The sequence below is a fragment of the Klebsiella sp. JB_Kp031 genome, assembly GCF_040064295.1.
In the GTDB taxonomy this organism is placed as follows: domain Bacteria; phylum Pseudomonadota; class Gammaproteobacteria; order Enterobacterales; family Enterobacteriaceae; genus Klebsiella; species Klebsiella quasipneumoniae.
In genome coordinates this window covers 115,343-170,647 of record NZ_JBEAJW010000024.1, presented here as the reverse complement: position 1 = coordinate 170,647, position 55,305 = coordinate 115,343, and the positions used below count along the sequence as shown (strand labels likewise).

General features: G+C 57.8%; 57 protein-coding genes (2 of these 57 only partly in view). 34 read left to right on the top strand and 23 right to left on the bottom strand.

Annotated features, from left to right (window positions below; all coding sequences use genetic code 11):
* From rnr to ABLV64_RS10100, 3 genes are all read left to right on the top strand, one after another.
* A protein-coding gene (rnr, locus tag ABLV64_RS10110) for a ribonuclease R (protein ID WP_004206447.1) crosses the window boundary here: on the top strand, positions 1–969 show its end. It extends 1,470 nt beyond the left edge of the window; the window shows 969 of its 2,439 coding nt (coding positions 1,471–2,439); the start codon falls outside the window, past its left edge; the stop codon is at positions 967–969.
* Between the two features lie 79 nt (positions 970–1,048).
* The gene (gene rlmB, locus ABLV64_RS10105; protein ID WP_002885669.1) at positions 1,049–1,780 is read left to right on the top strand and encodes a 23S rRNA (guanosine(2251)-2'-O)-methyltransferase RlmB; all 732 of its coding nucleotides are present in this window, start codon (positions 1,049–1,051) and stop codon (positions 1,778–1,780) included.
* Positions 1,781–1,904: 124 nt separating this feature from the next.
* A complete protein-coding gene (locus ABLV64_RS10100) occupies positions 1,905–3,542 on the top strand; it encodes an isovaleryl-CoA dehydrogenase (protein ID WP_004206449.1) in 1,638 nt (545 codons plus the stop codon).
* Here ABLV64_RS10100 and yjfN read toward each other — a convergent pair.
* A complete protein-coding gene (gene yjfN, locus ABLV64_RS10095) occupies positions 3,533–3,808 on the bottom strand; it encodes a DUF1471 family protease activator YjfN (protein ID WP_004206450.1) in 276 nt (91 codons plus the stop codon). The genes ABLV64_RS10100 and yjfN overlap by 10 nt on opposite strands.
* Before the next feature lie 137 nt (positions 3,809–3,945).
* Entirely contained in the window at positions 3,946–4,254 is a 309-nt protein-coding gene (gene bsmA, locus ABLV64_RS10090; RefSeq protein ID WP_004206451.1) for a biofilm peroxide resistance protein BsmA, read from the bottom strand.
* A gap of 209 nt (positions 4,255–4,463) precedes the next feature.
* Here bsmA and yjfP point away from each other — a divergent pair, with 209 nt between their 5' ends.
* The gene (gene yjfP / locus ABLV64_RS10085; RefSeq protein WP_004206452.1) at positions 4,464–5,180 is read left to right on the top strand and encodes an esterase; all 717 of its coding nucleotides are present in this window, start codon (positions 4,464–4,466) and stop codon (positions 5,178–5,180) included.
* Here the strand turns inward: yjfP and ulaR are convergent.
* Both ulaR and ulaG read right to left on the bottom strand, forming a co-directional pair.
* Positions 5,177–5,932 (bottom strand): HTH-type transcriptional regulator UlaR, encoded by a 756-nt coding sequence (gene ulaR, locus ABLV64_RS10080; protein WP_004206453.1) that lies wholly within the window; start codon positions 5,930–5,932, stop codon positions 5,177–5,179. The two genes, yjfP and ulaR, sit on opposite strands and share 4 nt — an antisense overlap.
* A gap of 107 nt (positions 5,933–6,039) precedes the next feature.
* Entirely contained in the window at positions 6,040–7,104 is a 1,065-nt protein-coding gene (gene ulaG / locus ABLV64_RS10075) for an L-ascorbate 6-phosphate lactonase (protein WP_049003758.1), read from the bottom strand.
* A 363-nt stretch (positions 7,105–7,467) separates the two neighbouring features.
* On the opposite strand from ulaG, the gene ulaA reads away from it, so the two are divergent.
* The 6 genes from ulaA to ABLV64_RS10045 are packed head-to-tail and all read left to right on the top strand — an operon-like array spanning position 7,468 to position 11,877.
* Complete coding sequence (ulaA, locus tag ABLV64_RS10070) at positions 7,468–8,868, top strand: PTS ascorbate transporter subunit IIC (RefSeq protein ID WP_017900593.1); 1,401 nt, start codon at positions 7,468–7,470, stop codon at positions 8,866–8,868.
* 12 nt (positions 8,869–8,880) lie between these two features.
* A complete protein-coding gene (gene ulaB / locus ABLV64_RS10065; protein ID WP_002885682.1) occupies positions 8,881–9,186 on the top strand; it encodes a PTS ascorbate transporter subunit IIB in 306 nt (101 codons plus the stop codon).
* Between the two features lie 9 nt (positions 9,187–9,195).
* Positions 9,196–9,663, top strand: coding sequence for a PTS ascorbate transporter subunit IIA (gene ulaC / locus ABLV64_RS10060; RefSeq protein ID WP_023319570.1), 468 nt, complete (start codon positions 9,196–9,198; stop codon positions 9,661–9,663).
* Positions 9,664–9,676: 13 nt separating this feature from the next.
* Positions 9,677–10,327: a 3-keto-L-gulonate-6-phosphate decarboxylase UlaD gene (gene ulaD / locus ABLV64_RS10055; RefSeq protein ID WP_017900592.1), complete on the top strand. Its 651-nt coding sequence runs from the start codon at positions 9,677–9,679 to the stop codon at positions 10,325–10,327.
* A 9-nt stretch (positions 10,328–10,336) separates the two neighbouring features.
* A complete protein-coding gene (locus ABLV64_RS10050) occupies positions 10,337–11,191 on the top strand; it encodes an L-ribulose-5-phosphate 3-epimerase (RefSeq protein ID WP_017900591.1) in 855 nt (284 codons plus the stop codon).
* Complete coding sequence (locus ABLV64_RS10045) at positions 11,191–11,877, top strand: L-ribulose-5-phosphate 4-epimerase (RefSeq protein WP_048322745.1); 687 nt, start codon at positions 11,191–11,193, stop codon at positions 11,875–11,877. The genes ABLV64_RS10050 and ABLV64_RS10045 overlap by 1 nt, the downstream gene beginning before the upstream one ends.
* A gap of 63 nt (positions 11,878–11,940) precedes the next feature.
* Here the strand turns inward: ABLV64_RS10045 and ABLV64_RS10040 are convergent, their stop codons facing one another.
* Positions 11,941–13,134, bottom strand: a complete 1,194-nt coding sequence (locus ABLV64_RS10040) for an MFS transporter (RefSeq protein WP_085846678.1) — start codon at positions 13,132–13,134, stop codon at positions 11,941–11,943.
* Positions 13,135–13,283: 149 nt separating this feature from the next.
* Positions 13,284–13,559, bottom strand: a complete 276-nt coding sequence (locus tag ABLV64_RS10035) for a DUF1471 domain-containing protein (RefSeq protein ID WP_004206463.1) — start codon at positions 13,557–13,559, stop codon at positions 13,284–13,286.
* 341 nt (positions 13,560–13,900) lie between these two features.
* Between ABLV64_RS10035 and rpsF the strand changes: the two genes are divergently transcribed.
* The 4 genes from rpsF to rplI are packed head-to-tail and all read left to right on the top strand — an operon-like array spanning position 13,901 to position 15,339.
* On the top strand, positions 13,901–14,296 hold the full coding sequence (gene rpsF / locus ABLV64_RS10030; RefSeq protein ID WP_002885691.1) for a 30S ribosomal protein S6: 396 nt from the start codon (positions 13,901–13,903) through the stop codon (positions 14,294–14,296).
* 5 nt (positions 14,297–14,301) lie between these two features.
* Positions 14,302–14,616 (top strand): primosomal replication protein N, encoded by a 315-nt coding sequence (gene priB, locus ABLV64_RS10025; RefSeq protein ID WP_002885722.1) that lies wholly within the window; start codon positions 14,302–14,304, stop codon positions 14,614–14,616.
* A gap of 4 nt (positions 14,617–14,620) precedes the next feature.
* Positions 14,621–14,848, top strand: coding sequence for a 30S ribosomal protein S18 (gene rpsR / locus ABLV64_RS10020; protein WP_000135199.1), 228 nt, complete (start codon positions 14,621–14,623; stop codon positions 14,846–14,848).
* A gap of 41 nt (positions 14,849–14,889) precedes the next feature.
* Positions 14,890–15,339: a 50S ribosomal protein L9 gene (gene rplI / locus ABLV64_RS10015; RefSeq protein ID WP_004206464.1), complete on the top strand. Its 450-nt coding sequence runs from the start codon at positions 14,890–14,892 to the stop codon at positions 15,337–15,339.
* Positions 15,340–15,447: 108 nt separating this feature from the next.
* On the opposite strand, the gene ABLV64_RS10010 is transcribed toward rplI, so the two are convergent.
* Entirely contained in the window at positions 15,448–16,122 is a 675-nt protein-coding gene (locus ABLV64_RS10010; RefSeq protein WP_004206465.1) for a LysM-like peptidoglycan-binding domain-containing protein, read from the bottom strand.
* Between the two features lie 219 nt (positions 16,123–16,341).
* Between ABLV64_RS10010 and fklB the strand changes: the two genes are divergently transcribed.
* Both fklB and cycA read left to right on the top strand, forming a co-directional pair.
* Entirely contained in the window at positions 16,342–16,962 is a 621-nt protein-coding gene (fklB, locus tag ABLV64_RS10005) for an FKBP-type peptidyl-prolyl cis-trans isomerase (RefSeq protein ID WP_002886687.1), read from the top strand.
* Between the two features lie 305 nt (positions 16,963–17,267).
* A complete protein-coding gene (gene cycA, locus ABLV64_RS10000) occupies positions 17,268–18,671 on the top strand; it encodes a D-serine/D-alanine/glycine transporter (RefSeq protein ID WP_004206470.1) in 1,404 nt (467 codons plus the stop codon).
* 104 nt (positions 18,672–18,775) lie between these two features.
* On the opposite strand, the gene ytfE is transcribed toward cycA, so the two are convergent.
* The 4 genes from ytfE to ABLV64_RS09980 form a co-directional block, all read right to left on the bottom strand.
* Positions 18,776–19,438 (bottom strand): iron-sulfur cluster repair protein YtfE, encoded by a 663-nt coding sequence (gene ytfE / locus ABLV64_RS09995; protein WP_004206471.1) that lies wholly within the window; start codon positions 19,436–19,438, stop codon positions 18,776–18,778.
* An 82-nt stretch (positions 19,439–19,520) separates the two neighbouring features.
* Positions 19,521–20,492, bottom strand: coding sequence for a DMT family transporter (locus tag ABLV64_RS09990; RefSeq protein ID WP_004206472.1), 972 nt, complete (start codon positions 20,490–20,492; stop codon positions 19,521–19,523).
* A gap of 75 nt (positions 20,493–20,567) precedes the next feature.
* The gene (locus ABLV64_RS09985; RefSeq protein ID WP_048294052.1) at positions 20,568–21,392 is read right to left on the bottom strand and encodes an AraC family transcriptional regulator; all 825 of its coding nucleotides are present in this window, start codon (positions 21,390–21,392) and stop codon (positions 20,568–20,570) included.
* Between the two features lie 78 nt (positions 21,393–21,470).
* Complete coding sequence (locus ABLV64_RS09980) at positions 21,471–22,319, bottom strand: SDR family oxidoreductase (RefSeq protein ID WP_048294053.1); 849 nt, start codon at positions 22,317–22,319, stop codon at positions 21,471–21,473.
* Between the two features lie 90 nt (positions 22,320–22,409).
* Between ABLV64_RS09980 and ABLV64_RS09975 the strand changes: the two genes are divergently transcribed.
* Positions 22,410–22,781, top strand: coding sequence for a helix-turn-helix domain-containing protein (locus tag ABLV64_RS09975; protein WP_004206475.1), 372 nt, complete (start codon positions 22,410–22,412; stop codon positions 22,779–22,781).
* 226 nt (positions 22,782–23,007) lie between these two features.
* On the opposite strand, the gene cpdB is transcribed toward ABLV64_RS09975, so the two are convergent.
* On the bottom strand, positions 23,008–24,951 hold the full coding sequence (gene cpdB, locus ABLV64_RS09970; protein WP_032456889.1) for a 2',3'-cyclic-nucleotide 2'-phosphodiesterase: 1,944 nt from the start codon (positions 24,949–24,951) through the stop codon (positions 23,008–23,010).
* A gap of 191 nt (positions 24,952–25,142) precedes the next feature.
* Between cpdB and cysQ the strand changes: the two genes are divergently transcribed.
* The gene (cysQ, locus tag ABLV64_RS09965; RefSeq protein ID WP_017900585.1) at positions 25,143–25,886 is read left to right on the top strand and encodes a 3'(2'),5'-bisphosphate nucleotidase CysQ; all 744 of its coding nucleotides are present in this window, start codon (positions 25,143–25,145) and stop codon (positions 25,884–25,886) included.
* Here the strand turns inward: cysQ and ABLV64_RS09960 are convergent.
* Positions 25,876–26,433: a YtfJ family protein gene (locus ABLV64_RS09960; protein ID WP_004206478.1), complete on the bottom strand. Its 558-nt coding sequence runs from the start codon at positions 26,431–26,433 to the stop codon at positions 25,876–25,878. The two genes, cysQ and ABLV64_RS09960, sit on opposite strands and share 11 nt — an antisense overlap.
* Before the next feature lie 324 nt (positions 26,434–26,757).
* On the opposite strand from ABLV64_RS09960, the gene ABLV64_RS09955 reads away from it, so the two are divergent.
* Positions 26,758–26,964: a DUF1107 domain-containing protein gene (locus ABLV64_RS09955; protein WP_002886707.1), complete on the top strand. Its 207-nt coding sequence runs from the start codon at positions 26,758–26,760 to the stop codon at positions 26,962–26,964.
* A gap of 61 nt (positions 26,965–27,025) precedes the next feature.
* Here ABLV64_RS09955 and araC read toward each other — a convergent pair whose 3' ends face one another.
* From araC to msrA, 5 genes are all read right to left on the bottom strand, one after another.
* Complete coding sequence (araC, locus tag ABLV64_RS09950) at positions 27,026–27,898, bottom strand: arabinose operon transcriptional regulator AraC (protein WP_004206480.1); 873 nt, start codon at positions 27,896–27,898, stop codon at positions 27,026–27,028.
* Between the two features lie 30 nt (positions 27,899–27,928).
* Positions 27,929–29,938, bottom strand: a complete 2,010-nt coding sequence (locus ABLV64_RS09945; RefSeq protein WP_108433170.1) for a beta-galactosidase — start codon at positions 29,936–29,938, stop codon at positions 27,929–27,931.
* 18 nt (positions 29,939–29,956) lie between these two features.
* Positions 29,957–31,189 carry an oligosaccharide MFS transporter gene (locus ABLV64_RS09940; RefSeq protein ID WP_032456891.1) on the bottom strand — a complete coding sequence of 411 codons (1,233 nt, stop codon included), beginning with the start codon at positions 31,187–31,189 and terminating at the stop codon, positions 29,957–29,959.
* A gap of 200 nt (positions 31,190–31,389) precedes the next feature.
* Positions 31,390–32,727: a hemolysin family protein gene (locus ABLV64_RS09935; RefSeq protein WP_004206485.1), complete on the bottom strand. Its 1,338-nt coding sequence runs from the start codon at positions 32,725–32,727 to the stop codon at positions 31,390–31,392.
* 180 nt (positions 32,728–32,907) lie between these two features.
* Positions 32,908–33,546, bottom strand: coding sequence for a peptide-methionine (S)-S-oxide reductase MsrA (gene msrA, locus ABLV64_RS09930; protein ID WP_032456893.1), 639 nt, complete (start codon positions 33,544–33,546; stop codon positions 32,908–32,910).
* A gap of 209 nt (positions 33,547–33,755) precedes the next feature.
* Here msrA and tamA point away from each other — a divergent pair, with 209 nt between their 5' ends.
* The 3 genes from tamA to ABLV64_RS09915 are packed head-to-tail and all read left to right on the top strand — an operon-like array spanning position 33,756 to position 39,609.
* Entirely contained in the window at positions 33,756–35,489 is a 1,734-nt protein-coding gene (gene tamA, locus ABLV64_RS09925) for an autotransporter assembly complex protein TamA (RefSeq protein ID WP_023319583.1), read from the top strand.
* Entirely contained in the window at positions 35,486–39,262 is a 3,777-nt protein-coding gene (gene tamB / locus ABLV64_RS09920; protein ID WP_049092076.1) for an autotransporter assembly complex protein TamB, read from the top strand. Before tamA ends, tamB begins: the two co-directional genes overlap by 4 nt.
* Positions 39,263–39,264: 2 nt before the next feature.
* The gene (locus ABLV64_RS09915) at positions 39,265–39,609 is read left to right on the top strand and encodes a gamma-glutamylcyclotransferase (RefSeq protein WP_002886724.1); all 345 of its coding nucleotides are present in this window, start codon (positions 39,265–39,267) and stop codon (positions 39,607–39,609) included.
* Between the two features lie 145 nt (positions 39,610–39,754).
* On the opposite strand, the gene ABLV64_RS09910 is transcribed toward ABLV64_RS09915, so the two are convergent.
* Positions 39,755–40,942, bottom strand: coding sequence for a hypothetical protein (locus tag ABLV64_RS09910; protein WP_032456896.1), 1,188 nt, complete (start codon positions 40,940–40,942; stop codon positions 39,755–39,757).
* 73 nt (positions 40,943–41,015) lie between these two features.
* The gene (ppa, locus tag ABLV64_RS09905) at positions 41,016–41,546 is read right to left on the bottom strand and encodes an inorganic diphosphatase (protein ID WP_002886766.1); all 531 of its coding nucleotides are present in this window, start codon (positions 41,544–41,546) and stop codon (positions 41,016–41,018) included.
* 403 nt (positions 41,547–41,949) lie between these two features.
* Here ppa and ytfQ point away from each other — a divergent pair, with 403 nt between their 5' ends.
* From ytfQ to yjfF, 4 genes are all read left to right on the top strand, one after another.
* The gene (gene ytfQ, locus ABLV64_RS09900) at positions 41,950–42,906 is read left to right on the top strand and encodes a galactofuranose ABC transporter, galactofuranose-binding protein YtfQ (protein ID WP_002886769.1); all 957 of its coding nucleotides are present in this window, start codon (positions 41,950–41,952) and stop codon (positions 42,904–42,906) included.
* A 123-nt stretch (positions 42,907–43,029) separates the two neighbouring features.
* A complete protein-coding gene (ytfR, locus tag ABLV64_RS09895) occupies positions 43,030–44,532 on the top strand; it encodes a galactofuranose ABC transporter, ATP-binding protein YtfR (RefSeq protein ID WP_008807146.1) in 1,503 nt (500 codons plus the stop codon).
* Between the two features lie 10 nt (positions 44,533–44,542).
* Positions 44,543–45,568: a galactofuranose ABC transporter, ATP-binding protein YtfT gene (ytfT, locus tag ABLV64_RS09890; protein WP_130943134.1), complete on the top strand. Its 1,026-nt coding sequence runs from the start codon at positions 44,543–44,545 to the stop codon at positions 45,566–45,568.
* The gene (gene yjfF, locus ABLV64_RS09885) at positions 45,555–46,553 is read left to right on the top strand and encodes a galactofuranose ABC transporter, permease protein YjfF (RefSeq protein ID WP_002886825.1); all 999 of its coding nucleotides are present in this window, start codon (positions 45,555–45,557) and stop codon (positions 46,551–46,553) included. Before ytfT ends, yjfF begins: the two co-directional genes overlap by 14 nt.
* Positions 46,554–46,597: 44 nt before the next feature.
* Here the strand turns inward: yjfF and fbp are convergent, their stop codons facing one another.
* Complete coding sequence (gene fbp / locus ABLV64_RS09880; protein WP_004206493.1) at positions 46,598–47,596, bottom strand: class 1 fructose-bisphosphatase; 999 nt, start codon at positions 47,594–47,596, stop codon at positions 46,598–46,600.
* A gap of 175 nt (positions 47,597–47,771) precedes the next feature.
* Here fbp and mpl point away from each other — a divergent pair, with 175 nt between their 5' ends.
* Together mpl and ABLV64_RS09870 are read left to right on the top strand one after the other, a co-directional pair.
* Positions 47,772–49,145 (top strand): UDP-N-acetylmuramate:L-alanyl-gamma-D-glutamyl-meso-diaminopimelate ligase, encoded by a 1,374-nt coding sequence (mpl, locus tag ABLV64_RS09875; RefSeq protein WP_004206494.1) that lies wholly within the window; start codon positions 47,772–47,774, stop codon positions 49,143–49,145.
* A gap of 68 nt (positions 49,146–49,213) precedes the next feature.
* Complete coding sequence (locus tag ABLV64_RS09870; RefSeq protein ID WP_062913746.1) at positions 49,214–49,741, top strand: GNAT family N-acetyltransferase; 528 nt, start codon at positions 49,214–49,216, stop codon at positions 49,739–49,741.
* A gap of 43 nt (positions 49,742–49,784) precedes the next feature.
* Here the strand turns inward: ABLV64_RS09870 and ABLV64_RS09865 are convergent, their stop codons facing one another.
* Positions 49,785–50,993 carry an aldose 1-epimerase family protein gene (locus tag ABLV64_RS09865; RefSeq protein ID WP_017900577.1) on the bottom strand — a complete coding sequence of 403 codons (1,209 nt, stop codon included), beginning with the start codon at positions 50,991–50,993 and terminating at the stop codon, positions 49,785–49,787.
* A 429-nt stretch (positions 50,994–51,422) separates the two neighbouring features.
* Positions 51,423–51,974, bottom strand: a complete 552-nt coding sequence (yjgA, locus tag ABLV64_RS09860) for a ribosome biogenesis factor YjgA (RefSeq protein WP_004206498.1) — start codon at positions 51,972–51,974, stop codon at positions 51,423–51,425.
* Between the two features lie 95 nt (positions 51,975–52,069).
* Here yjgA and pmbA point away from each other — a divergent pair, with 95 nt between their 5' ends.
* The 6 genes from pmbA to ABLV64_RS09830 form a co-directional block, all read left to right on the top strand.
* A complete protein-coding gene (gene pmbA, locus ABLV64_RS09855) occupies positions 52,070–53,422 on the top strand; it encodes a metalloprotease PmbA (protein WP_017900576.1) in 1,353 nt (450 codons plus the stop codon).
* 36 nt (positions 53,423–53,458) lie between these two features.
* Positions 53,459–53,845: a cytochrome b562 gene (cybC, locus tag ABLV64_RS09850; protein ID WP_002886893.1), complete on the top strand. Its 387-nt coding sequence runs from the start codon at positions 53,459–53,461 to the stop codon at positions 53,843–53,845.
* A 289-nt stretch (positions 53,846–54,134) separates the two neighbouring features.
* Positions 54,135–54,473 (top strand): PRD domain-containing protein, encoded by a 339-nt coding sequence (locus tag ABLV64_RS09845; RefSeq protein WP_004206500.1) that lies wholly within the window; start codon positions 54,135–54,137, stop codon positions 54,471–54,473.
* Between the two features lie 10 nt (positions 54,474–54,483).
* Positions 54,484–54,846 carry an SFCGS family glycine-rich protein gene (locus ABLV64_RS09840; protein WP_004206501.1) on the top strand — a complete coding sequence of 121 codons (363 nt, stop codon included), beginning with the start codon at positions 54,484–54,486 and terminating at the stop codon, positions 54,844–54,846.
* Positions 54,847–54,848: 2 nt separating this feature from the next.
* Positions 54,849–55,148 (top strand): DUF4312 family protein, encoded by a 300-nt coding sequence (locus ABLV64_RS09835; protein ID WP_004206503.1) that lies wholly within the window; start codon positions 54,849–54,851, stop codon positions 55,146–55,148.
* Between the two features lie 21 nt (positions 55,149–55,169).
* A protein-coding gene (locus ABLV64_RS09830) for a DUF4311 domain-containing protein (RefSeq protein WP_002886897.1) crosses the window boundary here: on the top strand, positions 55,170–55,305 show its start. Its footprint extends 641 nt past the window's final position; 136 of the gene's 777 nt are visible here — the first part of the coding sequence; its start codon is at positions 55,170–55,172; its stop codon lies beyond the right edge, outside the window.

Below are 55,305 nucleotides of genomic sequence, written 5' to 3'. Positions count from 1 at the left end.
ACCGAGGCGATTACCGCGTTCCGCAGCGTGCTGGCGGAGCTGGGGCTGGAACTGCCTGGCGGCAACAAGCCGGAGCCGCGCGATTACGCCGAACTGCTGACCTCCATCGCCGATCGCCCGGATGCGGAGATGCTTCAGACGATGCTCCTGCGGTCGATGAAGCAGGCGGTCTACGATCCGGAAAACCGCGGCCACTTTGGCCTCGCGCTGCAGTCCTATGCCCACTTCACCTCGCCGATCCGTCGTTACCCGGATCTGTCGCTGCACCGCGCCATCAAATATCTGCTGGCCAAAGAGCAGGGGCATAAAGGCAACAGCACGGAGACCGGCGGCTGGCACTACAGCATGGAAGAGATGCTGCAGCTGGGCGAGCACTGCTCGATGACCGAACGCCGCGCTGATGAAGCGACGCGCGAAGTCTCCGACTGGCTGAAGTGCGACTTCATGCAGGATCAGGTAGGCAACATCTTCTCCGGGGTTATCGCCAGCGTGACCGGCTTTGGCTTCTTCGTCCGTCTCAACGATCTGTTTATCGACGGCCTGGTGCATGTTTCCTCTCTGGATAACGACTACTATCGTTTCGACCAGGTGGGGCAGCGTCTGATCGGCGAGTCCGGCGGGCAGACTTATCGCCTGGGCGACCGCGTGGAAGTCCGTGTGGAAGCGGTCAACATGGACGAGCGTAAAATCGACTTTACCCTAATCTCCAGCGAGCGCGCGCCGCGTAATGTCGGCAAAACCGCCCGTGAGAAAGCGAAAAAGAGCACCTCCGGCAAACCGGGCGGCCGTCGTCGTCAGGTCGGTAAGCAGGTGAACTTCGAGCCGGACAGCGCGTTCCGCAAAGAAAAAGACCAGGCGAAAGCGAAGCCGAAAGGCGAGAAGAAAGCGAAAAAACCGTCGGCGAAAACGCAGAAAATCGCCGCCGCCACCAAAGCCAAGCGCGCGGCAAAGAAGAAGAGCGCCGAGTGATTGACCACCCTTCATCCTGAAGTCTGCTGACGCAGGACGGGGTGAAGGGCGGATAACAGAACCTAAAACGAGTACATCAATGAGTGAAATGATTTACGGCATCCATGCGGTGCAGGCACTGCTGGAGCGCGCACCTGAGCGTTTTCAGGAAGTTTATATTCTGAAAGGCCGTGAGGATAAGCGCCTGCTGCCGCTGATCCACGCTCTGGAAGCGCAGGGCGTGGTGATTCAGCTGGCCAACCGCCAGTTTCTCGATGAGAAGAGCGAAGGCGCGGTACACCAGGGGATCATTGCCCGCGTGAAGCCGGGGCGTCAGTATCAAGAGAATGATCTGCCGGATCTGCTGGCGCAGCTCGATCAGCCGTTCCTGTTGATCCTTGACGGTGTGACCGATCCGCATAACCTCGGCGCCTGCCTGCGCAGCGCCGATGCTGCCGGCGTGCACGCGGTGATTGTGCCAAAAGATCGTTCCGCGCAGCTGAATGCGACGGCGAAGAAAGTGGCCTGCGGCGCGGCGGAGAACGTCCCGCTGATCCGTGTCACCAACCTGGCGCGCACCATGCGTCTGTTGCAGGAGGAGAACGTCTGGATCGTTGGAACCGCAGGTGAAGCCGACCATACGCTGTTCCAGAGCAAAATGACCGGGCCGATGGCGCTGGTGATGGGCGCGGAAGGCGAAGGCATGCGCCGCCTGACCCGCGAGCACTGCGATGAGCTGATCAGCATTCCGATGGCGGGCAGCGTCTCCTCGCTGAACGTCTCGGTGGCCACCGGCATCTGCCTGTTTGAGGCGGTACGCCAGCGCAGCTAAGCTGACCCGCTGACGAAACTGAAAAGCCATCCTTCGGGATGGCTTTTTTGTGACCGCTCTCGCGGGCGAGTATCCCCCCGGATAACCATACTTAGGCTTATCGCCATTGATGGAGGGAGACACGATGCACTGGCAAACCCACACCGTTTTTAATCAACCGACCCCGCTGAATAACAGCAATCTGTTCCTGTCCGATACCGCCCTACGTGAAGCGGTGGTCCGCGAAGGCGCCGGCTGGGATGGCGATCTGCTCGCCAGCATTGGCCAACAGCTGGGGACCGCAGAATCGCTGGAGCTGGGACGCCTGGCCAACAGCAACCCGCCGGAGCTGCTGCGCTATGACGCCACCGGCGCCCGACTGGACGACGTTCGCTTCCACCCCGCCTGGCATCTGCTGATGCAGGGGCTGTGCGCGAACCGGGTGCATAATCTCGCCTGGCAGGTGGATGCCCGTGAAGGCGCGTTTGTCGCGCGCGCCGCTCGCTTTCTGCTTCACGCCCAGGTAGAGGCCGGAACGCTGTGCCCGATAACCATGACCTTCGCCGCGACGCCCCTGCTGCAGCGCGCCCTGCCCGCGCCTTTTGGCGACTGGCTGTCGCCGCTGCTGAGCGACCGTTACGATCCCCACCTCGCCCCGGGCGACCAGAAGCGCGGTCTGCTGATTGGCATGGGGATGACCGAGAAGCAAGGGGGCTCCGATGTGCTGAGCAATACCACCCGCGCGGAGAAAACAGCGGAAGGGTTTTACCGGCTGGTGGGACACAAATGGTTTTTCTCGGTGCCGCAGAGCGATGCGCACCTGGTGCTGGCCCAGACGCCTGCGGGTCTGTCGTGCTTCTTTGTGCCGCGCCTGCTGCCCGACGGGCAGCGCAACGGGGTGCGTCTGGAGCGCTTAAAAGAGAAGCTCGGCAACCGCTCCAACGCCAGTAGCGAAGTGGAGTTTTATGACGCCTGCGGCTGGCTGGTGGGTGACGAGGGCGACGGCGTGCGGCAGATCCTCAGGATGGGCGGTCTCACCCGCTTTGACTGCGCGCTGGGCAGCCATGCCCTGATGCGCCGGGCCTTCTCAGTAGCGCTGTATCATGCGCTACAGCGTCAGGCGTTCGGTAAAAATCTGGTCGATCAGCCGATGATGCGCCAGCTGCTGGGGCAAATGGCGCTCCGTCTTGAAGGACAGACCGCGTTTCTGTTTCGTCTGGCGCGAGCCTGGGACCGTCGGGATGATGCCCGGGAAAGCGCCTGGGCGCGTCTGTTTACGCCTGCGGCCAAGTTTGCCATCTGCAAGGCCGGTATCCCGTTTGTCGCTGAGGCGATGGAAGTCCTGGGAGGGATCGGCTATTGCGAGGAGAGTGAGTTGCCGCGGTTGTATCGCGAGATGCCGGTCAATAGCATCTGGGAAGGCTCCGGCAATATTATGTGCCTCGATGTGATGCGGGTGCTGAGCAAGCAGCCGGCGGCGATGGAGCTGCTGGCCGCGGAGTGTGCGGAGGTGAAAGGACAAAACCGCCATCTCGACCGCGCATGGCGTCAGCTGCAGCAATTGCTGAAACGACCCGCCGAAGAGCAGGGCAGAGAGATTGCCCGGCTGGTCTATCGTCTGGGGGCGGGGGCGCAGATGCTGCGTTTCGCTTCGCCGCCGCTGGCCGAAGCCTGGTGCCGGATGATGCTCGACACGCGCGGCGGCATACGTCTTGACGCGCCGACCCTCGACGACCTGCTGCTGCGGGCCATGGGGCGGGGGCGCCAGGCGCCTCAGGCGTAGAGAATGGCCTGCACGCGCCAGCTGTCCGGCTGTTGTTCCTCGTACATCTGAATAATGCGATACCAGGAGGCGCCTTGCTCGTCCGCTTTGCGGGCAATGGCGTGCTCCACATCCTGTTGGCTGCCGGAAAGATTAGCGACGGAGATCAGACCGATTTCATTCAGGCCGGTAACGCAATCCGCGCTGGCGAATTCGGCTGACTGCGCGGACGTGTTGGCCGTCGCAGTGGTTAACAGCAGGCTGGATAGGGTAAAAGATCGTTTCATCGTCAGCTCCATTTCACGTAGTCCCAAGGGCAGTCCGTTGCTAACGTCCTGCCAGGTGGCTGGCCGAACGTTATTATGCACAGGAGAACGTGAATGGACGCAAAGCTGTGTAAAGCAGATTTAAAGACGCCGCCTCGTCATCGACGATAGAGGATCGCCTGCGAATACCACTGGCCGGGTACCATGGTGTCATCGATCATGATGATGACGTAGTAATCGGCTTTGGCCGCTTCTGCTTTGGCCTTCAGCGCCGCTTCGACATCCATCGGCGAACCGTACATCAGTACGCTCACCGTGGCCATTTTCTGCAGGCCAGCCGTCTGGTTGCGCTGGATCTCCTGCGGATGGTCGGTGGCGGGCGGCGGGGCTTCCGGCGTTCCCTGCAGAGCACTACACCCGCTGAGGACGATAGCCAGTAACCACGGAGACAACCTGCGCATAACCATATCTCGTTTCCTGATAGTGATAGTGTAGTGGTAGCCTTAACAGGATTTCCGGGGAATGTTCCCGAACTGTTATCTCTGACGCGATTTTCGAATGAAAATGTTGTGAAAGCGTAACCGGGTTCTCAACATTATGAATCGTAGCAAACTGGGTTGCCTGGTGAATGCATTTTCCCATGCCGCCTAACCACAATAGAGAAGGGAGACGATAAATGATTGCACTAGAAATGCGCAACCTCGGCGGTGGCGAAATTTTGCATGCCTGCCCGCAGGAGAGTCTGGACAAGCCACTGCCCTGTATCGTCTTTTATCATGGCTTTACCTCATCGAAACTGGTTTACAGCTACTTTGCGGTGGCGCTGGCCCAGGCGGGTTTCCGGGTGATTATGCCGGACGCGCCGGAGCATGGCGCGCGCTATCACGGTGATGAGACCGGGCGGATGCAGCGCTTCTGGCCGATCTTGCAGCAGAATTTCAGCGAGTTTCCCGCGCTGCGCGAGGCGATTATCGCCGAAGGCTGGCTGGAAGGAGAGCGACTGGCGGTGGCGGGGGCGTCGATGGGGGGAATGACGGCCCTGGGTATCATGACGCACCATCCCGAGCTGAACAGCGTCGCCTGCCTGATGGGATCAGGCTATTTTCGTTCGCTGTCGCAAACCCTCTTTCCCTCGCCTGGCTTTGATGGCGACAGCCTCAGCGAATGGGATGTCAGCCATCAGCTGGCGTCGCTCGCCCGGCGGCCGCTGTTGCTCTGGCATGGCGATGCCGACGACGTGGTGCCGCCGGAAGAGACCTTCCGTCTTGAGCAAGCGCTCAGGCAGAGCGACCTTGCAGCCAGGCTGACCTGCGTCTGGCAGAAAGGCGTCCGCCATCGCATCACCCCGGAGGCGCTGGCCACGACGGTCGCCTTTTTTCAGCAGCATCTTTAAACGCGGATCACGCTGACGCCCTGGTCCTCAAGCTGCTTGAGGATCGCGGCATCGGCCTGTTTGCCGGTGATCACCACGTCAATTTGCCCGGCCTGGCTGAATAACATCCCGGCGCGCTCGCCGATCTTGCTGCTGTCGACCAGCACCGCCAGCTTGCCGACCACGCTGAGCATTTTCTGCTCGGCCATGGCGGTCAACATATCGGTTTTGTATAATCCCTCGGCGGTTAACCCTTTGCCGCTGGTGAACATCCAGTGCCCGGCATAGAGGCTGTTTTCACTGCCGTGGGGGCTGAGGGTGATGGCGTGGCTGCGGTTGTACTGCCCGCCCATGATAATCACGCTGTCGTGTTCCTGGTCGATCAGGTAGTTGGCCAGCGGCAGATAGTTAGTGATGATCTGCACCGGTTTGCCGCACAGTTCACGCCCCAGCAGAAAGGCGGTGGAGCCGCAGTTGATGACGATGCTCTCACCCGGCGCGATCAGTTGCGAAGCGGCGCGCGCAATACGCACTTTTTCATCCAGATTCTGCGCCTGGTGGATATTCATCGGCGTCCAGCGGGGGCGCTGCTCGCTAATGGCTTCCGCGCCATTGCGTACCTTTTTCAGTTTGCCGCTTTCATCCAGCTTGTTGATATCACGTCGGGCCGTTGCGGGTGAGATCCCGAGCCGCGACATCACCTGCTCTACGGTAACAAACCCCGTTTGGGCGAGCAGATCCAGCAGAATTTGGTGCCTTTGCGCTTCCGTCATGAGCGAATCCGATTAAAAGTGAACGGCAAAGATGATATTTGAAATCATGTGAAAATACTAACCCTGCGGCGGGGTATTTCCGGCAGGCAGTGCCTGCCGGAGGCGGCTTACAGGAAGGATTTGAACGGCAGGTCCGGCTCAATGGTAAAGCAGTCATCGAAGCCGCGCGGGTAGTGATATTCGAAATTGTCTTTATCCAGCGGCCAGGTAAATTTGCCGCCGACCTGCCAGATAAACGGCTTGAAGCCGTACTTCAGACGATCTTTTTTCATCTCCCACAGGACGCGGATCTCCTGCGGATCGGCCTGAAAGTTCGACCAGATATCATGGTGGAACGGGATCACCACCTTCGCGTTGAGCGACTCCGCCATACGCAGGATATCGGCGCTGGTCATTTTGTCGGTGATCCCGCGCGGGTTCTCGCCATACGAGCCGAGGGCGACGTCAATTTGATGCTCGTTGCCGTGTTTCGCGTAGTAGTTGGAGTAGTGGGAATCGCCGCTGTGGTACAGGTTGCCGCCCGGTGTTTTAAACAGATAGTTGACCGCGCGCTGGTCCATCCCGTCCGGCAGCACGCCGGCGGCTATTTGATCCGCCGGGAGGGTGATCAGCGCGGTACGGTCGAACGCGTCGAGCGCGTGGATCTCAATGTCCTTAATCTTCACGACATCGCCGGGCTTCATGACGATACAGCGCGCTTTCGGCACGCCCCAGCCGATCCACATATCGACGCAGGTTTTCGGGCCGATAAACGGCACATCGGCCGGGCAGTTCTGCATGACGGCGGCGGCGACGTTGACGTCAATATGATCGTTGTGATCGTGGGTCGCGAGGACCGCGTCAATCTGGCGAATGGCGAATGGATCGAGCACGAACGGGGTGGTGCGCAGATTGGGCTGGAGCTTCTTCACCCCTGCCATCCGCTGCATCTGATGGCCGGTTTTCATCAGTGGATTGCCGTGGCTCTGCTTGCCGGTGCCGCACCAGAAATCGACGCAGACGTTGGCGCCGCCTTCGGATTTCAACCAGATGCCGGTACAGCCCAGCCACCACATGGCGAAGGTGCCGGGCGCAACCTGCTCTTGCTCAATCTCTTCATTCAGCCAGCTACCCCATTCCGGAAAGGTGTTCAGGATCCATGATTCACGGGTGATGGTCTGTACTTTACTCATCGCGGTCTTCCTCGTGCATTTTCAAAAGTAATCATTATTTGATTGGTTTTGATTTATGTTGTCACTGTGCTTCCAGGATTGCAATCATGTTTTCCACCCCTTTTGCGATCTGATACGCATGATCTCCCATCTTTTTCACAGCTTACGTGCCTTGGTTTTTGTTTTATCTATATGATTTAAAATGTTTATTTATGTTTCATTATAAATGAATGGAAATAACCTGAATGAAGGAAAGGATTATTGCGGTGTGCGTCACATTTAATCAAATTTAATCTTGTTGTGATTACTTTTGATTATTAGAGTGAGCAGCGAGAAATGCTGAGCGTAAGGCGCGTTCAGCGCCTTCACCATCGGGAGTGTGTTATGGCAATCCTCTACAACATCTTTACCGTTTTCTTTAATCAGGTGATGACTAATGCCCCGCTGCTGCTGGGTATCGTGACCTGCCTGGGCTATATCCTGCTGCGTAAAAGCGTCAGCGTGATTATCAAAGGCACCATCAAAACCATTATCGGTTTCATGCTGTTACAAGCCGGCTCCGGTATCCTCACCAGCACCTTTAAACCGGTGGTGGCGAAAATGTCAGAGGTGTACGGCATTAACGGCGCCATCTCTGACACCTATGCCTCGATGATGGCGACCATCGACCGGATGGGCGAGGCGTATAGCTGGGTGGGCTACGCGGTGCTGCTGGCGCTGGCGCTGAATATCTGTTACGTCCTGCTGCGCCGGATTACCGGCATCCGCACCATCATGCTGACGGGCCATATCATGTTTCAGCAGGCGGGGCTGATTGCGGTCTCGTTCTTTATTTTCGGCTACTCCATGTGGACCACCATCATCTGCACCGCGGTGTTGGTGTCACTCTACTGGGGCATTACCTCCAATATGATGTACAAGCCTACTCAGCTGGTCACCGACGGCTGCGGTTTTTCTATCGGGCACCAGCAGCAGTTCGCCTCGTGGATTGCCTACAAAGTGGCGCCCTGGCTGGGGAAAAAAGAGGAGAGCGTCGAAGACCTCAAGCTGCCCGGCTGGCTGAACATCTTCCACGACAACATTGTTTCCACCGCGATTGTGATGACTATCTTCTTCGGTGCGATCCTGCTCTCTTTCGGCATTGACGTGGTGCAGGCGATGGCGGGTAAAACCCACTGGACGGTCTATATCCTGCAGACCGGTTTCTCCTTCGCGGTGGCGATTTTCATCATCACTCAGGGCGTGCGGATGTTCGTCGCCGAGCTGTCCGAAGCCTTCAACGGTATCTCGCTGCGTCTGATCCCCGGGGCGGTGCTGGCGATCGACTGCGCCGCTATCTATAGCTTCGCGCCGAATGCGGTGGTCTGGGGCTTTATGTGGGGCACCATCGGTCAGCTGATTGCCGTCGGCATTCTGGTCGGCGTCGGCTCCCCGATTCTGATTATTCCAGGTTTTATCCCTATGTTCTTCTCCAACGCGACGATTGGCGTTTTTGCCAACCACTTTGGCGGCTGGCGCGCGGCGCTCAAAATCTGCCTGGTGATGGGCATGATTGAAATATTCGGTTGCGTATGGGCGGTGAAACTCACCGGCATGAGCGCCTGGATGGGGATGGCGGACTGGTCGATTCTGGCGCCGCCGATGATGCAGGGCTTCGCCTCCGTCGGGCTGGCGTTTATGGCCGTCATCATCCTGATTGCACTGGCTTATATGTTCTTCGCCGGCCGCGCGCTGCGCGCCGAGGAGGACGCGGAAAAAAAACTGGCAGAGGCCTCTGCCCAATAAGGAGTTCTGATTATGACCGTACGTATTCTGGCTGTGTGTGGTAACGGGCAAGGCAGTTCCATGATCATGAAAATGAAGGTGGACCAGTTTCTGACGCAATCCAACATCGACCACACGGTAAACAGCTGCGCGGTAGGTGAATACAAAAGCGAGCTGAACGGCGCGGATATCATCATCGCTTCAACCCATATCGCGGGGGAGATTACCGTCTCCGGTAATAAACATGTGGTGGGCGTGCGTAACATGCTTTCGCCAGCGGATTTCGGTCCCAAGCTGCTGGAGGTGATTAAAGCTCACTTCCCGCAGGACGTGAAATAAGGAGCGGCCATGAAACTTCATGAATCGCTGGCGCAGAACCACTCCATCCGCCTGCAGGCGGAAGCGGAAACCTGGCAGGAGGCGGTAAAAATCGGCGTCGATCTGCTGGTGGCCGCCGACGTCGTGGAACCGCGCTATTACCAGGCCATTCTCGACGGCGTGGCCGAGCACGGCCCCTATTTTGTGATTGCCCCCGGGCTGGCGATGCCGCACGGGCGGCCGGAAGAGGGCGTCAGGAAAACCGGGTTTGCGCTGGTGACCCTGAAAAAACCGCTGATTTTCAACCACGAAGATAATGACCCGGTCGACATTCTGATCACCATGGCGGCGGTTGACGCCACCACTCACCAGGAGGTGGGGATTATGCAGATCGTTAATCTGTTTGATGATGAAGCCAATTTCGACCGTTTACGCGCCTGCCGCAGCGAGCAGGAAGTGCTGGATTTAATTAAAAACGCCACCGCGGCGGCTGTTTAAAAGGAACACTATCATGTCATTACCTATGTTACAGGTCGCACTGGACAACCAAACGCTGGCCAGCGCCTACGAGACCACCCGCCTGATCGCCGAAGAGGTGGATATCATTGAAGTCGGCACCATCCTTTGCGTCGGGGAAGGGGTGCGTGCGGTGCGCGATCTGAAAGCGCTGTACCCGCATAAAATTGTGCTGGCGGACGCCAAAATCGCCGACGCCGGCAAGATTCTGTCGCGGATGTGCTTTGAAGCCAACGCCGACTGGGTCACGGTGATCTGCTGCGCCGATATCAATACCGCCAAAGGGGCGCTGGATGTCGCCAAAGAGTTCAACGGCGACGTTCAGATCGAGCTAACCGGCTTCTGGACCTGGGAGCAGGCGCAGGCATGGTGCGAGGCGGGCATCCAGCAGGTGGTCTATCACCGCAGCCGCGACGCGCAGGCGGCGGGCGTGGCGTGGAGCGAGGCGGATATCAGCGCAATTAAGCGTCTGTCCGATATGGGCTTCAAAGTGACCGTCACCGGCGGCCTGGCGCTGGAGGACCTGCCGCTGTTCGCCGGCATCCCCATCCACGTCTTTATTGCCGGGCGCAGCATCCGCGATGCCGCTTCGCCGGTGGAAGCGGCGCGCCAGTTTAAACGCTCTATCGCCCAGCTGTGGGGTTAAGGAGCGGCTATGTTGGCGAAACAAATTCCGCTCGGCATCTATGAAAAAGCGCTCCCCGCCGGGGAGTGCTGGCTGGAGCGGCTAAAGCTGGCGAAAGCGCTGGGCTTTGATTTTGTGGAAATGTCCCTCGATGAAACGGACGCTCGCCTTGCGCGGCTGGACTGGAGCCCGGAGCAGCGTCTGGCGCTGGTCAAGGCGGTGGCCGAAACCGGCGTCCGGGTGCCATCGATGTGCTTGAGCGCCCATCGCCGTTTTCCACTGGGCAGCGAAGATGACGCGGTGCGTCTTCAGGGGCTGGAAATCATGCGCAAAGCCATCCAGCTGGCGCAGGATGTCGGGATCCGGGTGATCCAGCTGGCAGGTTACGACGTCTATTACCAGCAGGCGAACGATGAGACGCGGCGCCGCTTTCGCGATGGCCTGAAAGAGAGCGTCGAGATGGCCAGCCGGGCCCAGGTAACCCTGGCGATGGAGATTATGGACTACCCGCTGATGAACTCGATCAGCAAAGCGCTGGGCTACGCCCATTACCTGAATAATCCGTGGTTCCAGCTTTATCCCGATATCGGCAATCTGTCGGCGTGGGATAATGACGTCCAGATGGAGCTGCAGGCCGGCATGGGGCACATCGTGGCGGTGCACGTCAAAGATACCCGGCCTGGCGTCTTTAAAAACGTGCCGTTCGGCGAAGGGGTCGTCGATTTTGAACGCTGCTTCGCAACCCTCAAACAGACCGGCTACTGCGGCCCGTATCTGATTGAGATGTGGAGTGAAAGCAGCGCGGATCCGCTAGCGGAAGTGGCGAAGGCGCGCGACTGGGTGAAAGCGCGGATGGCCCGCGCCGGGCTGATGGAGGCGGCGTAATGCAACAACTGAAACAGCAGGTGTTCGAGGCCAATATGGATCTGCCGCGCTACGGCCTGGTGACCTTCACCTGGGGCAATGTCAGCGCGATTGACCGGCAGCGCGGGCTGGTGGCGATCAAACCCAGCGGCATCGCCTACGAGTCAATGACCGTCGATGACATGACGGTGGTCGATCTGCAGGGCAACGTGGTGGAAGGGCGCTGGCGTCCCTCCTCTGATACCGCCACCCATCTGGCGCTCTATCGCCGTTATCCCGACCTTGGCGGGGTGGTGCATACCCATTCGACGCACGCCACCGCCTGGGCGCAGGCGGGGCTGGCGATCCCGGCGCTCGGCACCACTCATGCGGACTACTTCTTCGGTGATATCCCTTGCACCCGGGCGCTTAGCGCGCAGGAGGTGGATGAGGCCTACGAGCTGAACACCGGAAAGGTGATTATCGAAACGCTGGGCGAGACAAACCCGTTGCATACGCCGGGGATCGTCGTCTATCAGCATGGGCCGTTCTCCTGGGGGAAAGACGCCCACGAGGCGGTGCACAACGCGGTAGTGATGGAAGAGGTGGCGCGCATGGCGTGGATTGCCCGCGGCATTAATCCGCAGCTGCAGCCGATTGATAGCTGGCTGATGGAAAAACATTTTCTGCGTAAGCACGGGCCGAACGCCTACTACGGGCAGAAGTAAACGACGCGCTCCGGGGCTTTCACCGTCACGGTGAAACAACTGGTCTGGCCCCGGAGCCGTTTTTTAGCCCTGACGATAAGCTGAGGGCATAGCGCGCATGCCGATGAGCGTGACCACGCAAATTATCGCGCCAGCGTAAAATGTCGAAGCGGCGCCGAAGGTTTCCCACAGCACTCCGGCGCAGGTACTGGCCAGCAACAGCGCCAGGCCGCTCATCAGGTTGAACATACCGAACGCCGTGCCGCGTAGCTCCTGCGGCGCCGTATGGGCGACCATCGCCGCCAACAGCCCTTGGGTCATCCCCATGTGAATTCCCCATAGCGCGACCCCGACCAGCAGCGTGCTCCAGTGGCCGCTGAGGGCCAGCACGATATCGGCGAGGATCAGCACCAGCAGACCCCACTGCAGCAGTTTGCTGTGGCTCATGCTGTCAGAGAGCTTGCCGAACGGGTAGGCCGTAACGCTGTAGACGAGGTTCATCGCCACCATCACCAGCGGAATAGTAAACAGCGGGATCTCCATCTGCTGGGCGCGCAGCACCAGAAAGGCTTCGCTGAAGCGGGCAAGGGTGAAGATGCTACCGATGGCGACCACCCACCAGTAGGCGGCGGAGAGCTTTTGTAGATTTTCGCGCTTCAGCGGATTACTGCGTTTATGACCGATGGCGGATTTTGGCTCCTGCAGACCAAAACCCAGCAGGAGAATGGAGAGCACGGCGGGAATAACCGCCACCCAGAATATGGCGTGAAAATCGTTGGCCCAGAGAAACATCAGCAGCACAGCCAGCAGCGGGCCGAGAAAGGCGCCAATGGTATCCAGCGCCTGACGCAGCCCGTAGGCAGCGCCGCGGATCTCCGGTGGGGTGACGTCGGCGACCAGCGCGTCTCGCGGCGCGCCGCGAATGCCTTTGCCTACGCGGTCTATCATGCGGGCGCTAAACACCACGCCGGCGGTCGGGGCGATGGCAAACAGCGGCTTGCTGAGCGCGCCCAGGCCGTAGCCCAGCAGCGCCAGCCCTTTGCGCTTGCCGACGTAGTCGCTGATCGCGCCGGAGAAGACTTTCAGGATCAGGGCGGTGGCTTCCGCCAGCCCCTCGATAAGACCGATAATGATCACGCTGGCGCCGAGGGTGGTGGCCATAAACAGCGGTAAGAGACTGTGGATCATCTCGGACGACACATCCATCAGCAGGCTGACGCCGCCGAGCACCCAAACGCCTTTGGGGATGCGGCCTAAGGTGGCGAAACGCGGAACCATCCATTACTCCTGATTATCAAAAAACAGACTGATGATTAAATCAGGTTGCAATGACGCTGATAAGTCGATTTATAAAATAATTCTCAATTGCGTTTAGGTGAGGGTTTCGCTTCGCCCCTCGCGAGGAGAGGCGAAGAATGGGCCCGGCGTTAGCGGTATATCACCGCGCTGGCGCGAAGCGGGCCGTTGGTTTCTGGTTCATGCATCAGGATGGGCTGGAAGTATTTCGCCCCCTGCGCATCGCTCAGCTGGCTAAGGGCCTGTTCAGCCTCGTGCTCAGTGGCCATATTATGATTGATGTAGATAACGCCGAGGCTCTGCACGTCGTCCATGTTGCGGGCCTGTCGTTCGGTGATTTGGATAGCTGCCAGCGCGTTGGCGCTGAAGAAAAGCGCAGCCATCATGGCGATGATTTTCAGTTTCATATACTACGCTCCTGACTGACAGTCCTGACGCTGACTCGGGGGCTCTCCTGTGGTCGTTGGGCTTTGATATAAGTGTAATCGCTGCGCGTTCGTCGCATGGCGACCTTTTCTGATGCAGTTGTTCAAAAAAATGCCGCTTCCTTTGCTGGTTAATTTTAAATCACCCACTTAGCGCAACTTGACGCATAGTGCGAATTATTTGTGCAAATGCGCTTGTGTTCCTGGGGGGCCGCCATTAGAATGACGCGTCAATTTTTCAGCCGCCCTTTAACACGTTCCTTGCCTCCATGGGCCGCGGCTGACCCAGACAGGAGGCTGAATAATCCGTAAGGAGCAATTCGATGCGTCATTACGAAATCGTTTTTATGGTCCATCCTGACCAGAGCGAACAGGTTCCGGGCATGATCGAACGTTACACTGGTGCAATCACTGCAGCAGCAGGTACGATCCACCGTCTGGAAGACTGGGGCCGCCGTCAGCTGGCTTATCCGATCAACAAACTGCACAAAGCTCACTACGTTCTGATGAACGTTGAAGCGCCGCAGGAAGCGATCGATGAGCTGGAAACTAACTTCCGCTTCAACGACGCCGTTATCCGCAGCATGGTAATGCGTACTAAGCACGCTGTTACCGAAGCATCTCCGATGGTTAAAGCGAAAGACGAGCGCCGTGAGCGTCGCGAAGATTTCGCCAACGAAACCGCAGATGATTCTGAAGCTGGGGATTCTGAAGAGTAATCCTGATGACCAACCGTCTGGAGCTGTCCGGCATTATTTGCAGGACTCCACTTCGTAAGGTCAGCCCGTCAGGAATTCCTCACTGCCAGTTCGTGCTTGAGCATCGTTCAGTGCAGGAGGAAGCCGGTTTTCACCGGCAGGCATGGTGTCAGATGCCCGTTATTATTAGCGGTCACGAGAACCAGGCCATTACTCACAGTATAACGGTCGGTAGCGCAGTAACCGTTCGAGGGTTCATCTCTTGCCATAAGGCAAAGAACGGCTTGAGCAAAATGGTTCTGCATGCCGAGCAGATTGAATTGATAGATTCTGGAGACTAGCCATATGGCACGTTATTTCCGTCGTCGCAAGTTCTGCCGTTTCACCGCGGAAGGCGTTCAAGAGATCGACTATAAAGATATCGCTACGCTGAAAAACTACATCACCGAAAGCGGTAAGATTGTCCCGAGCCGTATCACCGGTACCCGTGCAAAATATCAGCGTCAGCTGGCACGCGCTATCAAACGCGCTCGCTACCTGTCCCTGCTGCCGTACACTGATCGTCATCAGTAATCGGTCACGGTCCATTAATACGACTTTGAGAGGATAAGGTAATGCAAGTTATTCTGCTTGATAAAGTAGCAAACCTGGGTAGCCTGGGTGATCAGGTTAACGTTAAAGCGGGCTATGCTCGTAACTTCCTGGTCCCGCAGGGTAAAGCTGTTCCTGCTACCAAGAAAAACGTTGAATTCTTCGAAGCGCGTCGCGCTGAACTGGAAGCCAAACTGGCTGACGTTCTGGCAGCTGCTGAAGCTCGTGCTGCGCAGATCAACGCCCTGGAATCCGTAACCATCGCGTCTAAAGCTGGCGACGAAGGTAAACTGTTCGGTTCCATCGGTACTCGCGACATCGCTGACGCTGTCACTGCAGCAGGCGTTAAAGTTGCTAAGAGCGAAGTTCGCCTGCCGAACGGCGTTCTGCGTAACGTTGGCGAGCACGAAGTGGACTTCCAGGTTCACAGCGAAGTATTCGCTAAAGTTATCATCAACGTGGTTGCTGAGTAATCGGCATCTGACGTTCTGGTAACAACAAACCGCCGGCCTTGTGCCGGCGTTTTGCTTTCCAGAGCCCTTCATTTTGCGGCGGCGTAACGCTCGCTGTCGTCTTCTCTGCTAGCGCGCACGCACAAAACTGCCATTCGACTGGCGGGTAAACAGCACCTGCTGACCATTGCCGGTATCAATAGTGAGCCCGGTGACCACGCCGTTGGCGTTCTGCCGAATCTGCACCGTCTGTCCGCTCTGCAACGTGCTTAATGGTTTACCTGCGCCTTCAACCTGCGCCATGGCGTAGACGTCGGTGGCCGGCAGCCCATGATCGCGGAACAGCTGGGCCAGGGTTTTGCCCGACTCGATGCGATAGGTTCGCCACTGTTGCTCAATGCCCGGCGCGGACTGCTGCGATGAAGATTGATAGGGCTGGGAGGCGGCGGGCTGCTGCGTTTGCGCCTGGTCCGGTTGCTCATCCTGAATCGGCTCCGGGGCGACCGGTGCCATCTGGTCGGCATCGCTCACGGTAGGCGTATTGGTGATCGGCGGCAGGGGAACAGCCTGATTGCCGCCAGCTTGCGGCTGGGACTGCGACTGCAGATTCAGGTTTGCTTCACGGCTGGCGGACGCCGGGTTTTGGCTATCGTCAGAGGGAAGCAGAATGCCGATGATAACCAACAGGAAGCCAGCGATAATTCCCCGGCGGTGCATTGGGGGCAGTGGGTCCAGGAGGCGAAAATGATCCGGGGCGTGCCAGATTTTCGCCAGGGTAGATGTCAGTTCAAAGCGCCCGGGCATGGCTTTCCTCCTGCTCCGCATATTTTTATCCTGCCTATGAGTATAGATGGCTAACGTCCTGATGACCGGAACAAAGTGAAGTTAACCTGATGCCGCCTATTGTTTCTTTTTCGCTGAGATTTGTCATCATCCGCCGACAAAGTTTTACCCATTTCGCTATGGCTGTTATGCTTCCGGACGCTTTTCTCTTGATGTTTATCACCCAAAAAAGGAACAAAGATGGCAACCCCAACTTTTGACACTATCGAAGCGCAGGCAAGTTACGGTATCGGCTTGCAGGTTGGACAACAGCTGAGCGAATCCGGCCTGCAGGGGCTGCTGCCGGAAGCGTTGGTGGCGGGTATCGCCGATGCGCTGGAAGGTAACCAGCCGCAGGTGCCGGTAGAAGCCGTCCACCGTGCGCTGCGTGAAATCCACGAGCGCGCCGACGCCGTGCGTCGCGAGCGTTTCCAGGCGATGGCCGCTGACGGCCAGAAGTACCTTGATGAAAACCGCGAGAAAGAGGGTGTGAACAGCACCGAGTCCGGCCTGCAGTTCCGCGTGCTGACCCAGGGCGAAGGCCCGATCCCGGCCCGTACCGACCGCGTACGCGTGCATTACACCGGTAAACTGATCGACGGCACCGTCTTCGACAGCTCCGTCGCCCGCGGCGAACCGGCAGAGTTCCCGGTGACCGGCGTAATCGGCGGCTGGATTGAAGCGCTGACCCTGATGCCGGTAGGTTCCAAATGGGAACTGACCATCCCGCACAACCTGGCCTACGGCGAGCGCGGCGCTGGCGCGTCGATCCCTCCGTTCAGCACCCTGATCTTCGAAGTTGAACTGCTGGATATTATCTAAACAGCAGAGGCTTCCTCTTCCCCAGCGGCGGGGGAAGCCACAAAAATAGCGTAAAATCCTTAAGTTAAAAATTAATTGGAATTATGTTTTGCATTCATCGCATATGGGTGTATTTTTGTGAGCTATTTCGCGTTAGATGAGTGATATAACACTCACTTTAAACATAAAATTAACATTATATCTAAATCATAGTATTCATCCCTCCGATTCTTACCTAATATCGACTAGCCCTTGCTGGGGTTAATGACAGACGACAGGCCATCAGAGCCTGAACAACACAGACAGGTACAACAGGAAGAAATCACATGGTAGATCAGGTTAAAGTCGCTGCTATCGAGCAGGAGCCGACTGAACAATCGCTACGGCGAAATCTCACAAACCGACATATTCAGCTGATTGCAATTGGCGGGGCGATCGGCACTGGATTATTTATGGGTTCTGGCAAAACCATCAGCCTTGCCGGGCCATCCATTATTTTTGTTTATATGATTATCGGTTTTATGCTGTTTTTCGTTATGCGAGCCATGGGCGAATTACTGCTGTCGAACCTCGAATATAAATCCTTCAGCGACTTCGCGGCCGATCTGCTGGGCCCCTGGGCGGGCTACTTTACCGGCTGGACCTATTGGTTCTGCTGGGTGGTGACGGGGATGGCGGACGTGGTGGCGATCACCGCCTACGCGCAGTTCTGGTTTCCCGGACTCTCCGACTGGGTCGCGTCGCTGGCGGTGATCCTGCTGCTGCTGGGCCTGAACCTTGCCACCGTCAAAATGTTTGGCGAAATGGAGTTCTGGTTCGCGATGATCAAAATCGTCGCCATCGTGGCGCTGATCGTGGTCGGCCTGGTGATGGTCATGATGCATTTTAAATCGCCGACCGGCGTCGAAGCCTCTTTCGCGCATCTGTGGAATGACGGCGGCTGGTTCCCTAAAGGGCTGAGCGGCTTCTTCGCCGGCTTCCAGATTGCGGTATTCGCCTTCGTGGGGATTGAGCTGGTCGGTACCACTGCGGCTGAAACCAAAGACCCGGAAAAATCCCTGCCGCGGGCGATTAACTCCATCCCGCTGCGTATCATTATGTTCTACGTCTTCGCATTGATTGTGATTATGTCGGTGACGCCGTGGAGCTCCGTGGTGCCGAGCAAGAGCCCGTTCGTTGAGCTGTTCGTGCTGGTCGGTCTGCCGGCGGCGGCGAGCCTGATTAACTTCGTGGTGCTGACTTCCGCAGCCTCCTCAGCCAACAGCGGCGTCTTCTCCACCAGCCGTATGCTGTTCGGTCTGGCGCAGGATGGTCAGGCGCCGAAGATGTTCGCCAAACTGTCGAAGCGTGCGGTGCCGGCGAAGGGCTTAACCTTCTCCTGCATGTGCCTGCTGGGCGGTGTGGTGATGCTGATGGTCAACCCGAGCGTGATCGCCGCGTTCACCATGATCACCACGGTGTCGGCGATCCTGTTCATGTTCGTCTGGACGATTATCCTTTGCTCTTACCTGGTCTATCGTAAAAAGCGTCCGCAGCTGCACGAGAAGTCCAAGTATAAGATGCCGCTGGGCAAATTAATGTGCTGGGTGTGCATGGCCTTCTTCGTCTTCGTACTGGTGCTGTTGACCCTCGAAGATGATACCCGTGAAGCGCTGATGGTCACCCCGCTGTGGTTTGTTCTGCTGGGTGCGGGCTGGCTGTTTGCCGGCAAAAAACGTCTGGCGAAATAAACGAAAATTTTAACGTTGCTTGCAACGGATCGTCATAAAAAAGGCCACTCAAAGTGGCCAAATAAGACGGACAATGTCGAGGGCGCCTGCGGGCGCCTTTTTCTTTACTGACCGGCGAGCGCACGCGGGAACAGCACGTTATTTTCCAGACTGATATGCTCCATCAGATCGTCGATCATCTCGTTGATACCGTTATACATTGCCTTCCAGGTGGTGCAGGCTTCCGGCGGCGGCGTCACGTTATGGGTGATATGTTTGATTACCTCGAGCAGTTCGCCCGCTTCATCATGCTCGCTTTCCATTACGCCGATCGGGCCCCCGGCCTGGGCGCCCATCCCCTGTTTGATCATCGGAAACAGGATCTGCTCCTCTTTCATCATGTGGCTGGAGAGCTCCTGCTGCAGCATGGTCAGGTACTTCGTCAGCCCTTTCGGCACATTCGGTTTATCGGCGTGGACCCGTTCAACCTTGGTGGCTTGCAGGATCAGCTCCGGCAGCTGTTCGCGGTGCCGGTCATGATAGCGAACGATGATATGGTCGATGATCTCCGCCAGAGGCGCCGCGCGCCAGTCGCGGGTGATAGGCTCCCCGGCCAGTTTCTCCAGCTCGGCTTCAATCACCGCGACATCCAGCGCTTTGCGCGATGCGGCGCGCGCCAGCGTCTGTTTGCCGCCGCAGCAGTAATCCATATCGTATTGACGGAACAGGGCGGAGGCGCGCGGGATGGTCAGCGCCAGCTCGCCTAAAGGTTGGTCACGGAAAGCCATAGCAGTTACCTCGTCATCAGGAATATAAGATGTATTTTAAATGCATCTTTTTGGCGAGGGAATACCCCTTAATAGGGCCCGGCTACTTTTTTTCGTTCGTCAGCGGTTGCAACGTCGGTTTTTCCGGCCTGGCGCGGACGGCGGAGACCACGCCGAGCACCAGCAGCAGGATACCGCTCAGGGTCAGCAGCGGCGGTAAACTTTGCCGCAACAGAAAGGTATACAGAAGCCCGGCCAGGGTTTCGAAAACGATAAGCGGCCCGAGGATCACCGTCGGTAATCGTTGACTGGCAATATTCCAGCACAGCGCGCCGACCCATGAGCAGAGCACCGCGATGGCCAGCATCAGCGTAATAAACACCGCCGGGCGCGGGCCGAAGGGCAGGGGGAACCCGGCCTGCTGACCGTGCAGCCAGGCGCAGGCGGCGAGATAGCCGGCCAGCGAAACCGGAAGCGTCACCAGCGCCTGAGCGGTAGCCCACATCATCGGCGGTTGATGCGGGTTCTCCCGAAGCCAGCGGGCGTTGCGCAGGGCATACCAGGCCCAGCAGACCACCGACCCCAGCGCCAGCGCAATGCCGGAGCCGTAGCGCCACGGGCTAAAATCAGGCAGCCCCTGGCGCAGTTCCGCGACGTTAACGCAGATCAGGCCGACGGCGATGCAGACCAGCGCCGGAAACAGGCGCCGCCATGGCAGCTTTCCGTCGCGCTGGCTGTAGAGCAGATTGGCGAAGACCGGCAATACCACCGGCAGCGTGCCGATAATCATGGTGGAGACCGGCGCCCCGGTACGCTGAATGGCGCTGGCCAGGCAGACGTAATAGATAAGATTTCCCATCATCGTCAGACCCAGCGCGGTCCACCAGTCGTTCCGGCTCAGCTGGCGCAAACGCGCGCGCCCGAGCCATGCCAGCGGCAGGGCGATCAGACCCAGCGCCAGATAGCGTCCCATCGACTGCAGCATCGCCGGATACTCTGGCACCAGCAAAGGCCCGACGAAAATTAAACCCCACATCAGCCCCGCCAGCAGGGCGTACAACACACCACTAATCATCATTGCATCCATTGTCATCACTGTTGTCTGCAGTGTAGAAGGAGGCCGGGCGGGAATATTGTATGAGATTGCGCATCAGCGCCTGGCGACCTGCTTCTGATAGCGTACCGGCGTAATGCCGTAACGCTGGGTGAAGGTGCGGGTCAGGTGAGACTGGTCGGTGAGGCCGACGGCTATCGCCACTTCGGCGGCGGGCATGCCGTGGGTGAGAAACGCTTTGGCGCGCCACAGGCGGATGGCCATCAGCATCTGATGGGGCGTTACGTGATAGTGGGCTTTAAACTGGCGCTGAAAGTGGTACGGGCTCAGCGCCGCCACCTGCGCCAGCTCGTCGAGGGTGATGGGGCGCATATAGTTATCATGCAGGTAGTCGCGCACGCGGTCGAAGCGATGCCCGGCCTCACCCTGCGCCGAGGCATGGTGGGCCAGAGGGCGAAAGGCGTCGATGAGGTCGAGCAGCATTCCCTGCTGGGCCAGCGCATCTTCGCTGTGCCACAGACCGTAAATCAGCTGGCCAATCCGCCGGGACCGCAGGGGATCCTCGCGGACCACCTCGCTGAACCACCAGTCGCGCACCCCGGTGATGGCTTCCAGACGGTCCGGCTCCAGATAAATCATCCGGTAGCGCCAGCCGTCAGCGGTTTCCGCTTCGCCGGTGTGCAGCTCGTCGGGATTCATGGTGACAATGGCGTTGGCGGCGGCAATGTGCTGACTGCCGCGGTAGCGAAAGCGCTCGGCGCCCTGCTCAATCACGCCAATGCCGAAAGCTTCGTGGGTATGGGGTTCAAAGGCGTAGCGGGAGATATGGGCGTGGTAAAGCTCTACCCCGGGCAGCTGTTCGAGATGGCGAAAGCGCGCGCGATCTTTTTCATCACTAAATTGGGGTGGTACGCCCTGCATGCCTGCCTCCCGACGATTAATCTCTTCAATATGAGAGAGGAACCGCCGGGACGCAACCGCAAAAGCTGAGAGGGGCGGTTACAGAATGCCTTTCACGCTTTCGGCAAGGGAGGTGGTCGGACGGCCGATCAACGTACTCAGGGTGCGGCTGTCGTCAAACAGCCCGCCTTTCGAGGCGCCGACGTCGGAGTCTGCCAGCATATCGGCCAGACCCGCCGGCAGGCCGACGCTTTTCAGCGCGGCGGCGAAGTCGGCTTCGCTGAGATTTTGGTAGACCACGTTTTTACCGCTTTGCTTGCTCAGCTCAGCAGCCAGGTCGCTCAGCGTCCAGGCGTTATCACCCGCCAGTTCATAAACTTTCCCTGCATGGCCTTCACCGGCGATAACGCGGGCGGCCGCGGCGGCATAATCTGCGCGGGTGGCGGAGGCAATTTTACCTTCGCCGGCGGCGCCGATAAACACGCCGTGCTCCAGCGCCGGCGGCGCGCTGGCCAGATAGTTTTCAGTATACCAGCCGTTACGCAGCAGGGCGTAAGCGATACCCGAGTCGGCCAGCATCTGCTCGGTTGCAATATGCTCTGCGGCCAGGCCCAGCGGCGAAGTGTCGGCGTGCAGCAGGCTGGTGTAGGCGATGAACTTCACCCCAGCGGCTTTGGCGGCGTTGATGACGTTGCGGTGCTGTACGGCGCGCTGGCCGACTTCGCTGGAGGAGATTAACAGCAGTTTATCCACGCCCTGCAGCGCGGCGGTCAGCGCCGCTTCGTCGCTATAGTCGGCCTGGCGGACGACAACGCCCTGCTGGCTGAGAGTCTGGGCTTTGGCCGGGTTGCGGACAATCGCCACAATCTGGCCGGCAGGGACGGTTTTAAGCAGGTCTTGCAGAACGTAGTGGCCAAGCTGGCCGGTGGCACCGGTAAGAGCGATCATTAGTCTTCTCCTTCGTGTTTAGTGGCAGTTGTGGTAAGCTAACACCTTAACTAACTTTTAGTAAGTACGTACAAAAAGGTAAGTGTGAAAATGGCCGAACCGACGCTGAGCGAGAAACTGCGCAATGGCAATTTGTTTGCGGAACAGTGCCCGTCGCGCGATGTGCTTAAACATGTCACCAGCCGCTGGGGCGTGTTGATTCTGGTGGCGCTGCGCGAAGGAACTCATCGCTTCAGCGATCTGCGGCGCAAAATGGGCGGAGTCAGCGAAAAGATGCTGGCGCAGTCGCTGCAGGCCCTGGAGCAGGATGGTTTTATCGACCGCGTCTCTTATCCGGTGGTGCCGCCGCACGTTGAATATAGCCTGACGCCGCTCGGCCTGCAGGTGAGCGAGAAGGTGGCGGCCCTGGCGGACTGGATCGAGGTTAATCTGCCGGCGGTGCTGGCTAGCCACGAGGAGTGAAAATGTATCACTCCCTGTAGCCCCGGTAAGCGCAGCGCCACCGGGGAGATGTTCCCGGATAGCGGCTGGCGCCTTATCCGGGCTACCCATCAGCTCCGGTTTGTAGCCCCGGTAAGCGCAGCGCCACCGGGGAGATATTTCCGGATAGCGGCTGGCGCCTTATCCGGGCTACTCGTCAGCTCCGGTTTGTAACCCCGGTAAGCGCAGCGCCACCGGGGAACAGGGATTACTGACTCAAATCCAGCTGATAAATGGCGAAGCCGATATCATCGGTGGCCACCTGACGCATCGGATACTGGGCTTTCTCTTTGATAAACGCCGCGGCTTTGTCGCCAGGCGAGGTCTCAAAACGGATATCCAGCGGCGTCTTACTGTGGATCGGCGCCAGACGCCAGTTGTTATCCGCCGCCGGATGGATCGCGCCATCCTTCTTCGATTGCGCGCCAATCCACGCCGCCAGCACTGAACGGTTTTCATCCGGTGAGGCGAAGGCGATATGGCTTTCGCCGGTGCCAGCGAATTTACCGCCGTACGCGCGATAGTTATTGGTGGCGACCAGGAAAGTGGCCTGCGGATCGACCGGTTTGCCGTTGAAGGTCAGGTGCTTAATACGCTCTGCCTGCGGATGGATCATCTGACATTCGCCGTCGTAGCGGGCCGGCTGAGTGACGTCGATCTGGTAGTTCACCCCGTCAATCACGTCGAAGTTATAGGTGCGGAAGCCGTCCCAGTTGATCAGCGACTGCGGCTTGCTGCTGGCGGGATCGATCTGGTTAAACTGCCCGGCGGAGCACTCCAGCCACTCCTTGACCTCCTTCCCGCTGACCTTCATCACCACCAGGGTGTTCGGGTAGAGATAGAGGTCGGCGGCGTTGCGGAAGGTAAGCTGGCCTTTTTCCACTTCCACGAAGCTCGCCGGATCGTTTTTACGCCCGCCGACTTTAAACGGCGCGGCAGCGGAGAGTACCGGTAGTTTCGCCAGATCCGGGTCGCCCTGAATGTAGTGTTCAACGTAGGCTTTCTGCGCCATGTTGACCACCTGCACCGTCGGGTCGTCCTGCACCAGCGCCAGATAGCTGTACATGTTGTCGGCGGACTTGCCGATCGGCTTACTGACGAACTCGCGAGTAGCGTCGTGATCGGCTTTCAGCACCGCCACCAGCTTACCGTCTTCGTCCGCCAGCGATTTCTTCGCCACCGCGTCGTAGATTGGCCGTGCTTCCGCTTTACTCTGAGTCACCTGCCATTTGCCGCTGTCGTTGTTCAGCACCAGATCGACCACCCCGAGATGATCGCCCCACATTCCCGGCATCACCGCCGGTACGCCGTTCAGCGTCCCTCTGGCGATATCCGCGCCTTTAATGTTGGCGAAGTCTTTGCCTGGGAATACCGCGTGGGCGTGGCCGAACATGATGGCGTCAACGCCGGGCACCTGGCTTAAGTAGTAGACTGAGTTCTCGGCCATCGCCTGATACGGGTCGGCGGAGAGGCCGGAGTGAGCGACCACTACCACCACATCAGCCCCTTTCGCCCGCATCTCCGGGATATATTTGCGCGCGGTTTCGGTAATGTCGTTGACCGTCACTTTGCCGCTAAGATTGGCTTTATCCCAGGTCATGATCTGCGGCGGCACAAAGCCGATATAGCCGATGCGCAGGGTGTGGGATTGACCTTCGCTGTCCTGAACCGGGGTATCCTTGATCAGGTACGGGGTGAACAGCGGTTTGCCGGTTTTGGCATCGATGATATTGGCGTTCACGTAGGGGAATTTCGCCCCGGCTAGCGCCTTGTGCAGGAAGTCGAGGCCGTAGTTGAATTCATGGTTGCCCAGGTTGCCGACGGCATAATTCAGGGTATTCATCGCCTTATACACCGGATGAACATCGCCCTCTTTCAGTCCCTTGGCGGCCATGTAGTCGCCCAGCGGGCTCCCCTGGATGACATCCCCGTTATCCACCAGTACGCTGTTTTTCGCTTCTGCCCGCGCCTGTTCAATCAGGGTGGCGGTACGCACCAGGCCGAATTTCTCCGTGGCGGCATCTTTGTAATAGTCAAAGTCCATCATATTGCTGTGCAGATCGGTGGTTTCCATGATCCGCAGGTCGACCGTTGCGGCGTTGACGCTGGCGGCGATCAGCGTGGCCAGGAGCGTTGCGCTAAACTTAATCATCAGAGGCGTCCTTTTTTATGAGCGATAGCACAGAAGAAAATGTATTTATATTCTGTTGCTTACAGAAATGTGAATCTTGCCAGAAAAGCGGGCAGAGAAACCGCCATCGTTATCACAGATAGCGGAACTTGCGGTGATGCGATATAAATAAAACAACAAGTTAACGCCACTGTAACCAGACGAGGTGGAGAATGTTAGAACAAGTATGTCAGCTTGCACGGAACGCGGGCGATGCCATCATGGAAGTTTACGATGGAAACCAGCCGATCAACGTCGCCAGCAAGAAAGATGATTCTCCGGTCACGGCGGCGGATATCGCGGCGCATAAAGTCATTGTCAGCGGCCTGCAGGCGCTGGATGCCACCATTCCCATTCTGTCGGAAGAGGACCCGCCGGCCTGGGAAGTGCGCCAGCACTGGCAGCGCTACTGGCTGGTCGACCCGTTGGACGGCACCAAAGAATTTATTAAGCGTAACGGCGAGTTCACCGTTAATATCGCGCTGATTGAAAACGGCAAGCCGACGCTGGGCGTGGTCTATGCGCCGGTGATGAAGGTGATGTACAGCGCGGAAAAAGGCAAAGCCTGGAAAGAAGAGTGCGGCGTGCGCAAGCAGATCCAGGTCCGCGATGCCCGTCCACCGCTGGTGGTGATCAGCCGCTCCCATGGCAACGATCCGGAGCTGCAGGAGTACCTTGAGCAGCTGGGCGAGCACCAGACCACTTCCATCGGCTCCTCGCTGAAGTTCTGCCTGGTGGCGGAAGGCCAGGCCCAGCTCTATCCGCGCTTCGGGCCGACCAGCACCTGGGACACCGCCGCCGGCCATGCCGTCGCGGTCGCCGCCGGGGCGCATGTTCACGACTGGCAGGGCAAAACCCTCGACTACACGCCGCGTGAATCCTTCCTCAATCCCGGCTTCCGGGTCTCTATTTATTAAGCAATTTATGCAGCAGGTCGATCACCTGCTGCACCTCTTGCTGAGTGAGCGCGCCGTCTTTGGCCCACTGGATGCGCCCGCTCTTATCCAGCACCACAATCGCCGAGCTCTTCTCGTCCAGCTGCCAGGCTTTTCGCACCAATCCATTGCTGTCGACGATAAATTGCGACCATGGGAAGAGCTTTTTATTGCTTTCGATACTGTTACGCACAAACATACCGGTGCCCGGGATGGCATCGTCGGTATTGACGATGGTGGTGGTCTGATAGCGATCGTGCGGGAAGCCCGCCGCTTTAATCGCCTCGATCAGGTTGGCATTTTTCTCTTTTGCTGACGAGCGTCCGGCGATGTGCTGGACGACGCGCACTTTTCCCGCCAGCTGCGAGCTATTCCAGTTTTTATAGCTAAACTTATCATTATCCAGAATTAATTCGCCCCGATCCGCGACGCCGACCGGCGCCACGCGCTGGCCATCGACAAAGTTATGCGCTGAGGCCAGCAGCGGCACGAGGAGTAACGAGGCGGCCAGTATGCTACGTAGGGTCATACGGTTTCCTTAATCATTTTTTGTGCAGGTGATCCGACCACTTGGTCTCGTTTAATCATAAGTGCGATTGGTGGTGATTACCCGCAATGAGGATGCCAGTTTGCGTGTTGACGCACAAATTAGTCGAAAAACGGCGACTTATACTTACTTCATCGTATGTCTGAAACGAAAATTCTGAATTATTGTCATCAAAGGGTAAATAAACTTATACATACTGGGTCCCTCTGAGATTCTGGACTATAGTTTTAGGGCATTAAAATTTGCGCTCCCGATACGTGGGCTAACTGTGGCACCACAGGAGCGTAACCCTGGCAGGAGAGAAGAATGAAAATTTTCCAACGCTACAATCCGCTGCAAGTGGCGAAGTACGTGAAGATCCTGTTTCGTGGACGGTTGTACATCAAGGACGTTGGCGCATTTGAATTTGATAAGGGCAAAATCCTTATCCCGAAGGTCAAGGACAAGCTGCATCTGTCAGTGATGTCCGAAGTCAATCGTCAGGTGTTGCGTCTGCAAACTGAGATGGCATAACCTGAAACGTAGCAGTACGTAGTAGGTAAAAGACGGCTCCCGATGGGAGCCGTTGATGTTTTTAGCCCTTCATTTCCGCATAGCGTTTGCGATATTCGCCCGGTGGAATGCCGTTATGTTTACGAAACAAGCGGGTGAAATAGACCGGATCGCTGTAGCCTACCGATAAAGCAATTTTGTTAAGCGGGAGCGAGGTGCTCTGAATAAGCCACCTGGCGCGGTTGATGCGTTGCGTTTCCCGCCACGCATAAACCGTTTGCCCCAGTTCATTTTTGAAAAGGTGCGCCAGACGTGAAGGGGAGATAAATACCATCGCCGCCAGGGTCTCGATTTTTACCTCCTGCGCAATATGGGCGTTGAGGTAGTCGCAGACGGCGTTAATCCGTGGGTCGTGGGCGTGACGGTTGCTGATGGGCTGTCGCTGAAAACAGTGAAGGATCAACCTTTCCAGGGCGTTCATCGCCAGCGCTTCCGACAGCGGCGCGGATGCCGAGTGATGGCGTATCACTTCGTAGAACAGATCGCGCAGCTGCTGGAGCTGTTCGGGATCGTTAATGGTTGTTTTGCCGATACCGTGAGTGGTTTGGTCCCACTTTAGCCAGTCTATCCAGTAGGGGCGGGGGATAAAGTAGATCCACAGATGGTCCCAATACTCGCTGTGCTCGTCCCTGCCGTAGTGATGGGGCACCCCGGGAGGAAACAGCAGCAGATCGTTTTCCCGGCACAGAAGGAAGCCATCGCCCGCCTTCGCCCGCGCCTGGCCGCGCAGGGTCAGATTAATGATGTAACCTTTCATCCCCTGCGGGCGGTTAATGTAGTAGTCCAGCGTGGAGCCGCGGGTAATCGGCGTGAAGCCTGCGACGACCCAGGCATTGAAGGTAAAGGTCTTCATCAATGGCGAGAAATTGAGTAGCTCATTGATATCCAGTTCCATTCTCTCTCCCACCTGAGCGCCGCCGCGTCGTTAGCTTTCGATGATAGTAAATTCCCAGGCCCTGAGGCGCAACGGCTGGCCGACGTATACTGTCTCCCCGTTCAGCAGCGCGCTACCCGCGGTCTCGCTGACAAATTCCAGCGTCTCGCCGGAGTAATTGAACAGGAAGTGGATGGTTTTCCCGGCGCGATTACGCATTTTTTTGACCACTAATGGGAAGCGATAGGCGGAAGTGCGCGAGCGCAATGCGATATCGGCGGTTAGTACATCAAACAGCTGGCTAATCAATCCCTTCTGCGGCAGGAAGCCAACATACATCGCTCGTCCCCGGCCATAATCCGCTTCGGTGGCGGCGGCGTATTCGCCCCATGCCGGATGCTGATAGCGCAGCAAGGTGCGGGTCCCATCATCGGGCGTCAGCAATTCCATCCACAGCTCAGCCTGATTGTCATTGCGGCAATCAATCTCTGCACAGCAAGAGCTTACCGTCGTCCCTTCCGGCAGGGTGAACTGGCTGTAGCTGACGCCGCAGCTCTGCCGCAGGATCCCAGGCTGCGCGCTGCGGCGTACCTTGACGTTTTCATCGCTAAAGCCCGATTTAAAGCCGATAAGCGCTCTGCCGCCCTCGGCGATATAGTGATTGATACGCGCCAGCAGGCCATCATCGGCAGCGTACAGGCCGGGAACGATCAGCACTCGGTAGCGCGAGGTTTCCTCGTTTACATCGTGGATGATGTCGAGGCTGATATTGTGGTCATACAGCGCATCGTGGAAGCGGCGAAAGATATCGTTATAAATGTTGCCCTCGGCATCGCCAGGACGGAAGTGATTGAGGGCGTCCATTGCCTCATTGCTTATCAGCAGCGCAACGTCGTTTTCGGCCTTCAGCTCCGCCAGCTGCGGCGACAGGCGGGCAAAGTCAGCCCCGATAGTGGTGGCCTCCTGCCAGGTCGGGTTACGCGAGAAGTCGTGGCTGAGCAGCCCCTTCCAGTAGGTTTCGAAGGCGTTATGAATCGAATGCCAGTGCCAGTAGGAGACCATGGCGGCGCCGGAGGCGATATGGCTGAACGCCTGCAGGCGCAGCTGGCCCGGGTAGGGAGTCCACTGGGCGAAGCCCTGCGCCTGGGTTTCCAGCACGAAGTAGTTCTGGCCCGGCTTAAGCGAGCGGGTGATGGCGCCGCCAAAGGCGATTTCCCGCCCGGTCAGGTGTGCCTGGCTCGGGTGATAGATATCGACGCCGGCGATATCCAGCGCCTGCGCCGCCGCAAAATGGTCGACCCGCGGCTGCACGCCGTAAGAGTAACCGCGCCATTCAAAATCGAAGTTGTGGGTGACGAACTGGTGCGGTTGGGCGTACTCGCGCACAATCTCCGCCTGCCAGGCCAGATACTCGGTGACCTGCTGGCGCTGATAGCGGGAGAAGGCGCAGGCGAGGCTGGCGTTGATGGTGTTTTCCACCGGCGGAAAATCCTGCCAGCGGTCAATGCGGTTGCTCCAGTAATCCAGACCGAAATCGTGATTCAGTTGTCGGAGGTCTGGATATTTCTCCTGCAGGCTGCGCACGAAGCCCTCCTGCATATAGCGGCCAATATTGTCGTAATGCTTGGTTTCGTTATCCAGTTGCCAGCCGATAATCGCCGGATGGTGTTGCACATGGGCCATCAGCGTGCGGATAATTTTTTCGGCATAGCGGCGAAAGGTCGGGTTGACGATATCCATGATCTGCCGCGGACCATATTTTTGCTGCCCCGCGACGGTGGTGACCAGAATATCGGGATGTTTCGCCGCCAGCCAGGCCGGTACCGCGTAGGTGGGCGTCCCGACGATGACCGCAATGCCGGCCTCATGCATCGCCTCGAGCACCCGGTCGATATGGTAGAAATTGTACTGGCCCTCTTCAGGCTCCAGCGTACTCCAGGTGGACTCGGCGATACGCACCACGTTAATGCCGGTTTCGCGCATTAAGGCGATATCGCTGGCCAGCCGATCTTCCGGCATATATTCATCGTAATACGCCACGCCATAAAATAACTGAGACATGCAGACTACCTCCTGACATTAATTCGCGGGCACGGGTTGTGGAGAGAAGACACGCGCTTTATCCAGCGTGATAAACGAAATGAGCGTGAAGCACAGGGCGATACTGCCGAGCACAATATAGCTGCTGGTAAAGCCCATGCTCTGGTACATATGGCCGATGCCGGTGGAGAGAAAAATAGAGCTAAAGCTTTTTGAAAACTGGAAGCCAATTAAGTAAACCGTCGCGGAAAGCAGGGGGTTAAAGTTAGCGGTAATATATTTAAGCGCCGCGACGAGTAACACCGAGCTTTCAAATCCATGGAGTAGTTTAATCAGGCTGATGGATACCGGGCCAATAGCCCACGCGGAACCGATAATGCGCAAGCTCATAATCAGCCCGCAGTATAACAGCGCATTTTTCGGGCCGATTTTATTCACAAACCATGGTGCAAAGAACATCACGATAGCATCAAGGAAAATCTGACCCGTGGTTAAATAACCGAAGACTTCTGCACCCCGGGCTTTACTCTCAAAGAAATGGCTGTAGTAGATAGCGAACTGCTGGTCATAGGTTTCATAGACCGCCCCGACACCAATGACATAGAGGGCGAAGAACCAGAATTTTTTAATTTTTAACAACGAGACGGCATCGCGGAGGGTAACCGGCGACGTTTTGCCGGACAGCAGCCCCTGCTTTTGATGGGTGCTGATCTGCATTTTCCAGACAATCACCAGCAGGCAGACGCCTGCTGCGCTAGCCAGCCAGAAAATCATGTTCTGATCGATGCCGTAGAGCTTTCCTGCCGCAAAGGTGCCGATCGCGGCGCCGATGCCGCCGAACATCCGCGCCCGACCAAATTCGAAGCCGGAGGCGCGGCTGACCTTATCGATGTAGGCTTCGCAAATCCCGCAGCCTGCGCCGTAGGCCATGCCAATATAGAGGCCGCCAGCCAGCGCGCCAAGGAACACATTTATTTTTAACAGAGGCGCGAAGACATAGATCCAGTATGGAGCGAATAAGGTGATAATGATCGCCAGCATCCACATCAGATTCTTACGATACACCAGCTTATCCGATATAAAACCGAATAATGGCTGAACGCAGACGGCCACAATGGCGGTGAAAGAATAAACCAGACCGACGTCCGTGTAGTTAATACCGATGGTTTCCGTTAACCACAGTGATAAATAGGGGTAGCAGCATCCCCAGCCTATAAAGAAAAACAGGAAAAACAGACAGCTGATAAAGTAATTTTTATTCGACGTTATCATGGTAACCCTCGCTTCCTTTATTCAGGAATATGATCGTGTAGACGCGAGCAACGTTACCTTTTTGCGCACGGGGGAGTCATAAACGTTTCGCTATCGAGCAGTAATAATCTGCTATCGGCAGAGGGGCGTGAGCCGCTTCACATTCGGGCAATAAAAAGGGCGGATGATCATCCGCCCTTAAGAGAGAGAAAGGATTACGCTCAGGCGTTCTGGCTTTCCGCCGCTTCCGCCTGCTTGGGCACCAGCACCGTGGGCTTGTTATCGATGCGGGTCACCAGCAACTGGTCGATACGGTAGTTATCGATATCCACGACCTCGAACTTATAGCCGGAGAACTTCACCGCGTCGGTGCGTTTGGGGATTTTACGCAGCATAAACATCATAAAGCCGCCGATGGTCTCGTAGTTCCCGGACTGCGGAAACTCGTCGATATCCAGCACGCGCATCACGTCATCAATCGGCGTACCGCCATCGATTAGCCACGAGTTTTCATCGCGGGCGACGATCTGCTCTTCCAGCCCCTGGCCGACGAGGTCGCCCATCAGAGTTGTCATCACGTCGTTAAGGGTGATGATCCCGACCACCAGCGCATATTCATTCATGATCACCGCAAAGTCTTCCCCGGCGGTTTTGAAGCTTTCCAGCGCTTCGGACAGGGTCAGGGTATCCGGGACGATCAACGTGTTGCGGATCTGTACGCCGCCGGTCAGCACCAGGCTCTGGTTCGCCAGCACGCGGTTCAGCAGATCTTTGGAATCGACGTAACCGATAATGTGGTCGATATCTTCATTACAGACGAGGAACTTCGAGTGCGGGTGTTCGGCCACTTTATTCTTCAGGCTCTGCTCGTCTTCATGCAAATCAAACCAAATGACGCTTTCACGCGGGGTCATGGAGGAAGGAACGGTGCGGGACTCCAGCTCGAACACGTTCTCAATCAGCTCATGCTCCTGCTTGCGCAGCACCCCGGCCAGCGCGCCGGCTTCGACCACGGCATAGATATCGTCGGAGGTGATATCGTCTTTCCGCACCATCGGCAGTTTAAAGATGCGGAAGATCATGTTGGCCATGCCGTTAAACAACCACACCAGCGGGCGGAAGACTAACAGGCAGAAGCGCATCGGGTTGATGATGCGCAGGGCCACGGTTTCGGGCGCAATCATACCGATGCGTTTCGGAGTCAGGTCAGCAAACAGGATGAACAAGCTGGTGACCAGGGTAAAAGAGATGATGAAGCTCAGTTGCTCGGAGAGCTCCGGTGACAAATACCCGCTGAGCAGGCTATGAAACGCCGGTGAGAAAGCCGCGTCGCCCACGATACCGCCAAGAATGGCGACGGCGTTGAGGCCAATCTGCACGACGGTAAAGAAGGTGCCCGGGTTCTCCTGCATCTTCAGCACCCGCTGTGCGTTGACGTTGCCTTCATCGGCCAGCAGTTTCAGTTTGATTTTACGTGAGGCGGCCAGTGAGATTTCCGATATCGAAAAAAACGCACTGACGGCTATCAGACAGAGTATTACTAAAATACTGTTTAACATATCTTTTCTGACCGTTGAGGTCAGATCCTCGGAAGGGAAGTTGATAACTTAAATGTGGAATACATAAAAAACCGGTCCGAAGGCGCTGGACCGGCTGTCACACTGGGTAGTATAGCGTAAGGGAATGTAAAGCCGCCAGAGCGTTCATTAACCGCCTCGCTGTTGAGGCGGAAATCAGAATTACGCCTGAGGCGGCAGGCAGACGCCAATGCCGCCAATGCCGCAATAGCCATGCGGGTTCTTATACAGATACTGCTGGTGATCGTCCTCGGCATAGTAGAACGGTTTGGCGGTGGCGATCTCGGTGGTGATGTGACGGGTATCGTGCGCGTCGTTCATCGCCGCCTGGAAGCGCGCGAGGCTGGCCTTTGCCGCTTCCGTCTGTTCCGGCGTCAACGGATAGATCGCCGAACGGTACTGGGTGCCGAGGTCGTTACCCTGTCGCATGCCCTGCGCGGGGTCGTGATTTTCCCAGAACACCTGCAATAACTGCTCATAGCTGATGACCTGCGGATCGTAGACCACGCGCACCGCTTCCGCGTGACCGGTCTGGCCGCTGCACACTTCGCGATAGGTCGGATTGGGCGTATAGCCGCCAGTGTAGCCGGCGGCGGTGCTGTAAACCCCCGGCAATTGCCAGAACAGACGTTCAACTCCCCAGAAGCAGCCCATGGCGAACAGTGCCACTTCCATCCCCGCCGGGACGTTGGTCATCGAGTGGCCGTTAACTGCGTGGAGCGTCGCCACTGGCATCGGGGTATTGCGTCCAGGCAGCGCATCCGCCTGGGCGACAAGATGCGTTTTATCAAATAGACTCACGGTGGGCCTCTCAATACAGAAATCGTCGTTAAGGTTGTAACGAAGCGTGTCTTTTAACACAATAAATACGCGTAATACGTCTAGATTAATACATAAGAATTATTTGGGTTATTGCCACTTTTTCAACCCTAAGTTGTTAGGGTTTTGTTAAGCCGTGGAGCGGCGCCAGTGTTTCCTGTAGGGGGAAACAGGGATATTCAGGAGAAAATGTGCTAAAAATCCGCCAGTTATGTGTCACCAGCCTTTTGCTGGTCAGCGGGGTCGCCAGCGCAGCGAATGTGCGTTTGCAGGTTGAGGGATTATCCGGAGAGCTGGAGAAAAACGTTCGCGCCCAGCTTTCCACCATCCAGAGTGATGAGGTCACGCCGGATCGTCGCTTTCGCGCGCGCGTCGATGACGCCATTCGCGAAGGTCTGAAAGCGCTGGGGTATTACGAGCCGACGATTGAATTTGATCTGCGTCCGCCGCCGAAAAGGGGCCGTCAGGTGCTGATCGCCAAAGTGACCCCGGGTGAGCCGGTGCGCATTGGCGGAACCGAGGTGATTCTGCGCGGCGGCGCCCGCACCGACAGCGATTACCTGGCGCTGTTGAAAACCCGCCCGGCCATTGGGACGGTGCTCAACCACGGCGATTACGACGGTTTCAAGAGCTCGTTGACCCGCGTCGCCCTGCGCAAAGGCTACTTTGACAGCGAGTTCAATAAAAGCCAGCTGGGGGTCTCCCTCGACCGCCATCAGGCGTTCTGGGATATCGATTACGACAGCGGCGAACGCTATCGCTTTGGCCACGTCACCTTCTCCGGATCGCAAATTCGCGATGAATACCTGCAAAACCTCGTGCCGTTTAAAGAGGGCGACTACTACACCTCGCAGGACCTGGCCGAGCTAAACCGCCGCCTGGCGGCGACCGGGTGGTTCAGTTCGGTGGTGGTGGCGCCTGATTTTGCTAAGTCACGGAAAACCAAGGTGCTGCCTCTGCAGGGCGTTGTCTCGCCACGCAAAGAGAACACCGTGGAAACCGGGGTAGGGTACTCCACAGACGTCGGTCCGCGGGTGAAAGCCACGTGGAAAAAACCGTGGATGAACTCCTATGGCCACAGCCTGACCTCCAGCGTCAGCCTCTCCGCCCCGGAGCAGCAGTTTGACTTCACCTATAAAGTCCCGCTGCTCAAGAGCCCGCTCGAGCAGTACTATCTGATGCAGGGCGGCTTTAAGCGTACCGATCTCAATGACACCCAGGCCGACTCCACCACCCTGGGGGTCTCGCGTTTCTGGGAGATGTCGAGCGGCTGGCAGCGGGCGATTAACCTGCGCTGGAGCCTGGACCACTTTACCCAGGCGAACGTCACCAACACCACCATGCTGATTTACCCGGGGGTCTCGGTGAACCGCACTCGCTCCCGCGGCGGCCTGATGCCTACCTGGGGCGATTCGCAGCGCTACTCGGTGGACTACTCCAACACCATGTGGGGCTCGGACATCAACTTTATCGTGATGCAGGCTCAGGACGTCTGGATCCGTACCCTCTATGACCGCCACCGCTTTGTGGTGCGTGGCAACCTGGGCTGGATCGAAGCGGACAACTTTGACAAGGTGCCGCCGGACCTGCGTTTTTTCGCCGGGGGCGATCGCAGTATTCGCGGCTATAAATACAAATCCATCTCGCCGAAGGACGATGACGGCAAGCTGATCGGGGCCTCGAAGCTGGCCACCGGCTCGCTGGAATATCAGTACAACGTCAGTGGCAAGTGGTGGGGCGCCGTGTTTGTCGATAGCGGCGAAGCGGTCAGCGATATTCGCGAGAGTGATTTCAAAACCGGCGCCGGGGTAGGCGTGCGCTGGCAGTCGCCGGTGGGGCCGATCAAGCTGGATATCGCCCGGCCAATCGGCGACAAAGAAGAGCATGGTTTACAGTTTTACATCGGTCTGGGGCCTGAATTATGAGTTTATGGAAGAAGATAAGCCTCGGCGTATTAATCGTGTTGGTTCTCCTGCTGGGCACCGTCGGGTTCCTGGTGGGCACCACCACCGGCTTGCATCTGGTGTTCAAAGCGGCGGATCGCTGGGTGCCGGGGCTGGAAATCGGCAAAGTGACCGGCGGCTGGCGTGATTTAACCCTTGATAATGTCCGCTATGAGCAGCCCGGCGTGGCGGTGACCGCCGGCCAGTTTCATCTCAGCGTCAGGCTGCGCTGTCTGTGGGACAGCAGTCTGTGCGTAAACGACATCGCGCTGCGCGATATTTACGTCGCCGTCGATACGAAGAAGATGCCGCCCTCTGCGCCGGTCGAGGAAGAGGAGAGCGGGCCGCTGAATCTCTCCACCCCTTATCCGATCGCCCTCAGCCGCGTCGCGCTGCATAACGTCAACGTCAAAATCGACGATACCGCGGTCTCCGTGCGCGATTTTTCCACCGGCCTGAACTGGCAGGAGAAAAACCTGACCCTGACGCCGACCTCGCTGCAGGGGCTGCTGATCGCTCTGCCGAAGGTGGCGAAAGTGGCGCAGGAGCAGGTGGTCGAGCCGAAAATCGACAACCCGCGACCGCAGGAGAAACCGCTCGGCGAGACGATGACCGACCTCTTCTCGCAGCCGGTGCTGCCGGCGATGACCGATGTCCATCTGCCGCTTAACCTCAATATTCAGGCGTTCCGCGGCGAGCAGCTGCGTCTCACCGGCGATACCGATATCACGGTGTACAACCTGCTGCTGAAAGTCAGCAGTATCGACGGGCAGATGAAGCTCGACGCCCTCGACATCGACTCCGATCAGGGCAAGGTCAGCGCTTCGGGCAGCGCCCAGCTACAGGATAACTGGCCGGTAGACATCACCCTCGCCGGAACGCTGAACGTCGACCCGATGAAAGGGGAGAAGGTGCAGCTGAAGGTGGGCGGCGAGATACGTAAAACGCTTAAGGTCGGAGTGGACTTAAGCGGGCCGGTCGCGGCCACGCTGCGGGCGGACGCGCAGCTGGCGGAGGCCGGGCTGCCGCTCAATATGGAGCTGAAGAGTAAGCAGCTCGCCTGGCCGTTCAGCGGCGAGAAGCAGTTCCAGGCCGACGACGTCCAGCTGAAGTTCAGCGGCAAAATGACCGACTATGCGCTGGCCTTCTCCACCGCGGTGAAAGGCCAGTCGCTGCCGCCGGCGAAAATCGCCCTCAACGCCAAAGGCAATGAGCGGCAGATCAATCTCGACAAGCTGACGGTCAATGCCCTGGAAGGGAAAACCGAGCTGAAAGCGCTCCTCGACTGGCAGCAGGCGATCAGCTGGCGCGGCGAGCTGACCCTCGACGGCATCAACACCGCCAAAGAGGTGCCGGACTGGCCATCGAAGCTCAATGGCAGGATCAAGACCCAGGGCAGCCTGTACGGCGGCAGCTGGCAGATGTCGGTGCCGGAGCTGAAAATTACCGGCAACGTGAAACAGAACAAGGTGGATGTTTCGGGCTCGCTGCAGGGCAACAGCTATCTGCAGTGGAAAATCCCGGGGCTGCATCTGGCGTTAGGCCCGAACAGCGCCGATATCAAAGGCGAGCTGGGGGTGAAGGATCTGAATCTCGACGCCACCATCGATGCGCCGCACCTGGATAATGCGCTGCCGGGGCTCGGCGGGACGGCGAAGGGGCTGGTGAAAGTGCGCGGCACTGTCGATGCGCCGCAGCTGCTGGCGGACATCACCGCCCGGGCGCTGCGCTGGCAGGAGCTGACCATCGCCCAGGTCAACGTCAAAGGGGATGTGAAATCCACCGATCAGATCGGCGGCAACCTGGACGTACGGGTGGATCGCATCAGCCAGCCGGGGGTGAATATCAGCCTGGTGCAGCTCAATGCCAAAGGCACTGAGAAGCAGCATGAGCTGCGGCTGCGGGTGCAAGGCGATCCGGTTTCCGGCCAGCTGGCGCTGGCGGGCAGCTTCGATCGTCAGGCCGAGCGCTGGAGAGGCGCGCTAAGCGATACCCGCTTCCAGACGCCGGTGGGGCCGGTGGCGCTGACGCGCAGTATCGCGCTGGACTATCGCAACCAGGAGCAGAAAATCAGCATCGGACCACACTGCTGGACCAACCCGAACGCCGAGCTCTGCGTGCCTGAGACCATTGACGCAGGCGCCAGCGGGCGGGCGCGGGTGAATCTCAACCGCTTCGACCTGGCGATGCTCAAGCCGTTTATGCCGGAGGCGACCCAGGCCAGCGGCGTCTTTACCGGTAATGCCGATGTCAGCTGGGACACCACCAAGGAGGGGCTGCCGCAGGGTAAAGTGACCCTCAGCGGGCGCAACGTCAAAGTGACCCAGGTGGTCAATGACGCCCCGCTGCCGGTGGCGTTCGATACGCTGAACCTCAGCGCCGATCTGCACAACAATCGCGCGGAGCTGGGCTGGCTTATCCGCCTGACCAACAATGGCCAGCTGGATGGGCAGGTGCAGGTCACCGACCCGCAGGGGCGGCGTAACCTCGGCGGCAACGTCAATATCAGCAACTTCTCGCTGGCGATGATCAACCCGATTTTCGCCCGCGGTGAAAAGGCGGAGGGAAGGCTCAACGCCCGTCTGCGCCTGGGCGGCAACGTGAAAAGTCCGCAGCTGTTCGGCCAGATGCAGTTAAGCGGGGTGGATATCGACGGCAACTTTATGCCGTTTGATATGCAGCCGAGCCAGCTGGCGATGAACTTCAACGGCACGCGCTCGACCCTGCAGGGGACGGTGAACACCCGTCAGGGGCAAATCGCCCTCAGCGGCAACGCCGACTGGACGCAGATCGATAACTGGCGGGCGCAAATTGCGGCGAAAGGCAGCCGGGTGCGGATCACGGTGCCGCCGATGGTCCGTCTCGATGTATCGCCGGACGTGGTGTTTACCGCCACGCCAAGCCTGTTCAACCTCGATGGCAAGGTGGATGTGCCCTGGGCGCGGATCGTGGTCAATGAGGTGCCGGAGAGCGCGGTTGGCGTGTCTTCTGATGAAGTGATGCTCGACAAAAACCTCAAGCCGATTAATCAGCAGAGCGCCGGGATCCCGATCAACAGCAACCTGACGATCCACGTCGGCAACAACGTTCGTCTGGAAGCCTTCGGTCTGAAAGCGCGTCTGACCGGCGATCTGAAAGTGGCGCAGGACAAGCAGGGGCTGGGACTCAACGGGCAGATCAATATTCCGGACGGCCGCTTCCATGCCTATGGCCAGGATTTGATTGTGCGCAAAGGGGAGCTGCTGTTCTCCGGTCCGCCGGATCAGCCATTACTGAATATCGAAGCAATTCGTAACCCGGATGCCACCGAAGACGACGTGATCGCCGGCGTTCGCGTCACCGGCTCCGCCGATCAGCCGAAAGCGGAGATCTTCTCTGACCCGGTTATGTCCCAGCAGGAAGCGCTGTCTTATCTGCTGCGCGGCCAGGGTTTGAGCAGCGGACAGAGCGATAGCGCCGCGATGACCTCAATGCTTATTGGTATGGGGGTTGCACAAAGTGGTCAGGTTGTGGGTAAAATCGGCGAGACGTTTGGCGTAAGCAATTTGGCGTTGGACACCGAAGGGGTAGGCGACTCTTCCCAGGTGGTGGTCAGCGGCTATGTACTGCCGGGTCTGCAGGTAAAATACGGGGTCGGTATCTTCGATTCCCTGGCGACGCTGACTTTACGTTATCGCCTGATGCCTAAGCTATATGTGGAAGCGGTGTCTGGCATCGACCAGGCGCTCGATTTGCTCTATCAGTTTGAGTTTTAGCAATGCGAATATTTGTTTACGGCAGTTTACGACGCAAACAAGGCAACAGCCACTGGATGACCAACGCCCAGTGGCTGGGCGCTCATAGTGTCGACGATTATCAGCTGTACAGCCTGGGCCACTATCCAGGCGCGGTGCCCGGCGAAGGCACAGTACATGGTGAAGTTTATCGTATTGATGCATCGACGCTGGCCGAACTGGATGCGCTCCGCACCAAGGGGGGCGAGTATGCGCGCCACCTGATTCAGACGCCTTACGGCAGCGCATGGATGTATGTCTATCAACGTTCCGTTGAGGGTTGTACGTTGATAGCGAACGGCAACTGGTTGGATCGCGACCAGTATTAACCATGACAGCGCCACCTTCGGGTGGCGTTGTTTTTTTCTGCGCCTACCTCTTACCAGAGCGGAAGATAATCCTTCGCCAGCCACGCTGTGGAAGCCAGCGTCGTCAGCGCGAGGAATAATAATCGTCGTGTTGGGGTGCTAAACATTACATGACCTCCTCGAGCGTGGTAGGAGGGGCAGCCCCCCGCAGGTAACGCCGCATCGCCGATCGCAGCTTCAGCCAGTCAGCCACCCGGTGTGACAATAACCAGGCCGTTGGGCCTATCAGCTCCAGCACCGCCAGTACCCCACCAAAACAGAGTAACAATAAGGACAGCATGTCCAGCGAATCCTGAACCTGCCACCAGACGCGCCGGCCTGACTGAAGGGCGCTGACGAGTTCTACTCCGAGAAATAACAGATACATCACCAGCGCGAGGCCGTAAAACAGGTAATAGAGCAGCGACAGCTGTCGGCGTCCAGGATAGAGCGGATGGTTTTTTATATAAGCCGCGCCGTCGCTGGCATTGTATAGCGCATGGATCGCCCGGCTGTCGCGCTCGTATACGGCGAGGATGCGATCGCCGGTGGCAAGAAACGGCGGCTGACAACGGTAAAACACCGGATGCAGCGCGAAATTAGCGCAGCCTGCCTGCCACCAGAAGGCCAGCGGCAGGGAACCGCATTGTATCCCGAGGCCGTGATATTCGCGGGTTGGATTGCCTGCATACCACTTCTTAAAGTGGGCGTCGATGATGATGTCTGCCTGAGCGGCATAGCGTTCCGGCAGGGCTTGCGTAAAAGGCATTGCCGACTGGCGGAGGGCTTGCGTCGTGGCGGGTAGCGGCTGGCAAAAGGAGACGTCGCGTCGGCGGGCCAGCGCCATCTTCGCCAGCAGATCGCGCATGGCGGGGTGCCGTTTTAGCGCCGGGTGGAACAGTCGCTCGTAGAGCCCGGTTAACAGCGCGATGAAGGCCAGTATCGCGATAATGCCGCAGCCGAACCTACCCCATTCCGAGGCGCTCACCAGGAGCGGGATAAGGGTGACGATGAGCGTCAGCAGGCTGATAAACAGCAGTGGCCGGGCCCAGCGCTTTACGTGTTGACTGGGCTCAAGGTGCGTTTCGCCATCGCTGAGCCAGTGGATCCAGTAACTGCCGTTGTCCAGGCGGCGGGCGCCAAGATGCAGGGGCTGATTGATCTTCAGACGGTCAAAAAGTGCGGGGTCGTTAAAATAGCGTTTATCGGTGTAAAAGACATGCTCGCCGGCGATAAGGCGCAGATACCCCTGTTTTTCAGAGGCGGCGGTCGTGAAGCCAGAAAAGTTAAGAGTGAAATAGCGAACGCTTTTCACGGGACACCCTCCATGGTGTTATCGCGGCAATCCGTGCCGCAATCAGGCAGGGATGACCCTGCCTGAGACAGAATTACTTCTGCTTAGCGCGCTCGAAAGAGGCAACGATTTCGGCTTTCGCCGCTTCCGCGTTGTCCCAACCGTCGACTTTAACCCATTTGCCTTTTTCCAGATCTTTGTAGTGCTCAAAGAAGTGAGTGATCTGGGCTTTCAGCAGTTCCGGCAGGTCGTTCACATCATTGATGTGATCGTATTCTTTGCTCAGCTTGGTGTGCGGTACGGCAACCAGTTTCGCGTCTTCACCGGATTCGTCGGTCATCTTCAGAACGCCAACCGGACGGCAGCGGATCACGGAGCCCGGCTGCAGCGGGTACGGGGTCGGGACCAGCACGTCAACCGGGTCGCCGTCCAGGGACAGGGTGTGGTTGATGTAGCCGTAGTTGCACGGATAGAACATCGCTGTGGACATGAAACGGTCAACGAACAGTGCACCGCTCTCTTTGTCGACTTCGTATTTGATAGGATCTGCGTTCGCCGGGATCTCGATCACGACGTAGATGTCTTCCGGCAGATCTTTGCCCGCAGGTACGTTGAGTAAGCTCATGTCTGTTTCCTTTAAAATGTATGGCAAACAAGTGCTCGGTATTATAGCCAACTCACATCGAATGTCTTCGCTTCTTTTTCCCGATCTCGCCGCGGAGTGCTCTGAATTTTGCACGCCATAATGACATGAAAATCCATAAACATAGCCACATCATGAATAAATTTATGTAACCGTTTTCATTGCATGTGATTGATTTATCAAACTGCTTAAAAAAACGTCACAAACCGCCGCTGCCGCGCTCCCCGCTAAGCCTTATCCGCTCTCCGCTGGGCTATTGGGCTGTCATTAACATCTCATTTACTTTTTTGAAGTGTGATGTAACGCATTCAGTTACATCACCGATTGTCTATAGTTTGTCCGCAGGTGAGACTTTAACCAACAATAACCCTACGAGGATACCCTTATGTGGAAGCGCTTACTTCTTGTCACAGCAGTTTCCGCAGCTATGTCGTCTATGGCGATAGCTGCCCCGCTAACCGTAGGTTTTTCGCAGGTCGGTTCTGAATCCGGCTGGCGTGCGGCGGAAACCAGCGTCGCGAAAGAGGAAGCCGCCAAGCGCGGTATTACGCTGAAGATCGCTGATGGTCAGCAAAAACAGGAAAACCAGATCAAAGCGGTGCGCTCCTTTATCGCCCAGGGGGTTGACGCGATCTTCATTGCGCCGGTGGTGGCCACCGGCTGGGAGCCGGTGCTGAAAGAGGCGAAAGAGGCCAAGATACCGGTCTTCCTCCTCGACCGTTCCATTGATGTGAAAGATAAAGATCTCTACATGACCACCGTGACCGCCAACAACGTGCTGGAAGGCCAGCTGATTGGCGACTGGCTGGTGAAAACCGTCGACGGTAAGCCGTGTAACGTCGTTGAACTGCAGGGCACCGTCGGGGCCAGCGTGGCCATCGACCGTAAGAAAGGCTTCGCCGACGCTATCGCCAAAGCGTCGAATATCAAAATTATCCGCTCTCAGTCCGGCGACTTCACCCGCAGCAAAGGGAAAGAGGTCATGGAGAGCTTTATCAAGGCGGAGAATAACGGCAAAAACATCTGCATGGTATTCGCTCATAACGACGATATGGCCATCGGCGCCATCCAGGCCATTAAAGAAGCCGGTCTGAAGCCGGGCAAAGATATTCTCACCGGCTCCATCGACGGCGTGCCGGATATCTATAAAGCGATGATCGCCGGCGAAGCCAACGCCAGCGTCGAGCTGACGCCGAATATGGCCGGCCCGGCATTTGATGCGCTGGAGAAATACAAAAAAGACGGCACCCTGCCGGAGAAGCTGACCATTACCAAATCGACGCTGTATCTGCCGGATACGGCGAAAGAAGAGTTAGAGAAAAAGAAAAATATGGGCTACTGAGTGGCTAGCCCCTCATCCCGGCCCTCTCCGCAAGCGGAGAGGGTAACAGGCAGCGTTCCAGTAACCCCGGCAAGCAGAGCGCGAACCGGGGCAACCTGACATCATTTGAAGGTGATATCGATTATGAGCGCCGAGGCACACCAGGAGATCCTTCGCACCGAAGGACTCAGTAAATTCTTCCCCGGCGTTAAGGCGCTGGATAACGTCAACTTTAGCCTGCGGCGCGGCGAAATCATGGCCCTGTTGGGCGAAAACGGCGCCGGAAAATCGACGCTGATCAAAGCGCTTACCGGCGTTTACCATGCCGATCGTGGCACCATCTGGCTGGAAGGCCAGGCCATTTCCCCGAAAAATACCGCCCATGCCCAGCAGCTGGGGATCGGCACCGTTTATCAGGAAGTGAACCTGCTGCCGAATATGTCGGTGGCGGACAACCTGTTTATCGGCCGTGAGCCGCGGCGGTTTGGCCTGCTGCGGCGTAAAGAGATGGAGGCCAGGGCGACGGCGCTGATGGCCTCCTATGGCTTTTCCCTCGATGTGCGCGAGCCGCTGAACCGCTTTTCAGTAGCGATGCAGCAGATCGTTGCTATCTGTCGGGCTATCGACCTGTCGGCCAAGGTATTGATCCTCGACGAGCCCACCGCCAGCCTCGATACTCAGGAGGTGGAGATGCTGTTTACCCTGATGCGCCAGCTCAGGGATAACGGCGTCAGCCTGATCTTCGTCACCCATTTTCTCGACCAGGTCTATGCGGTCAGCGACCGCATTACCGTGCTGCGCAACGGCAGCTTCGTCGGCTGCCGCGAAACCCGCGAGCTGCCGCAGATTGAGCTGGTGAAAATGATGCTGGGCCGCGAACTGGACCACAACGCCCTGCAGCGGGCGGGCCGAACCCTGCTGAGCGATAAGCCGGTGGCGGCGTTCGAAGGCTACGGCAAGAAAGGCACCATCGCCCCGTTCGACCTGCAGGTCCGTCCGGGCGAAATTGTCGGCCTCGCCGGCCTGTTGGGTTCCGGACGCACTGAAACCGCCGAGGTGATCTTCGGCATTAAAACGGCGGACAGCGGGAAGGCATGGATCAAAGGCAAACCGCAAACCCTGCGCTCTCCGCATCAGGCCTCCTGCCTCGGGATCGGCTTCTGTCCGGAGGATCGCAAAACCGACGGCATTATCGCCGCCGCTTCGGTGCGGGAAAATATCGTCCTTGCCCTGCAGGCGCAGCGCGGCTGGCTGCGGCCGATACCCCGGCGTGAACAGAACGAGATCGCCGAGCGCTTTATTCGCCAGCTGGGGATCCGTACCCCCAGCGCGGAGCAGCCGATCGAGTTTCTCTCCGGCGGCAACCAGCAGAAGGTATTACTTTCCCGCTGGCTGCTGACCAAACCGCAGTTCCTGATCCTCGATGAACCGACCCGCGGCATTGACGTCGGCGCCCACGCGGAAATTATTCGCCTGATTGAAACCCTCTGCGCCGATGGTCTGGCGCTGCTGGTCATCTCCTCTGAACTGGAGGAGCTAGTGGGTTACGCCGATCGGGTCATTATCATGCGCGATCGCCGGCAGGTGGCCGAGATCCCGCTCGCCGAGCTCTCTGTACCGGCGATCATGAACGCTATTGCGGCATAAGGAGTAACTCATGATGCCTCGATCTCTTTCGCAAACCGGCCCGGAGAAGCGACGCTTCACCTGGCCGAAGGGCACCCCGCAGATCATTGCTCTGCTGCTGGTTCTGCTGGTCGACAGCCTGGTGGCGCCCCATTTTTATCAGGTAGTGCTTCAGGATGGCCGCCTGTTTGGCAGCCCAATCGATATTCTCAACCGCGCCGCTCCGGTGGCGCTGCTGGCCATCGGCATGACGCTGGTGATCGCCACCGGCGGCATCGACCTGTCGGTGGGGGCGGTGATGGCGATTGCCGGCGCGACGGCCGCCTCGATGACCGTCGCCGGACACAGCCTGGCGGTGGTGCTGCTGGCCTCGCTGGCGGCGGGCGCGCTGGCCGGGCTGTGGAACGGCATCCTCGTGGCGATCCTTAAGATCCAGCCCTTTGTGGCGACGTTGATCCTGATGGTGGCCGGACGCGGGGTAGCGCAGTTGATCACCGCCGGGCAGATCGTCACCTTTGATTCCCCTGCGCTGGCGTGGCTTGGCAGCGGATCGTTTCTGCTGTTTCCGACGCCAGTGATCGTCGCCGCTGCTACGCTGCTGCTGTTCTGGCTGTTTACCCGTAAAACGGCGCTGGGCATGTTTATCGAAGCGGTGGGGATCAATATCCGCGCGGCGAAAAACGCCGGCGTTAATACCCGCATCGTGGTGATGCTGGCCTATGTCCTGAGCGGCGTCTGCGCGGCGATCGCCGGGATCATCGTGGCGGCGGACATTCGCGGCGCGGATGCCAATAACGCCGGGCTATGGCTGGAGCTGGACGCCATTCTGGCGGTGGTCATCGGCGGCGCTTCGCTGATGGGCGGGCGATTCAACCTGCTGCTGTCGGTGGTGGGGGCGCTGATTATCCAGGGCATGAACACCGGGATTTTGCTCTCCGGCTTCCCGCCGGAGCTCAACCAGGTGGTGAAAGCGGTGGTGGTGCTGTGCGTACTGATTGTCCAGTCGCCGCGCTTTATCGGTTTACTGAAAGGGGTACGCGGCCATGATAAAACGTAATTTACCGTTGATGATCACCCTCGCGGTGTTTGTGCTGGGCTATCTCTACTGCCTGACGCAATTCCCCGGCTTTGCCTCGACGCGGGTGATCTGCAATATCCTGACGGATAACGCCTTCCTCGGGATCATCGCCGTGGGCATGACCTTCGTGATCCTCTCCGGCGGGATCGATCTGTCTGTCGGGTCGGTGATCGCCTTTACCGGCGTCTTTCTCGCCAAAGCGATTGGCTTTTGGGGAATATCACCGCTGGTGGCGTTTCCGCTGGTGCTGGTGATGGGCTGCGCCTTCGGCGCGTTTATGGGGCTGCTGATTGACGCCCTGAAGATCCCGGCCTTTATCATCACCCTCGCCGGCATGTTCTTCCTGCGCGGCGTGAGCTATCTGGTGTCAGAGGAGTCGATTCCGATTAACCACCCGGTGTATGACACCCTGTCCGGGCTGGCATGGACCATTCCCGGCGGCGGACGCCTCAGCGCCATGGGGCTGCTGATGCTGCTGGTGGTGGTGGCCGGTATTTTTGTCGCCCACCGCACCCGCTTCGGCAATCAGGTGTATGCCATCGGCGGCAACGCGACGTCGGCGAATCTGATGGGGATTTCCACCCGCAGCGCCACAATCCGTATCTATATGCTCTCCACCGGGCTGGCGACGCTGGCCGGGATCGTCTTTTCCATTTATACCCAGGCGGGCTATGCGCTGGCGGGCGTCGGCGTGGAGCTGGACGCCATTGCCTCGGTGGTGATCGGCGGCACGCTGCTCAGCGGCGGCGTTGGCACCGTGCTGGGAACCCTGTTCGGGGTGGCGATCCAGGGGCTGATTCAGACCTACATCAACTTCGACGGCACCCTCAGCTCATGGTGGACGAAAATCGCCATCGGCATTTTGCTGTTTATCTTTATCGCGCTGCAGCGTGGGCTGACCGTGCTGTGGGAAAACCGGCAGAATGCGGCGGTGACGCGGGTGAGCGGGGCGGGGAGTCGCTAAGCGAGAGGCTCCTCCCGCAGGCGCGGGAGGAGCGGGCAGGGCGTTTAGGCGTCCGGGAACGACTTAATAAAGTTCTCGACGTCTTCCACCATGTGGTTGTTGCCGACGAAGAAGGAGCGGCGCTGGTGCAGGCTTTCCGGAACAATATCCAGAATACGCTCTTTACCATCGCTGGCCTTACCGCCCGCCTGTTCGGCAAGGAAGGCCATCGGGTTGCATTCATACAGCAGGCGCAGCTTACCATCCGGGTGGCTGGCGGTGCTTGGATAGAGGTAGATGCCGCCTTTCAGCAGGTTGCGGTGGAAGTCCGCCACCAGAGAGCCGATATAGCGTGAGGTATAAGGACGCTGAGTCGCTTTGTCTTCTTCCTGGCAGTACTTAATGTACTTCTTCACGCCCTGCGGGAATTTGATGTAGTTGCCTTCGTTAATGGAGTAGGTATTGCCCTTCTCCGGGAAGCGCATGCGCTCCTGGCACAGACAGAAGACGCCGAGGGACGGGTCATAGGTGAAGGCGTGGACGCCGCAGCCGGTGGTATACACCAGCATTGTCGAAGAGCCATAGACCACATAGCCCGCTGCCACCTGCTTGTTTCCCGGCTGCAGGAAATCTTCTTCTGTCACCGGCGTGCCAACAGGCGTCACACGGCGATAGATAGAGAAGATCGTACCGACAGAGACGTTAACGTCGATGTTAGAGGAGCCATCCAGAGGGTCCATCAGCACCACGTATTTGGCGTGTTCACACCCTTCGAAGACGACAATCTCATCTTCTTCTTCAGAGGCGATCCCGGCAACAATATCGCGTGCTCGCAGTGCGGCTTTTAATTTTTCATTAGCGAACAGATCGAGTTTTTGCTGAACCTCGCCCTGAACGTTTTCAGCACCGCTGGCACCCAGGATATCGACCAGACCGGCCTTGTTGATATCGCGGTGGATGATCTTGGCGCCCAGCTTTATTGCTGACAACAAAGCAGTCAGCTCACCGGTGGCGTGGGAGAACTCGTGCTGCTTTTCAACAATAAACTCACCTAACGTTTTCATAACTCGTTCCCTGCATTTTTATGTTGAGTAAAACGAACGCAACAATCTTAACAAAGAATCAAAAAAGTGCGCACTGGTGAATCGCGCCAGCAAAATACAGATTCGCCTGAAATGCATTTCGCCAGGGCCCGGGATATGGGTAAAATGTGCCCCGGATAAGAGAAGGAAATGACGAATGCGCATTCATATTTTAGGAATCTGTGGCACGTTTATGGGGGGCCTGGCCATGCTGGCGCGCTCCCTCGGTCATGAGGTAACGGGGTCGGATGCTAACGTCTATCCGCCGATGAGCACCCTGCTGGAAAACCAGGGGATTGATTTAATTCAGGGCTATGACCCCAGCCAGCTGGAGCCCCGGCCGGACCTGGTGATCATCGGTAACGCCATGACTCGCGGCAACCCGTGCGTTGAAGCGGTGCTGGAAAACAATATTCCCTATATGTCCGGCCCGCAGTGGCTGCACGACTTCGTGCTGCGCGATCGCTGGGTGCTGGCCGTCGCCGGGACCCACGGCAAAACCACCACCGCCGGCATGGCGACCTGGATCCTTGAAGCCTGCGGTTACCAGCCGGGCTTCGTTATTGGCGGCGTTCCGGGCAATTTCGACGTCTCTGCGCGCCTGGGCGACAGCCCGTTCTTCGTCATTGAAGCGGATGAATACGACTGCGCCTTCTTCGACAAGCGCTCCAAATTTGTTCACTACTGCCCGCGGACGCTGATCCTCAACAACCTTGAGTTCGACCACGCGGATATCTTTGACGACCTGAAGGCGATTCAGAAGCAGTTCCACCATCTGGTGCGCATCGTGCCGGGCAAAGGCAAAATTATCCTGCCGGAGAACGACATCAACCTGAAGCAGGTGATGGCGATGGGCTGCTGGAGCGAGCAGGAGCTGGTGGGCGAGCAGGGCCACTGGCAGGCGAAGAAGCTGAACGCCGACGCCTCGCAGTGGGAAGTGCTGTTTGACGGCGAAAAGGTCGGCGAGGTGAAGTGGGCGCTGGTCGGCGAACATAATATGCATAACGGCCTGATGGCCATTGCCGCGGCGCGTCACGTCGGGGTACTGCCGGCGGATGCCGCGAACGCGCTGGGCAGCTTTATCAACGCCCGCCGTCGCCTGGAGCTGCGCGGCGAAGCCAACGGCGTCACCGTGTATGACGATTTCGCTCATCATCCGACGGCGATCCTCGCCACGCTGCAGGCGCTGCGCGGCAAAGTGGGCGGCACCGCGCGCATTCTCGCCGTGCTGGAGCCGCGCTCTAATACCATGAAAATGGGCGTCTGCAAGGACGATCTGGCGCCGTCCCTTGGCCGCGCCGATGAAGTGTTCCTCCTGCAGCCGCAGCATATTCCATGGCAGGTGGCGGAAGTGGCGGAAGCCTGCGTCCAGCCGGCCCACTGGAGCGCCGACGTCGATACCCTGGCGGAGATGGTGGTCAAAACCGCCCATCCTGGCGACCATATCCTGGTGATGAGCAACGGCGGCTTCGGCGGCATTCATCAAAAGCTGCTGGATAAGCTGGCGCAAAAAGCGGCCGCGGCAGAGTAAGCCCGAGCGCCTCCGATCACTGCCCTCCGCGTGAGGGCAGTTTTGTTTTTACCAACAGGGAGGGTGTGATGCTGACCTGCGAAAGCGTTCTTTCTACCGACTCGCCCCATTTCGCCATGCTGGACGCGCTCTACGCGCGCGCCTTTCCTTGGCACGAGCAGCGCGAAAGCGAGGCCAAACGTCAGGCGCTCAGCAACGCGCACTACGCGCTTGAGGCGTGGTTCGATGAGGACGTATTTATCGGCCTCAGCGGCTGCTGGCAGTTTGCCGGCTACTGTTATGTCGAACATCTGGCGATCGACGATACGCTGCGCTCCCGCGGCTATGGTAAACAGCTGCTGGCGCAGATCCTGACGCGCGCGCCGCTGACTATTCTGGAAATCGATCCGCTCACCAGCGAGATCGCCCATAAACGACTGCGCTTTTATCAGTCGATGGGATTTCACGCTAACCCCTGGGCGCATCGTCATCCCACCTATCATCAGGGCATCGCGGATCATGAGCTGCTGGTGCTGAGCTACCCGCAGCCAATCGATGAGCGACAGTACCAGCAGTTTGCCCGGGATCTCGGGCACGAGGTGATGGGGCGGGAGTAGCCCGGCGCGGCGTACCGCTCCGGGCGTTCGGCTGGGGGTATTTTTACTCTTTGGCGATCGGCGTTTCGTTCTCCACCACTTTATTGTCGCCCTGAATCTGCGCGATCTTCTGCTCGACGGCGGCCACCTGGGCGCTGTCGTGCAGCAAGGTGTAGGTCAGATCAAACTGCGCGCTGGCGCCCGGCTGCAGCTGCTTCACGCGTTTTTGCTCGCGTTCAATGGTCACCGGATAGGCGTAGCTGGTCCCTGGCTCGATACCGGTGACGTAACCCTGTTTGACGGTGTCGGTGTTTTTCCACAGCGTCAGGACCGGCAGCTGGCGGGTGTCGAACTGAATAGAGGCGCCTTTATCGCCAGCCTTGTTGACCACGGCGGCCAGCGTCTGGTGATTTTCATCGGCCAGCGGCTGAATATTAAATACCATCTCGTCAAAGTCTTTGGTCGGTCCCTGATAGGTTTGCCAGGTTTTTAACCCGCTCTTGGCGTAATCATTGAACGGGCTGATGCTGGACATCGGGGCGAGGAAACGTGCGCCTTCTTCGAGGATCGGGGTACCGAAGTTGCTGTGGTAGATGATCTGATAATCATGCGGATAGTCGGCGTGATTGGTTAAGACATCGTGCAGGCTGAAGCTGTTGCTGCCCGGGATATAGCGCAGCTCGGTCATGGTCTGCAGATCGGCTTTTTTGAAGGTGCTCTCTTTCACCAGCCCGCGGACGCGAATTTCATACGGCGCGCTGTCGGCCACCTCAACCTCCACCAGGGAGGCCGGCGTGTTGCCGGCCTTGCCGTGCAGGGTATAAATTTGCCCGTCCGCGGTGACTGGATGGCCGGTCCACTCATAGCCGCAGCGGACCATCATCTCGTTGAACCCTTCCAGCCAGCCGAGTCCGTTGCGGCTCTCCAGGTTGATAAACGCCGGGTTAACAACCTCTTTGACCGGCGAGTCCCAGCCCATCCGACTGCCGAAGCCTTCCACTCGCAGCAAGTTCATGCCCCGCGTCGGGCTGAGGGTGATAGTCAGGCCGTCTTTACTGCGAATGGTGAGGATTTTGCTGCCTTCCTGCTTGCCGCCGTGCAGGACTTTCTGCTCAATGCTGAACGTATGGTCTTTCACCTTCAGCTGATCGCTGCTGATCTGCCAGTTTCCTTTATCCATGCCCTCTTCAGCACTCGTCAGCACCCATGTTTTTGCCGCGGCGGAGCCAGAAACCAGCAGAGCGATAGCCGTCAGAACCAGTGTCTTTTTCATTTTTATTCCCTTTTGCTGAATCGATTGTGTCATTGACGTGTGAAATCTACCGGCATGGGGGTGATTAAAATGTGAAGCGCCTCACCTGGTGAGAAAGTGGCCGTTTTGAAGATGTTAAATGCGATAAGTGTCGTATTATTGTGCTAAGGCATGATTAATTATCACCACAAGATGTGATCTGCATTGCTTTTAGCTTTAACGATTCAGCGGTGGTGAGGCAATAAACAAAAGTATCGTTGTGCGGATTAGGGGGACTCAGGAGATGCAGCGGGAACCCCCCTGTTGGCGCGATGTTGGCGTTGTAGCTGGGGAAGGTAGGCCGGATAAGGCGTAGCCGCCATCCGGTACAACGCCGGAAACAGCGGAGTAGCCCGGATAAGGCGCAGCGCGCCGCCATCCGGGTGACTTGTGCGGCAAAAGCGGCGGGGATTAGCCTTCGTTTTCCGCCAGTTCGCGCAGATACTGGAAGATCAGGCGCGCGGATTTCGGCGGTTTGTTGCCTTCTTTCTCTTTCTTCGCATTGCGGATCAGGGAACGCAGCTGCTGACGGTCAGCATCTGGCCACAGGTTCAGCACTTCAGCTACGGCGTCATCCCCGTCGTCAATCAGTCGGTCACGAATCTGCTCCAGCTTGTGGAACAGCGCAACCTGCTGGTTGTGGCGGTTTTTTAGCTTATCCAGCGCCTGACGAATCGGATCGACATCGCGATTGCGCAGCATCTTACCGATAAGCTGCAGCTGGCGGCGGCGACCCTCTTTTTTGATTCGCTGGGCGAGTTCGATGGCGTCGCGCAGGTCAGTATCCAGCGGAATTTTATCCAGCGCGTTTTTCCCCAGGTCAACGAGTTCAGCGCCAAGACGCTTCAGTTCTTCAGCGTCGCGCTTAATTTCACTCTTACTGACCCAGATAATTTCATCGTCTTCATCCTCGATATCATCACCGGGAACGTCGTCGAGCCAGTCTTCGGGCTGCTTTGTCATCTCAGGCTCCTTAAAAAAAGAGGCTAATGTTACCAGTTAAGGCGCGCACTGAAAAACGGTTCTCTGTTAGACTTCAGTTAACTCCTTCTTACATTATGGCATTAGCAATGAAAGTGATCTCTCAAGTTGCCCAGCAACGTAAGACGCTGGAAGAGGCCGTGACCACGGCGCTGGAACTGGCGGCAGGTAAATCCGATGGCGCAGAAGTCTCCGTCAGCAAAACGACAGGCATCGGCGTCAGCACCCGCTATGGCGAAGTGGAGAATGTAGAATTCAATAGCGATGGGGCGTTAGGCATCACGGTTTACCACCAGAACCGCAAGGGCAGCGCCTCTTCCACCGATCTCAGCCCGGACGCCATCGCCCGTACCGTGCAGGCGGCGTTGGATATCGCACGCTATACCTCCCCGGACCCGTTTGCCGGTGTGGCCGATAAAGAGCTGCTGGCCTTTGACGCTCCGGATCTGGACCTGTTCCACCCGGCGGAGGTCTCCCCGGACGACGCCATTGAACTGGCCGCCCGCGCGGAGCAAGCGGCGCTGAAGGCCGATAAACGCATCACCAACACCGAAGGCGGCAGCTTTAACAGCCACTATGGCATCAAAGTGTTCGGCAACAGCCATGGCATGCTGCAAAGCTACTGCTCGACTCGCCATTCGCTCTCCAGCTGCGTCATTGCGGAAGATGACGGCGATATGGAACGCGACTACGCCTACACCATTGGCCGGGCAATCGAGGATCTGCAATCCCCGGAATGGGTCGGGGAAGAGTGCGCCCGCCGCACCCTGTCGCGCCTGGCGCCGCGTAAGCTGTCGACCATGAAGGCGCCGGTGATTTTCGCCAACGAAGTGGCGACCGGGCTGTTTGGCCACCTGGTCGGAGCGATTGCCGGTGGTTCGGTATACCGCAAATCCACCTTCCTGCTCGATTCGCTGGGCAAACAAATTTTGCCGGAGTGGCTGACCATTGAAGAGCATCCGCACCTGCTGAAAGGGCTGGCCTCCACGCCTTTCGACAGCGAAGGCGTGCGCACCGAGCGTCGCGATATCGTCAAAGATGGCGTACTGACCCAGTGGCTGCTGACCAACTACTCCGCCCGCAAGCTGGGGATGAAAAGCACCGGCCACGCCGGGGGCATCCATAACTGGCGCATCAACGGCCGCGGGCTGAGTTTTGCAAAGATGCTTAAAGAGATGGGCACCGGTCTTGTGGTTACCGAACTGATGGGGCAGGGTGTCAGTGGCGTCACCGGCGACTACTCACGCGGCGCATCCGGCTTCTGGGTAGAAAATGGCGAAATTCAATATCCTGTCAGTGAGATCACCATTGCAGGAAATCTGAAAGAAATGTGGCGTAATATCGTGACCATTGGCGATGATATCGAAACGCGCAGCAACATTCAGTGTGGTTCTGTGCTGCTGCCGGAGATGAAAATCGCCGGACAATAACACCTGTTTGCTTAAATAATAAAAAGGAAGTGAGCAATGCGTAAAAAACTGTTAGCGATGCTGGCTGTCTCTGCTTTTGCGCTCGGTTCAGCGTCGGCCTTCGCCGACCTGGGCGAAGACATGGACACTCTGGCAGAAAACCTGCAAGTGGTACAGAAAACCTCTGACGCCGGCGAGCTGAAAGCGGCGCTGAATAAGATGCGTACCGCCGCGGTTGATGCCCAGAAAGAGACCCCGCCGAAGCTGGAAGGCAAAGCGGCCGACAGCGCTGAGATGAAAGATTACCGTCACGGTCTGGATATTCTGATCGGCCAGATCGACGGCGCGCTGAAGCTGGCGAATGAAGGCAAGGTGAAAGAGGCGCAGGCCGCCGCGGAGGAGTTTAAAACCACCCGCAACACCTACCATAAGAAGTACCGCTAACTGTTCTTTTCGGGAGGCATCAGCCGATGTCTCCCGCCTGAAAACCTACCTGTATCACATTTTTCCCTTTTCTTTTTCCGGCCTTTCCGCAGCCGCGGGCGGCTCATTCGCGCGCATTGTTGTGATACGTCTCACGCCATAATTGCTGTTTTTTCATTTTTCCAGTGAATATGTGGTGTCGATCACGCCTGCCGTCTCCCTTTCCACTTCGAAGTGGAAAACAACTCGCTACAAACTCCCATCCCCCGGCGCTACTTTGATTCCCAGAGACATCAGCGGGGTATCAGAAGTGAATAACGGAGCGGTAATACACGACGTAGGGGAGCAGGCAGCGCAGACCGAACGCCTGGCTGACAAGATGCTGCAGCAGGTTTTTGCCCTGTTAAGCCGTCACGGCATCGTCCCTAACGACGTTCAGGAGCAAATGCTGACTTCCCACGTGCGGGCGATGGCCCACCGGTCAATCAGCGGCGAACCGCTGCCGGAAGTGGATGCCAGCCTGTTCGAAGAGATTTCACCAGATTCAATGACGTTGGCCCGCGAAGTGGTCGCGCAGTTCGGCAACCTGCCTGATGAAGAGGCCTGGCTGCTCTCCGTCCACTTCGAAGTCGCAAAAGAAAACCTGTAAGGAGCAAAACATGGAACAAATCACCGTAGTTATTGGCGACCGTCTGGGTAAAGGCCAAAAGGTCGCCGCAGGCGCAGAGAAAGCCGGCGCACGCGCAGTGGTCGTCCCTGGCGTTGCTGCCGACATGAAGCTTGGCGACATGATGAAAGCGGAAAACGCCACCTTCGGCATCTCCTTCTGCGGCAGCGGCGGCGCCGGCGCCATCACCGCCCAGACCAAATACGGCTACAAAGCGAAATACGGCATGCGTTCTGTTGAAGAGGGCGTCACCGCCATCAACGAAGGCTGCAACGTGCTGGGCTTCGGCTTTATGGATAAAGAAGAGCTGGGCGAGCGCCTGGTAGAAGCCTGGAAAAAGAAATACGGCGCATAAGTATGAAAGAGCAATTCACCACCACGGTGAGGGTTGCCGGCAAAGGCGAAAGCAAATCACGGGCCTTCGCCGATGCCCTGAACCATGTGCAGGCTGCGGTGATGAAAACCTCATCGCACATTCTGCTGCGTATTGAGCCACAGGACGTGACGGTTGTTCATGCGCGCGAAGCGGTACGAAAAGAGGCCTTCCTGTTTTTCTTTTTGCGCCGTGAACGACGGACCTACAGCGTGGAGCTGGACGTCACCGTCAACGTGACCGCCATCGATCTCGATAAAGTGGATTTCGTCACGCAAACCTGATTGTTAGCAAAGGGTCTGACTATGTTCCTGATAATTTTAATAAAATCGCTTATCATCGGCGGCCTGGTCGGCGTCGGCGTGGGCGCCGGAGCGGCACGCATGTTTCATGCCCCTACCACCCAGGGGATGGGGGCGTTTCGAACCCTGGGCGAGCTGA

What these genes read in the sequence shown, in the direction of transcription:
- ABLV64_RS09840 (WP_004206501.1), top strand. Translation starts at nt 54,484, where the DNA reads ATGGAACAAATCACCGTAGTTATTGGCGACCGTCTGGGTAAAGGCCAA.
- yjfP (WP_004206452.1), top strand. Translation starts at nt 4,464, where the DNA reads ATGATTGCACTAGAAATGCGCAACCTCGGCGGTGGCGAAATTTTGCAT.
- ABLV64_RS10040 (WP_085846678.1), bottom strand. Translation starts at nt 13,134, where the DNA reads ATGGTTCCGCGTTTCGCCACCTTAGGCCGCATCCCCAAAGGCGTTTGG.
- ABLV64_RS10050 (WP_017900591.1), top strand. Translation starts at nt 10,337, where the DNA reads ATGTTGGCGAAACAAATTCCGCTCGGCATCTATGAAAAAGCGCTCCCC.
- ytfE (WP_004206471.1), bottom strand. Translation starts at nt 19,438, where the DNA reads ATGGCTTTCCGTGACCAACCTTTAGGCGAGCTGGCGCTGACCATCCCG.
- yjgA (WP_004206498.1), bottom strand. Translation starts at nt 51,974, where the DNA reads ATGACAAAGCAGCCCGAAGACTGGCTCGACGACGTTCCCGGTGATGAT.
- yjfN (WP_004206450.1), bottom strand. Translation starts at nt 3,808, where the DNA reads ATGAAACGATCTTTTACCCTATCCAGCCTGCTGTTAACCACTGCGACG.
- rlmB (WP_002885669.1), top strand. Translation starts at nt 1,049, where the DNA reads ATGAGTGAAATGATTTACGGCATCCATGCGGTGCAGGCACTGCTGGAG.
- priB (WP_002885722.1), top strand. Translation starts at nt 14,302, where the DNA reads ATGACCAACCGTCTGGAGCTGTCCGGCATTATTTGCAGGACTCCACTT.
- araC (WP_004206480.1), bottom strand. Translation starts at nt 27,898, where the DNA reads ATGGAACTGGATATCAATGAGCTACTCAATTTCTCGCCATTGATGAAG.
- cysQ (WP_017900585.1), top strand. Translation starts at nt 25,143, where the DNA reads ATGTTAGAACAAGTATGTCAGCTTGCACGGAACGCGGGCGATGCCATC.
- pmbA (WP_017900576.1), top strand. Translation starts at nt 52,070, where the DNA reads ATGGCATTAGCAATGAAAGTGATCTCTCAAGTTGCCCAGCAACGTAAG.
- ABLV64_RS09865 (WP_017900577.1), bottom strand. Translation starts at nt 50,993, where the DNA reads ATGAAAAAGACACTGGTTCTGACGGCTATCGCTCTGCTGGTTTCTGGC.
- ytfT (WP_130943134.1), top strand. Translation starts at nt 44,543, where the DNA reads ATGATGCCTCGATCTCTTTCGCAAACCGGCCCGGAGAAGCGACGCTTC.
- yjfF (WP_002886825.1), top strand. Translation starts at nt 45,555, where the DNA reads ATGATAAAACGTAATTTACCGTTGATGATCACCCTCGCGGTGTTTGTG.
- ABLV64_RS09915 (WP_002886724.1), top strand. Translation starts at nt 39,265, where the DNA reads ATGCGAATATTTGTTTACGGCAGTTTACGACGCAAACAAGGCAACAGC.
- cpdB (WP_032456889.1), bottom strand. Translation starts at nt 24,951, where the DNA reads ATGATTAAGTTTAGCGCAACGCTCCTGGCCACGCTGATCGCCGCCAGC.
- ytfQ (WP_002886769.1), top strand. Translation starts at nt 41,950, where the DNA reads ATGTGGAAGCGCTTACTTCTTGTCACAGCAGTTTCCGCAGCTATGTCG.
- ABLV64_RS09940 (WP_032456891.1), bottom strand. Translation starts at nt 31,189, where the DNA reads ATGATAACGTCGAATAAAAATTACTTTATCAGCTGTCTGTTTTTCCTG.
- bsmA (WP_004206451.1), bottom strand. Translation starts at nt 4,254, where the DNA reads ATGGTTATGCGCAGGTTGTCTCCGTGGTTACTGGCTATCGTCCTCAGC.
- ABLV64_RS09945 (WP_108433170.1), bottom strand. Translation starts at nt 29,938, where the DNA reads ATGTCTCAGTTATTTTATGGCGTGGCGTATTACGATGAATATATGCCG.
- ytfR (WP_008807146.1), top strand. Translation starts at nt 43,030, where the DNA reads ATGAGCGCCGAGGCACACCAGGAGATCCTTCGCACCGAAGGACTCAGT.
- ABLV64_RS09985 (WP_048294052.1), bottom strand. Translation starts at nt 21,392, where the DNA reads ATGCAGGGCGTACCACCCCAATTTAGTGATGAAAAAGATCGCGCGCGC.
- fklB (WP_002886687.1), top strand. Translation starts at nt 16,342, where the DNA reads ATGGCAACCCCAACTTTTGACACTATCGAAGCGCAGGCAAGTTACGGT.
- rpsR (WP_000135199.1), top strand. Translation starts at nt 14,621, where the DNA reads ATGGCACGTTATTTCCGTCGTCGCAAGTTCTGCCGTTTCACCGCGGAA.
- ABLV64_RS10010 (WP_004206465.1), bottom strand. Translation starts at nt 16,122, where the DNA reads ATGCCCGGGCGCTTTGAACTGACATCTACCCTGGCGAAAATCTGGCAC.
- cybC (WP_002886893.1), top strand. Translation starts at nt 53,459, where the DNA reads ATGCGTAAAAAACTGTTAGCGATGCTGGCTGTCTCTGCTTTTGCGCTC.
- ABLV64_RS09980 (WP_048294053.1), bottom strand. Translation starts at nt 22,319, where the DNA reads ATGATCGCTCTTACCGGTGCCACCGGCCAGCTTGGCCACTACGTTCTG.
- rplI (WP_004206464.1), top strand. Translation starts at nt 14,890, where the DNA reads ATGCAAGTTATTCTGCTTGATAAAGTAGCAAACCTGGGTAGCCTGGGT.
- ABLV64_RS09955 (WP_002886707.1), top strand. Translation starts at nt 26,758, where the DNA reads ATGAAAATTTTCCAACGCTACAATCCGCTGCAAGTGGCGAAGTACGTG.
- mpl (WP_004206494.1), top strand. Translation starts at nt 47,772, where the DNA reads ATGCGCATTCATATTTTAGGAATCTGTGGCACGTTTATGGGGGGCCTG.
- ABLV64_RS09960 (WP_004206478.1), bottom strand. Translation starts at nt 26,433, where the DNA reads ATGACCCTACGTAGCATACTGGCCGCCTCGTTACTCCTCGTGCCGCTG.
- fbp (WP_004206493.1), bottom strand. Translation starts at nt 47,596, where the DNA reads ATGAAAACGTTAGGTGAGTTTATTGTTGAAAAGCAGCACGAGTTCTCC.
- ABLV64_RS10035 (WP_004206463.1), bottom strand. Translation starts at nt 13,559, where the DNA reads ATGAAACTGAAAATCATCGCCATGATGGCTGCGCTTTTCTTCAGCGCC.
- ABLV64_RS09870 (WP_062913746.1), top strand. Translation starts at nt 49,214, where the DNA reads ATGCTGACCTGCGAAAGCGTTCTTTCTACCGACTCGCCCCATTTCGCC.
- ulaG (WP_049003758.1), bottom strand. Translation starts at nt 7,104, where the DNA reads ATGAGTAAAGTACAGACCATCACCCGTGAATCATGGATCCTGAACACC.
- ABLV64_RS09835 (WP_004206503.1), top strand. Translation starts at nt 54,849, where the DNA reads ATGAAAGAGCAATTCACCACCACGGTGAGGGTTGCCGGCAAAGGCGAA.
- ulaR (WP_004206453.1), bottom strand. Translation starts at nt 5,932, where the DNA reads ATGACGGAAGCGCAAAGGCACCAAATTCTGCTGGATCTGCTCGCCCAA.
- ulaC (WP_023319570.1), top strand. Translation starts at nt 9,196, where the DNA reads ATGAAACTTCATGAATCGCTGGCGCAGAACCACTCCATCCGCCTGCAG.
- ulaB (WP_002885682.1), top strand. Translation starts at nt 8,881, where the DNA reads ATGACCGTACGTATTCTGGCTGTGTGTGGTAACGGGCAAGGCAGTTCC.
- cycA (WP_004206470.1), top strand. Translation starts at nt 17,268, where the DNA reads ATGGTAGATCAGGTTAAAGTCGCTGCTATCGAGCAGGAGCCGACTGAA.
- ulaA (WP_017900593.1), top strand. Translation starts at nt 7,468, where the DNA reads ATGGCAATCCTCTACAACATCTTTACCGTTTTCTTTAATCAGGTGATG.
- ABLV64_RS10045 (WP_048322745.1), top strand. Translation starts at nt 11,191, where the DNA reads ATGCAACAACTGAAACAGCAGGTGTTCGAGGCCAATATGGATCTGCCG.
- ABLV64_RS09935 (WP_004206485.1), bottom strand. Translation starts at nt 32,727, where the DNA reads ATGTTAAACAGTATTTTAGTAATACTCTGTCTGATAGCCGTCAGTGCG.
- rpsF (WP_002885691.1), top strand. Translation starts at nt 13,901, where the DNA reads ATGCGTCATTACGAAATCGTTTTTATGGTCCATCCTGACCAGAGCGAA.
- ABLV64_RS09990 (WP_004206472.1), bottom strand. Translation starts at nt 20,492, where the DNA reads ATGATTAGTGGTGTGTTGTACGCCCTGCTGGCGGGGCTGATGTGGGGT.
- ulaD (WP_017900592.1), top strand. Translation starts at nt 9,677, where the DNA reads ATGTCATTACCTATGTTACAGGTCGCACTGGACAACCAAACGCTGGCC.
- ABLV64_RS10100 (WP_004206449.1), top strand. Translation starts at nt 1,905, where the DNA reads ATGCACTGGCAAACCCACACCGTTTTTAATCAACCGACCCCGCTGAAT.
- tamB (WP_049092076.1), top strand. Translation starts at nt 35,486, where the DNA reads ATGAGTTTATGGAAGAAGATAAGCCTCGGCGTATTAATCGTGTTGGTT.
- ppa (WP_002886766.1), bottom strand. Translation starts at nt 41,546, where the DNA reads ATGAGCTTACTCAACGTACCTGCGGGCAAAGATCTGCCGGAAGACATC.
- ABLV64_RS09975 (WP_004206475.1), top strand. Translation starts at nt 22,410, where the DNA reads ATGGCCGAACCGACGCTGAGCGAGAAACTGCGCAATGGCAATTTGTTT.